Raw genomic sequence first — 57,671 nt, 5'->3', positions numbered from 1 at the left:
CCTGATTGTGTTCGTCCTTGCATCGTCAGTTCATAAATGTATAGTGCTGGCTCTTCGTCTTGAATGAACACTTCTTCTTGTATAAATCGATTTAGATTTTCACCTGCTTTTTCATATACGCGATCATCGTATGGTGAAAGTGCCGGATCTAAATCGATTTCTGCTTTATCGACATGTAAAAAAGAATATAGATTCCCTTTTACAACTTCTCTTGCCTCTTCACTATTTAATACATCGTAAGGTAAAGCTGCGACTTCCACTGCTTTTTCTTCTACTGGACGAATAGCCCGAAACGGTCGGATTTTTGCCAAGTTCCTCTCTCCTTTACACAATCATTCGAACGGCTACAACACCTGTAATTTTGCTTATATTTTCCACAATATTCTCTTTTATTATATCATCAATTCCGTTATCAATATCAATCATTGTGTATGCCCAAGAATGTTTACTACGATTAATCATATCCGCAATATTAATATGATGTTCTGCTAAACATCCTGTAATTTGTCCTACCATGTTCGGAACGTTTTGATGCATTATTGTAATACGTTTCTTTCCTATATACGGCAGTTCGACGTTTGGATAGTTTACTGAATTACGAATATTTCCTGTCTCTAAATATTCACGTAATTGACGTGCTGCCATGACCGCACAATTTTCTTCCGATTCAGATGTAGATGCACCAAGGTGAGGCGTTGCTGTTACATTTTTCATCTTTATAACATTTTCATTTGGGAAGTCCGTTACGTAATGTGTAATAATATCTTCTTCTAACGCTTTTTGAAGAACCTTTTCATCCACAAGTTCCCCTCTAGAGAAATTGAATAGACGCATACCTTTTTTCATCTTCTCTACAGCGTGTTCACCAATAATTCCCTTCGTTTGATTCGTAAGAGGAATATGCAGTGTAATATAATCACATGTTGCAAAAATTTCATCTAAACTAAATGCTCTTTGTACATGTGTAGAAAGGCGCCAAGCTGTTTCTACTGAAATGTAAGGATCATATCCGACAACATCCATTCCTAAAGCTAGCGCATCATTCGCAACTAAAGCACCGATTGCACCAAGGCCAATAACCCCTAAACGTTTCCCCGCAATTTCTGATCCAACAAATTGTTTTTTCCCTGATTCAACTAGCTGAGGTACTTCTTCACCCTCTAGATTTTTCGTCCAGCTTACGCCATTAATAATGTTACGTGAAGACATAATAAGACTTGCGATAATGAGTTCCTTTACTGCATTGGCATTAGCTCCTGGTGTATTAAATACTACAATCCCTTTTTCTGTACATCGCTCGACAGGAATATTATTTACACCAGCACCAGCTCTTGCAATCGCCTTTAAGTCTTTTGAAAACTCTTCTTGATGTAAAGAATAGCTGCGAAGTAAAATGCCATCTGGGTATTCCATTCTATCCCCTACTTCATAACGCTCTCCGCCAAGAACTTGCAAACCTTTTTCTGCAATTTGATTTAACGTTTGAACACGAAACATATCCCCATCTCCCTATCTATTCTCAAGCTCAAATTCCTTCATATAATTCACTAATTGCTGCACACCGTGTGCTGGCATCGCATTGTAAATACTTGCACGCATACCACCTACTGAGCGATGTCCTTTTAGCGTAACAAGGCCGCGTTCTTTCGCTTTTTGTAAAAACTCACTGTTCAGCTCTTCTGACGGTGTTGTAAACGGAATGTTCATAAGTGATCGATACGTAGGATCAACTGGTGAAGTAAACAATTTTGATTCATCTAAGAAATTGTAAAGAAGTGAAGATTTCATTCTATTTTGTTCTTCAATCGCAGATACGCCGCCTTGCTCTTTCAACCACTCTAATACAAGTTTCGTTACGTAAATACTAAAGGATGGCGGTGTATTATATAAGGAGTTATTTTTGCTGTAAGTTTCATAGTTTAACATTGTAGGACAAGAGCGATCTGCTCCTCCAATTAAATCTCTTTTTATAATCGCAATCGTTAAGCCCGCTGGCCCTAAATTCTTTTGCGCACCCGCATATATAAGACCAAACTTCGAAACATCATATTGTTCTGATAAAATATTTGAGGACATATCCGCAACGAGCGGTACTTTATCTACATGTGGAATATCCACATATTTTGTCCCCTCAATTGTATTGTTCGTTGTAATATGTACATAATCTAGTTCTTCATCATTTGGTAAATCATCCATTTTAGGAATCGTAGTAAACTTCTCTTTTGCAGAAGAAGCAATCACTTGTACTTCCCCTACTTTTTCGGCTTCTTGCAGCGCCTTTTTAGACCATGATCCTGTCAGTACGTACCCAGCTTTTTTATACGTACTCATTAAATTTAACGGTATCATTGAGAACTGTAATGACGCACCGCCTTGTAAAAACAATACTTCATACTCATCAGGAATGTTCATTAATTCACGAAGTAAGTTACTCGCTTCATCTATAATACTTTGGAAATAAGAAGATCTATGGCTCATTTCCATAACAGACATGCCTGTCCCGTTATAATTTACAAGCTCCTTTTGCACTTTCTCTAAAACTGGCAAAGGGAGTATAGATGGTCCTGCTGAAAAATTATACACTCTCTCCATCACCCGGATAACCTCCCTATTTCTCATTCGATTATTTTTTAAACTTTCTGAATTATAACCTGAAATATAATATATGGTCAATTTGTTTTCTATTATTACAGCGCAAGACGCGATGGAATCGCTTGCAAGTGCAGACTTTTTTATAAACATACAAAAAAGTGTTAAGTACATAATCGTACTTAACACTCTAGTAATAAAGTATAATAGCTACTTACTCGTAAAGAACCGATCAAAAATTTGATAAATAGCTGAAAGACCAAAGAGCCAATAAATGGTATCCACAAGCGCCGGCATAGAACCAAACCATTCCTCAACTACATTGTAATCTAACGCCACAAACAACCAATTCAAACCGCCAAGAATCACCAGTATTACTGTAAGGTAAGACAAAAATTTCATTATGATTGCCCCCTAGGTGATAAGATGGTGAAAGGCCTTTCACTAAAATATATGTAATAGATTCTAAAACTTACCTATTTTATAAAAATTATTTTCGATACCATCCATTAATAACTGCCTCTGCTTCTTTACTATGTATTTGATACGAATGATTACTATCATTAGAGCCAATAAACCATATTGAAAACCCTTTAAAATACGGCTTCGGTTCTAATACATCACGGTAAGCACGCCACCCGTTAAGTTGTACATCTTTTGAAAACACATTCGTAACATCTGGGTTCCACGGATTTTGCAGTCCAAGTTCACGTGCTGGCACGTTAAATCCGCCAAAATACACTGGCTTTCCTGTTGTTTTATGTAATTTCTCAAGTTGCTGAACGACATTTTGGCCACGATTATATACTGTCGTCGCAAATAAACTTTGTTTTACTTCTTCGTACGATGGATTTCTTTTTCCTGAAACTTCAAACCAACTATCAATACTTACGATGTCCACCTTTTTTAAATACGGACGATTTATTTTTGCGAGAAACTTCGCTTCATAAGATGGATCAAAACTTGCAGTTAACCACCAGTTCATTTGATACAAAACATTTCCTTTATACTGCTGGCGAACAAAATCGATTGTATCATTCCAATATCCTTCTGCATATTCCATGTTAACGAAATTAGAAGCGATTTTCAGCCCGTAAACATTGTACTTACTTGTAATGGAATTAAAAATATCTTGTAAAACAACTGTTTTCCAATTCCAGAAGAAATCGTTAATATTACTCGGGTTCCATTCCGTCTCTCCAATATTTCCTTGCTGAATAAACGGGAACGGCTCCACTATAACTTGAATATTACGCTTTAATAATTCTTGAATTAAAATAATAGCTTGTTTCTTTTGCACCTGATTAATTACCATATTAGCAGAATTCACATTCGGAATATCAACTTGGATCGGTACATTCACCGTATTTAAATTCAAACGCTCCACATCTGCTAATACTTTCTCTACATTGCCTACTTCCCATACCGTTACGTTTCCTGATTTTATTTTTCCAGATTGAACAGTATTTACATCTGCCTGTACATTTCCCTGGAAACAAAAAGAAAACAACATGATACACACTCCTAAAAAACTTACTAAACTCTTATTTTTTTTCACAACTTTCCCCCATAATTTTTGACTTTCTTGATTATTTTATACAACATTTCACATATATTCCAGAAAAATTAAATACATTTCCATTAATTAAAGTGTTATCCATATAATCTCCCTAAAAATAGTAAGGTAAATAAAAAAAAAGACCCTTACATATAGTAAGAGTCTCTTCACATATCATCTCGGCTTTAAAGTTAATACTTTCCCTTCAATTCCGTCTGTATTTAAAGTAGTCGTATGATACTCACCATTTACCCAATCATCTATTTGATCATGATACCAATCACTTCTAAAATGTCCTGATTGTCCCGGCCCTACGATATGGTAACCGTTTGACATATCTTTCGTATCAATTACGAATCGCCAAGAAGCTCCGTGATTGACAATACCGTTATCTCCGTAACTCGCTGCTTGAACAGTAACTTGACTTCCGCCAATTGGAATTGGTTTTTCGCGATTAAACGCAAGTAGCGCTAACATACTAGATGATTTTGAAATTGGATGTGTAAAAGCAAGTTGATGGTAATCGCCCCACTCCCACTCCGCAACATCAGGTCCATATTCCTTCTGTAATTTCTTCATTACATTCTCGTACGATGTATGCACAACTTTCGTGAAGCCTCCGTACTTCGTAAACCAAGCGCTATTTTCTCCTGCTACTTGTTTTCGAATCAATTCATCAACAACTTGTGACTTCCCTTCAAATAACTCCATCACATCTTTTGGAATTTCTTTTGGAAATAACGTATTCGAAATCTCTTTCATTAACAAATGGAAAATTAATGGTGCCGCTTCATCTTTACTATCGTAAAAATTCCACTTTGTTAATTGTTTTACGCCTTCTTTCTCTACTTCATTTAAAGATGTTTTATTTAATTCTTTTAAAAATATAGGAGCAAATTCTTTCCCGTATAAATTTTTTTGATCCATCTGTAACTCTTCTAAATCTTTTACCGTATACTTATCCTTCTCTTGCAAAAACTCTTGAATACGCATTTGCCTATACGGTTGCGCCCACGTATTACTAATATGGTACGGATAATTATCATCAACAATTTTATTATTCGCAGTTGAAATAAACCCTTGTTCTGGATTTATTACTTTTGGAAGCTGCTCAAACGGAATATATCCTTCCCATTCATACTCATCTGTCCATCCAGGAACTGGCAAACTACCATCGCCTTTTTTACGCACTGGTATATTTCCATTTGCTTTATAAGCAATCGTGCCATCGTTTGATGCAAACACAAAATTTTGAGTTGGTGTATGAAAATCTTGAAGAGCTGTTTCAAACTCATTCCAGTTTTTTGCTTTATTCATATTTAATACTGCCTTTAATTCAGCGGAAGGCTCCAAAGCAGTCCATTTCAAAGCGAATACTGTTTTCGTTTTCTCTTTCCCTTTATCTGCAAACTCTGAAATGACTGGACCATGCCTCGTAACCGTCACGTTATACGGAATTGTTTTCCCGCCTTTTACTTTAATAGACTCATCAACAATAGTAGCCTTTTCCCACTTATCGTTATACAAAAATTCATTTTCATTATTAGGATTTCGCTTCTCAATATATAAATCTTGCACATCAGGACCTGTATTCGTAACGCCCCATGCTATTTTGTCATTGTGACCTAATATAACACCTGGCACTCCCGCGAAAATAACGCCACTCACATTTAAGTCTTTCATTTCAAGTTTCGATTGATACCATATTGAAGGTGTCGCAAGAGATAAATGAGGATCATCCGCTAGAATCGGCTTACCAGACACACTCTTTTCACCGCTTATCACCCAGTTATTACTACCATTAAACTCTGGTGGAATGACCGTTTTTGCAAAACTTTGTGCTACGTCCACATTTGTATTTTTCAGTTCAGCTAGCAATCTAGGTGCATCTTTTGGATATGTAGGAAATAGCTCATTTGCTTGCTCTTTCGGTAGGTTTTTCAGCGCCCAATATCGAAATGCCTGTCCGTGCCAATGTCCCCCCAAATCAAACGCCATATACTTTCCAATCGTTAAAGAATCCACGATTGACCATTCAGCAGGCTCATAGCCTAATAAAGTAAACTCAACTGGCAATTTCTTTTCCTCTTTCGCCTCGCGTATAAAAGCGTTTACGCCATCAGCAAATGACTGCAGGGCATATTTCGCTTCTCCGTCATATTGACTAACAGACGCTTCGGCTGCTCGCCGTAAACCGAGCGTTCGAAACAACTTATCTCGATCAACAGCTGCCTCCCCTACAACTTCACTTAACATACCAGAAGCTTGTCTTCTACTTAAATCCATTTGAAACAAACGATCTTGCGCTTGTACGTACCCTTGCGAGAAATATAAATCATGCGCATTTTCCGCTTTAATATGCGGTACACCTTTACTATCTCGCTTTACCGCAACAGCATGTTGTAAATCCTCTAGCTTTATCGTTCCATCTATCTTTGGCACAGAACTAAGCGTATATATGTTCAAAAAAATCGCTGTACAGATAACTAACAAAAGAACGATACTACTAGACCAAATAAAAATTCTCTTACCCCTAGTTCGTTTCTTCTTTATGACGACTTCCATATCCATATAACCCCTCCTTTCTCAAACTATTCGCTTCTATTTAAGGAAGAACCTTTTAGAAAAGTTGAAAAACCCCCTTCATTTTCCTACAAATGAAGGGGGTTTTCTTAACGTTTGTTACGCCAGCTTTCATTATGACCAAGATTTGACTCGGTCGCTAATTGCACATCATATGATACTTCACTAAAGAATCGCTTATCTACTTGTTTTGGTACAATGCGTCTCTCATCATCAATTTCGTCATATTCATATGAACCACGGTTCACTGTATCCGCTTTATAAAATTGAATCTCAAATACACATACATCTTCTTCACCTTCATATCCGATCGGCGCTCCGCTAAATGAAAGTTCCGCTCCTAATCCAGTTCGAGTATCTTCTTTATAAAATGTATAATAAACACCGCCATCTTGAACCGATCCGCGAGTCCATCCAAGTTTCGTCATCTTACCAAATAACGAGCGACCATTTAATAAAATACCGCCAAATCTCTCAATAGCAATCTCATCATTCTCTTCTACTACAAACACTGGACGTTCAATTTGTACAAACGGCTGAACAATTCCCGCAATTGTCAGTTGCCCTTTCCACAATTCCTTTTCCGCCTCGGATAATTCTAACGGATGAATTAAACCAATAACAGTTCCAGATGAAAGTTCATGATTCTCTCCTATCATTGAATAAAACGTATCATCCTCCGCATAACGGAACGTTTTCAGCAACTTTCCTTCCGTATATTCACCCCAAATAAGTGAAATGGCAAATTGCTTCATAATTGGATTTTCCAAAAATACCGGCTTCCACGTATCGTATGACCAATAGCGCTTTAGTGATAGAGCAGTTTCCAAGCGTTGTTTCTGCATAGAAAGAGCACTTCGGAATTCCTTCTTTAAAGAGGATAACTCTTTCTTAGCCTCCTCAGCTTTTACTACATCATCTTTTGCATTCGGCTTCGGAAGTGACTTCATACGTTTTCCTTCTTCTGTCTCTAATTCAATTTTTGAATCTGAAGTTAAAATAGAAGTAAAAATTCGATTCCCAAAATCAATCGGCTTTTCACCACGTATAGTAAAACCAAGATCCGGTACCAGTTGATCTTCCAGCTCTTCTTCCGTTATACCGCGTGTTTGCGCAGCAAGACCTAGTGCTTCTTTTGCCGCATTACGCACTAACTTATGCTTATATTTAAATGTCATCGCTTGAATAGACACAAGTGCAAGCTTAGATGAGGACAACCCTAGAGCCCGAACAGCATCTGCTGCAATCTTTCCTCTCATATGAAGCACCCATTCATCAATTTGCTTTTTAAGTATGCCGACCATTTTGTCATCGCTATACATTCCATATAATGAAAGGATTCCGCGTTTCTTCACATCTGCATCTTGAGAAATCCATATTTGATATATTGTTTGCACATACTCTTTCAAGTCTTGCTCATTCAAAGTACCACCAATTACTTCAGCTGCCTCTTTCTTCTCAATAACAGAATCTGAAATATACTGTTGTAAATAGGCTAACGGAATTGTTGCATCTGCTATTTCATTTGAATTACGAAGACGGATTTGTGGTTCATTCCCCATCCATTGCACAAATGAATTTCTTTTTTGTTCCGTTACTATACGACTGCAAAGTTCTTCTATATTTTCTGAATCTCCACCCACTTCAAGTAACGGAGCAAATTTCTCAACAAAAGAAGCATTCTTCTTTTCTTGTAAAGCTTCCTGTACAAGTTGCATATACTTTTCAATCTTATAATCTATTAGTATTTCCATCACATGTTCACGGACAATTTTCTTTTTATTATTAAGTTCGGCTGCTACATCTTCTGCCGACTCTACATCTTTCGAAAGCAGTCTCACTACAGACTCACGGATTTTTTTAGAAGAAGCACCTAAGCTTTTGATTAAAATCGGACGCATTTTAACCATGTTTTCCCTCGCTAATTCATCCAAAATATATGCTTTTGCCTGAGCAGAATACTCATCAAATCGTTCAATTATGTACGCTTGTTCTTTTACAATGACATGAACAAGCGCTTCCTTCGCCTTGTTTCTCTCTTCACTGTAGCATGCAGCTTGTTCAACTGCATAAGTGATAAGCTTTGCCTTACTTAATCCATACGAAAGAAGATCTTCTAATACTTGTTTCGGTTCTATCCCTCTGACAGAACATTCGTACAGAAGTTCGTATAAATTAACGTTATATTCATCTCCGAATTGCAGTGTAAGTACAGCTTCCCTCTTCGCTACATCATCTAAATCCCAAAGGAGTGTAACCTCTAATACTGGCATCCCCCAATACATACTTCTATACTTAGGATCTTTAAGTATTTGCTCCATATCCTCAAGTGACAATTTCCCTAGTAAATAATCACGATATGTATCACGTATTGTAGACAATTTAATTTGCAAAGCAGCGACAAAAAATTCTTCTCGCATTCTCCCTCTATTTAACTCATACCCTTTTCCAGCTAACGTTCGTACGATAATGAGATAATTAATTTTACTTACATATTGCAAAGTACGTTGAACAAATTCAGGATTTTCTTCCGCCACGGAGCATAACATTTCATATTCATACGTCTTACAAAATCCTTCATTATTTAAATCATGTTGCCTCAGCCGGTGTGCAAAGAATCTTTCCTCAGAAATCCAAAACTGTTTACAAAAACTTTGAATTTCATCATAGGTTTTCTTATTTACACTCCCTGTTCGTTTATAGTTTTGAGGCTGATTGAGAGCTTGACACACGTAACGCGTAGCATGATTCATAAAACCCCAAACGTTTTTCTTCGCTAATATTTCAACATATCGCTTCGCAACATTTGAATACTGATGAATACTAAATAATAGCCGCCAAATGTATTCTGGTAAGCTTCCACCTAAAAATAATTCCCTATCACTTTCACCTTTTATATATCTTTCAACTGCTTCAATCTTTTCCTTTTCTCCATTCAAATTCAATATAAATTCAGCATGTTCTTTTAATCTCTCGTCCAATAAAGAGCTATATGTACAGAATCTCTCATAATCTACTTCAAACATTACGAGAAGTAACGATAATTGCTGTTGATTTGATAATTTTGATAACCACTCTTCTATATAGTTCGGATTCTCACCTATTAATTCTCGAAGAAAAACATACGCTTCATCCACATAACTTGAAATATTAGTTAAATATTTACATGCACTTACTACAAGTTTCTCCAAAGGAAGTTCACTTTTTTCTAAATAAACCTTCATATTAGAAAAGTCCACATATTTAAACCTTATTATAAGAACGTTTAACAATTGCTCCCCTAACAAATAATAAAATAACCGAAAGAAAGCCGGATCTTGTTTATGTACTTTCCTAAAATCGCTTATAAATCGCTCCGCAAAATCGGCTCTCTTTTGATCTCTAATTGTCGTTAGTTGAATATCTTTTAAAATTGCTTCTTCTCTCGATTCTAAATACCGCAGTGCTAATTGTTTCTGCTCTTCTGTCATATTAATATATTGAAACAACTTTGATGTACTAGTTATCAAACTCTGTTCCTCCCGCATCTTTTTATCTATTATAAAAGCAAAATACCCATATTTTTTCTCTATCATTCAAAAATAGTATAGCATACAACCTACCGAATACGAACGTATATTCTGTATTAAATTTATGTAAATAAAAAAACACTACTCAAAATACTTCTCCTTCGCTCTAAACTTCCTATTACACACTTTTCCTCACTAATATCCCCACACCAATTCCTCAAAATCCCCTTTACATAAGCGAACGTTCCCTTATTATTTTCAAACGCAATTTTAAGTGCCTCTAGTACTCTATCTCCTGAAATCCTTTGCATCCATTCCTTTAATTCCTTCGCGATATATGGAGATAGATTACTAATGTTTTGTTCGTAAAACTTATAAACTTCACTATGCGGAGTGGCATCCTCTACTCTTTCTACCTCTTCTGCCTCTTCCTTCTCTTGAATAATCGCTTGTTGCGAATTACTACTAACCTCTTCCTCTGGCATTCCAAAATGTTGAAGTAATAACGGAATCTTGCATTCTTCTTCAATACATTTACGTAAAAACATATGCAGGAACTCTTTACTTTTCACCATTTTCAGCTCACGTAATACACATTTCTCTATGTTCATATTAAAAATAGGATTATAGTGTAACCAATTTATAATGAATAACTCTTTCGTTTCCGCATCATATAAAATCTTCCCGTATTCCACAAACCGGTTCAATAACTTCTCAACAGTCTCCATACTGTAACCAGTTTCAAGCTCTGCCAAACGCTTCGGTAATATGTAAATACCACATTGCTTCGTTTTCGTACCAGTTAACAAATATATGTAAAAATAACGCTCTTCTGGCGTTAAATCTAAAATAAATTCATCTTGCCAAAAGTTCACCTGCACATTACGGTACACCGCCATCAGTTTCCCCTCCGCTCTTTACTAGTAAAAAGGAAAATTCCAATCCTTCAATATAAATATAGGAATGAGCAAACGGTTTTGGCATTCGAGTTCCAAATTTTTTTACTACTACTACGCCGGTTTTATTTTTTCGCACTTGTTTTGTTCTTGTAGTTGTTTTTGTTTTTGTTTTTTCTTAGTGATTTATTACTTGGTAGGTGCTTATGAGGGGCTTTGAAGGGGCTTATATAGTTTTTTCATTCCCCTCTTATCTAATATCTAATTACAAATGTCTCCAACAATCTTCATACATTGCAGACAACCATTATGATTCACCTGCTCATATTTACCCGAAAACAAAAAGCACTTGTTGCCTTCATAGACAATTCAGTGCTTAAGGTTGAAAGTTTATAAATAAGAGTGTCTACAATCGACATAGTTGATTGAAATATTTATTTTAGTAACGATAATATGATACATACCGTATTATCTACAACTGAACGTTCTGGGCGAGATTTCATTAACACTGTTAATCCAATTAATGAAGTGACTAGCGTTTGTGCTAAAGCTTTAGCATTCACATCACTTTGCAGTTCTCCAGACTGAATACCTTTGGCGATTAATTCTTGAAATATAATTGAAAGGTACATTTGATGTTCTCTAGTCAACACTTCAAATTTTTCATTATGAGGAGAAAGCTCAACCATTGTGTTAATACAAAAACAGCCTTTATTTGATTCTCTTTTATATTCCTCTTCCACCATATTTTCAAAAAATGTACGAATGGCCTCTTTTACAGATCGTTCTTTTTGAAGTTTTGTTCGAATGCTGGTCGCGTGTATATTTGTGTATCTCCGTAATGCAGCTTCAAACAGCCCTTCTTTATCACCAAATGCCGCATATAAACTCGGTCTTTGTATTTCCATTTTAGCAGTTAGATCACTTAATGAAGTAGCAGCGTATCCTTTCTCCCAAAAAAGTTGCATAGCAGCATCCAAAGCTTTTTCTTTATCAAATTCGCGTAGTCGAGCCATTTAACCCCTCCTCTTTTTTTACCTCTTTTTTTACCTGTTTTCTAAATTACAAATCACGTTTTTATGTACCAATCAGTATATTATATATCGTATTAAATTATAAATGATATGTCAAAATAAACTGAAATCAATTCACTTGACACAATAATTTATCCCTGGTTATATTTTATTTAATAAATAAAATACCGTTCGGTACATTATTTTAAAAACAAAAGGAGATGATATTATGGATGCTAAAGAACAAATGACAACTGCTTTTACACAGAATAATGATCAGTTCCAATCAACTATCAATACAATCATGCCCCGCTATATAACTCTATTATTTTCAATAGCTTGCGGGATGGCTGTGGCGAATATATACTTCGCTCATCCCCTACTTGATTCTTTATCAAATGAGTTTAAAATCAACCATTCAACTATTGGCTTCGTTATTACTATTACTCAAGTTTGTTATGCACTCGGATTACTTTTATTAGTTCCACTTGGTGATTTGTTAAACCAAAAAAGACTTATTATTTTCCAAATGCTTTTATCCGTTTTCGCTTTAATTGTAATCGGATCTGCTCCTTCAAGTACCGTACTTTTTATAGGTATGGCCTTAGTCGGAATTCTTGCGACTGTTACGCAGACACTCGTCGCATACGCATCCATTTTAGCTAATCCAAAAGACCGTGGGCGAATAGTAGGTTCCGTCACGAGTGGTGTCGTAATAGGAATTCTACTTGCACGTACATTTTCCGGAACATTAACAGATCTAGCCGGATGGCGTTCCGTTTATCTTACCTCTGCTGTACTTATGCTCTTCGTAATTTGTTTGTTATATCGTAATTTACCTAATTTTGAACATAAAAAAACAGCTATGACCTATCGTAAATTATTACATTCCGTTCTCTTATTATTTGTAGAAGAGCGCCACTTACGCATTCGCGGAATATTAGCATTGCTCATTTTCACTTCATTCAGTATTTTATGGACTTCATTAGTTTTACCTCTAAGTGCTGCACCATAAAATCTATCACATACAGCTATCGGAGTATTTGGTCTTGCTGGAGTTGCTGGTGCATTAGCTGCCACTAAGGCCGGACAACTTGCTGATCACGGATTCGGAGAAAGAACTACTGGCATAGCCTTATCCTTATTATTACTTTCATGGCTCTTAATTAAATTAATGAACCATTCTCTATTCCTACTAGTTATCGGTGTTATCCTTTTAGATTTAGCTGTGCAAGCTGTACATGTAACCAATCAAAGTATGCTGTTCACAGTGCGTCCCGAAGCAAGAAGTCGACTCACTGCCAGTTACATGATTTTTTATTCTATCGGTAGTGCTACAGGTGCAATTCTTTCAACAAATATGTATGCAAAATATGGTTGGGATGGGGTATGCATATTAGGTGTATCTGTTAGTGCTTGTGCTCTTTTATTTTGGGCAATGACCTTACGGCGATCATCATAAATAAAAGGAGAATAATTTATTAGTGCATTTTTTAATATACTTTTTCTACAAGCCTATACAATTGTGAAAAATACGATTCATGATTCGCCAGAACGAACAAAATCCGCTATGAATAATTTCCTAAACACTGTAGCAATTTCATATGTGCCACTACACGAAAAAGCAGTCGAAATTGCAAAAGAAGTTGGTATAGTTGAAATAAAACGTGAAAATAAAAAGAGCAGTTTGCTAAATGCTACAGAGAGTATTCAGAAAGAACTTGATAGAGGAAGACTTGGTTTCAAACGTAAATATGTTAGATGTTAGATGATCAAAAAAGGTGTCAATCTAAGCAAGATTGACACCTTTTTGATGAGAAAAACGAATGAACTCCCCTAGGAAATTATTCATCCCCCCTGTACACCTTATCCGTTAAAAACTTCTTCATTCAATTTATAAACCCTATCTCTTTTCTCATCACTTTTGACAAAAATAAGCTTTCCTTCTTTAACAAAACCTTCTAATAGTAAGCATACTTGTCCATATGCTTTCGGCTTATTCGTAGTGAATCTTTCATCGGGTATTTTACCAGCTCGTATTAATTGTTCGCACAGCTCCAGTGCACTTATTTCTTCAGAATTAAATAATCCTAATATATCTTGTTGCAATGGCGATAAAGGTACTGGTATTTCAGCTACCTCCACCTTTTCTTTTTCTTTTTCGTTTTCTTCTTCAAATAAATCTTCAAATGAAATTTGATTCATTACTTCTTTTCCTTTCTAACGATTGATTTGTATAACATGAACTGAATCCTATAAAGAGTAGTTATTGTTATGTATTACTTACCTTATTACATAAATCTCAAACTCATGTACATCGTTTCATATAGTATGTTTTGATTATACCAAATATACGTTCTGTCTTCTATCGTAGATTGAAAAAAGAAGCATTTTACTGTCCACAAATAGCGAAAAGGTATTTAGATGATTTTGTTGAATGGATTTATAAAAGTAAATTAAGCAAAAATAACTTCAACATCAACTTTTATTGTATATTTTTGAGTTACTTTACATTTCACTCTATATACCATTTTTAAATAGAGATGAATATTTATAGATATTATGATTAAGTTTCATGCAGATTAGTAAAATAGATATTTATTCCATAGAAATTTATGGTAAATACTTATCGTTTATATGTTATAATCACGATGTAAATATTTGATATAACAGGGGGGTTCCAAAATGGGCTTTAAAACAAGTAAAGTTAAAAATTTTTTCGGATTAGTAATAACTGCAGCACTAGCAACTACAACGATGGTAGGCACAGTAAATGCAGAAACAACTACGAAAACAAACTTTAATGAAAATAGCTATAAGGTAGTTAGCAATAATGACACTGTATTTACAGATGTACCAAAGGACCACTGGTCAAAAGTTGCTATCGATTACTTAGCGTCAGCAGGGATTTATAAGGGATATGGAAATGGGAAATTTGGTTTTGGGGACAATGTTACTAGAGGACAGGTAGCTTCTTTAGTCAATCGACATTTAGGTTTAATAGCAGACGATAAACAGGCGAATATGTTTAGTGACATTACAAATCATATGTTTGAAAAGGATATTAAAGCCATTGCGCAAGCTGGAATTATGAAAGGTGATGGAACAGGTACATTTCGTCCAGATGATGTATTAACTCGGTATGAGATGGCAGTAGTGTTACAAAAAGCATTTCAATTAAATTCAAAAGGACAAGAGAACTTTAAAGATGTACCAAAAGATCATTGGGCCTACGAATCTGCCAATGCACTGCGTAGTAACCGTATAGCACAAGGTGACGAGGCAGCTAATTTTAATGGCAACATGCTTGTGAAGCGTGAACAGTATGCCCAATTTTTCTATAATGCAATAGCAAAGAACAGATCTTATAATTTCAACATCAATTCAAAAGAAGAACTGAAACAAATGTTAACAACAGCTTTACAGAATGGGACGTTTGGTCCATTTAAATTAGATGCACTAGGTAAAGATATATCTGAGGTAAAAAAAGAATTTGGAGCGCCTGATGTTTGGAAGCAAGCACCATGTACAGAATGTGATGCACCTAATACAGCGGTATACGGAGATTATAATATTGATATGTACCCTTCGGACGCTAGATATATATGGGTGAAAATGGATATCTCTATCAACGAATTAAAAGAGTGGTTTGGTGAACCAGATGGAATCGGAGAGGATATGACTAGTGAAGGCTTTATATATAATCGAGGAAGCTATTCTCTTTATTTCAGCTTCTCTGATGGTTATATTCAACGCGCTGAAATTTCTAAAATTGAACATCATTAATACGTTACAAGCAATATAAAATATATACAGCATAAAAAAACCCTTCAAGAACACCCTTATTCTTGAGGGGGTTTATTTTGTTCCTATCCATTTTACATAATACAAAGCTATAAAAACTCCCCAAAGAACGCGATCAAGAGTAAAATTGGTCAATCTCAAGAATATCTACTATTTCATTCAACCAATCTATTATTAACAAAATATCTCTTCACCCTACTCAGCTCCTAAAATTTTTTCCCTACACCAACTATTTCACCTTAATAAATTTCTCAATATCCTAATAAATAAAAAACACTACCAATCGTAGTATTTGGTCTACCTCTACATTTCTATCAAGCTAAGAAAATCCAGCATCCAAAACAAAAAAGATAGCAAGGTCAATATTGTAGCACCTGTAAAACAGGCAGTCTCTAAAGCCTAGTTAAGCAGATACTGTAAGTATTCTATGTTACGCATGAAAAAGGATCTGATACGAATATCAGATCCTTTTTCACTGCTTCTTTTATAGATTTAAGTTCTTGATACATATATCGGTTCATACGTGCTTACATTATCATACACAGTTTTCGCAATACTAGGAGAAAGATTAACACATCCTCCAGATCCACTGGCTTTTTAATAGAATCAAAGTGTATTTTTATTTGTCGGACTTAATTTTTTCGCAATACTCTTCTAAAGTTAATCCCTTTTCTTTTAGATAAATAGCAACTTCTTTTCCTACATAACGATAGTGCCATGGCTCATACTTAATGCCAGTAATATTCTCTTTATCTTTCGGATAGCGGAGAATAAACCCATACTCTGCAGCATTCTTATCTAACCATTTGAATGCATCGGTAGTTTCAAATTTGGCATTTAAATCTTCTACAGTATTCTGCCATTCAACTGAAATAATGTCTAACGCTAATCCAGTATGATGTTCACTTGCACCAGGATACTGAAGATATTCCAATGCCTTAGCACTAGCCTCTTTATCCGACAAACCTTGAGATTTATAACTTTTAACTGACGCATCATAATAAGTTTGTTGTAATTTTATAGCTCGATAACCTGATCTTAAATAAAGATTGATTCCATCTTTTTTTGCAGCTGTTACCATATCCTGATAGGAAGTTGCAATTCTGCTATCTATTTTCATATTGGGCTTAGCATTTTGGGTGATACTTGTTAATTCAATCCCTAGTTCCTTTGGTAACATATGTTCTCTATTTACAAGAATAATTCTCCAATCATTAAGATCAGAGATAGGTAAAACATCTTTTTTATTCGCATTTATCTCATTTTTATTTTTATCGTTATTATTAGTAGTTTCCTGAGATGTTTGTTTTCCACTACAAGCAGCAAGGCTCCATCCCAATGTCAATACCAATGCTAAAATTATAAATTTTTTAATTGTATCTCATTCCCTTTTTGTTTATTAGTCTTTATACCAATTTCCCAACACATCTCTAGGAATATCCTTGAAATTTTCTAAAGAAACGGGGCCAACAAATTTTTTAATCCCATGATTTTTAGAATCTTCATCCGAATAATCTTTTAAAAATTGAATTTTAAAATGTGTCTTACCATCAGCATAGTCAGTTACTGTCGGTACGAATGCCGCTTGTCGTATACCAAAAGTTTCATCTTCATACTTCACAAATTGTATATAAGATAGTCCGCCAACCAATGTTTCTAATTTTTCTTGAGCAGAAATAAGATTTCCAAGAGAATAATAGATTAGTGTTTGATGTCCATCTTTATTTTGTTTCCACTCAATTGGTTGAATTACGTGTGGATGATTTCCAATTACTACATCTACACCTAAATCTGTTAAATATTGAGCAACTTCTTTTTGTTGCTTTGAAGGTGTAGAGGTATATTCTACTCCCCAATGCACCATAACAATCACCATATCAGAGCTACTCTTTGCCTTTTCCACATCATTTTGTATCGCTTTTTTATCAATTAAATTTAATGCCCAAGACTTATCAGCTGGAATTTTAATTCCATTCGTACCATATGTATAATTAAGTAACGCAAAGCGAATACCATTTTTGGTAATCGTTTTTATTTCATTACGCTCGTTTTGACTCTCATTAATACCTACTGGGATAACATCCGGATATTTCTTCCAGTATTCTCTTGTATTCAAAACACCTTTGATCCCCATATCCATAGCGTGATTTGTCGCTTGAGTCACTATATTGAATCCAGTGTCCACTAAAGATTGACCTACTTCTTCAGGTGTATTGAAAGTAGGATATCCCTGTACTTTTAGATTATTTCCTGCAATTGGAGTCTCCTGGTTCACTATAGCAAGATCACTTGATTTAACAGCTTTTTTGATATTTTCATAAATATAGTTATAATCATATGAACCGTCTTTTTGTTTGCCATCTTTAATTACTGCGTCATGATATAAATTATCACCCGTTGCTAATAAATTCACTACCGATTTTACTTTTTTATCTTCAATAAAATTAGGAGCCTTTTGAATAGGACTTTTATCTACCCAATTCGGTGCTTTTAATGATTTATCTGTATTTGATTGAGCCGGTGGTAATGATGCTTTAGATGTCTTAACATCTGTTTTATCACAAGCGGTTAAAATCACTAAAAAAATAAGACATAATAAAAAAAACTTTTTATTTCTCTGTAAATTATGTAACATGTAATCCTCTTTTCTGTTTTATTACTTATAACCAATTCTAACAAATAACTTTTAAACAGCTTATTTTGGTTTTACACTTTCTAACAACCTATCGTTTCCATCAGAATTAATAGATTGCTAGAAAAACATTATCCAACAGGATGTTAAATTTGAAATACCAGTTCCAATTGTAGTAGTTGGTTAATCTAAACAAGAGAGGAGAATAGCTCATATAGCCTCCTCTCTTGCTTTACGTTTGTGAGTGGCTCCAAAAAGAGGGAATCGCTGCCGTCCCCTCTTTAGATAGCGCGAAATCTGTGTAACTAATTTCTTTAAGTTGAGCGACAATCATTATTCTGATAACAACAAGTAAGACCCAAGAACTTATTTTATCAATATACGAATAAAGTAGCAATCTTTTCTCCACCCAATATAAAGAAGCCGATTAGGAGAAATAAAAAAGGAAGTAGCATTTTATATTTGTTGTTTCGTACTGTGAATTGTACATAAGTTTTAGCAAAAACAATAAATAAAGGCTCTGTTGCAAAGTTTTATTTTTAATTTATTATAGTAGCTCTAGAATCCATGTCCGTACAACTAATTTCTTTTCGTTCTTCCTAAAAAATATCCGTTCATTCTATTCAATTCCTAATCTCCCTATTTCTTCATTGATCAATAAAGTGAAACTTTAATCAGCCCTCACCAATCGGGCTGCCCGTTAATGTGGGATAAAAAAACAAGCCATCCAACTCAAATGAACTGGATGGCTCTATACCGTAAAGAAAATCTGTTATTAAATTACTTCAATTTCCCCTCAAAAACAATTTTTCTACCACACGGTTCAACTTCTGTTTTCCCGCCTTTCTTCACTTCATGAAAGATCGGCTCTTCCATGCGACGAGATGGTGCATATCCTTCTTGTTCCATACGTGCTAAACAGTCTGTAATTGTTTCATTTTCGAGAACTTCAAATTTCTTTTTATTAGGTTGTTTTGTCATGCCCTAACCTACTTTCTATTTTTCTTGATGCGAATTGATTCTTCATGTAAATAATATATAACATTGCGAGAATACCCATTATAATCATAACCGCAATAAAAAAGCTTGTATACTGTATTTTCTCTATAAATACGCCTCCTAATACAGGGCCCATAATGCTCCCTATACTAAAGGCGATTCCTGATAATATATTACCTGCTGGTAGTAAGTGTCTCGGTAATAAATCTGTCATGAATCCAAGTCCTAATGAGAAGCACGATCCAATGACCATACCGGCTAAAAGCATACAGGCAAAGACGATCCAGTAATATTGATTAAATACTGCTGCAAGTAGGAAAATGCCAGTACTTATGCTGAATGTCCATGTTAAAATACGGTCTCTTCCGTATTTATCACTCAATATACCGAGCGGAATTTGTGTAATAATACCCCCAATCGCGAATGCTGGTATTAAGAAAGAAACATCTGATACAGACCACCCTTTGCGAAGGGCGTATACTGGTAAATTACTATTTAGCATTGCTTCAAGCACACCATATGCAAGTGGACCAATAAGTGCAATCCAAGCTAATCCCACGACTTGTTTATAACGAGAAAAGGATGATTCACTTTCAGTTTTCGTTTCATCTTGTGCTGGGAATGCATTTTTCGTTGGTAAAAGTAAAATCCAGCCTATTAAGCAAAGTATAGTAGATATGATAAATGGCGTTGCTAGACCATACTGAACTGTACTTGCTAGATAAGGGCCAATTGCAAAACCAATTCCGCAGAATACGCCGTATATCGATACTTGCCTACCTATTTTACTAGGGTCTGTCGTTGTTGTAATCCACGTTTGTGTTCCGACATGAAGCATATGATCTCCAACGCCAACTAAAAATCTAAGAATAAACCATACCCAAAATGAAAATGTTTGTGTAAAAAAGAGTAATGAAATAATAACGAGAAAAACACCAATTACGATAATTGGTTTCATTCCAAATCTTTGCATCGGTTTTTCAAGAAATGGTGAAATAAATAATATCCCGATGTATAATGCCGTCGCATGAATACCGTTAATAGTTGAACTAACTCCTTCTTGTTCAAAAATCATGGCGATTGTAGGTAGTAACATTCCTTGTGATAAACCGGAAATTGCAGCAACTCCAGCCATAATCCAAAAAGTAAAACGCATTGACATCCTTTTCCCCCTCCTTCTCACACTTTCCACTTTTCATTATAAACGGTTTCTTTACATGCGTGTACGAATATTCACAATAAAAAAGAAGCTAAAAAATATAGTTTTTAGCTTCTTATCCTTCCCAAACTTGCGCTTTCACATGGTAATGAAAATGTTTAAAATATGGATTTTCATAAAATGAAGGACCATATAAGTATTGATGTGAATGAACTATTGGTTGCTGCTGCACTTGTAAAGGAACTACTGCTGGTGAAACTTGCATATACATCGGATCAATAATAATTTTTATATATTGATGATTATATGGAGAATGATATATTAAAAATGGATTATGCATTGACTCTCTCCCCTTATACATACAAATGCTATAGTATATGCAAGGTTTAATATTTCGGGAATTATTTATTGTCTAACCAATCCTCTACATGCTGTATAAATACATCTAAACAATCAATAAACGGTGAATGCCCGCAATCTTCTAACACCTTCAACTCCGCATTTGGCAAATGTTTCGCTAATTCCTCACCAACTACTTGTGGTACGACATAATCGCGGTCACCTTGTATGACGAGTGTTGGAGCTTGGATACGGTGAATGTGTCCATTTCCTCGCACAACACCATTATGTTCATCTGAAATATTAAATGTAACTAATGAATAATTCACATCAACGAAATTGCGCTGTGTTAACATATCATCTAAATACTTTTCATAACGATCCGGTTCAGGTTGATTATGTGTATATATTAATAGATTCCACACTGTACGGTAGTATACTTTATTCATATTTTTTATTGCATCTAGTACTGGTGCAATTTGCACTGGGTCTAGCGCAATTTCTTCTTTCGTTTTTAATAAACTCGATCCAATTGGTTGCCCGTTAATATCTTTTTTAAATATCGGGTACCCTTTCATCCCTACCGATTCTACTAATATTAGTTTTTCTACAAAAGTTGGGTAGCTCGCTGTAAACTCCATCGCAACACCACCGCCCATTGACCATCCCATTAACGAAAACTTCTCTAGCTTTAATTGATCGATAAATAGTTTTACATCTTCTGCGAAGTCTTGTAATGAATCTATCGGCTTATTATACGTCGATTGTCCAAATCCTCTTAAATCAATTGCGTAAATATGATATTGCTTTTGTAGTTTCTCAATAACTAAATCAAAGTGTTGTGACGATGTCATATTCCCATGAATGAGTACGAGCATTTCTTCATTTTGCCTTCCAACTTCTTGATACGCAATCGTTTCTCCATTCGATAGTGAAACAAACTCCATTGTTGCAGGCTTAATCATCACAATTTCCCCCATTCTTTTTAATAGAAAGAAAATTCTTTACTTACTTAAAGAATACCACGCAGAATGTATGTTCTCAACAAAAAAACTATACGAAATTTTTACATAATACAACATGTCTATTACTAGACAATTATAATAAAAAAGTATATAGTTAGCTAGGTAACTAATTTGAAAGGATCCAAATACATGGACGAAAAACAACATTTTTTCCACATTGTCAGTCAAACTTCTCGTAAGTTTACGAAGAAATTTAATGAACGTGTATCTCCAACAGGATTATTTAGTGCGCAGTGGGCTGTTATTTTCCGCATCAATCAAAGTGGATCTTGTACCCAAACAGAATTATGCCAGTATTTAAATGTGGAATCACCAACGATGACTCGCACATTAACTCGTATGGAAACGATGGGCTGGATTATTCGTACAGAAGGAAAAGATCGCCGTGAGAAGCTCATTTCATTATCGGAAACAGCACTAGAAATGATACCAGTATGGCAAGAAGAAGTTGATTCTTTTGAAGAAAAAACGCTAGAAGGTATTAAAGAAGAAGACTTACATCAAGCTTTTCAAGTGTTACAACAAATTATTAAAAATTTAGATTAAATTGGAGGGATGACGATGCAAAGTGAAAAACTTTGGACGAAGGATTTCCTCGGAACTTGTTTTAGTAGTCTGTTTCTCTTTTTAACATTTTACATGCTTATGACTACTCTGCCCGTCTACGTTATAGACGGCCTAAAAGGAAAACCTGAGGAAATTGGTTTAGTTGCAACTGTTTTTCTTATTTCATCTGTTTTATGTAGACCATTCACAGGAAAATGGCTCGATGATTTAGGAAGAAAAAAAATATTATTCATTTCACTTTCACTATTTTTAGCCGCTACTGTTATGTATTTCGGTACGCAAAGTTTATTTTTATTACTTGCCCTTCGTTTCTTACATGGTATTGGATTCGGAATGGCAACAACAGCAACTGGAACAATTGTAACTGATGTAGCACCAGCTCATAGACGCGGTGAAGCACTTGCTTATTACGGTGTATTTATGAGTCTACCAATGGTAATTGGTCCTTTTTTAGGTTTAACAATTATTTCTCATTTTTCATTTACTGCATTATTTATCGTTTGTTCGGTATTTTCATTACTCGCATTTTTATTAGGATTAATAGTGAATATTCCTCATGAAAAACCAGTAAGTAAACAAACACGAGAAAAAATGAAATGGAAAGACTTAATTGAACCATCTTCTATTCCGATTGCCCTAACAGGATTTGTTTTAGCCTTTTCTTATAGTGGTATTTTATCCTTTATTCCTATTTATGCAAAAGAACTCGGTTTAAGCGAAGTTGCTAGTTATTTCTTTATTTTATACGCACTTGTTGTTGTAATTTCTCGTCCATTCACAGGAAAAATCTTTGATCGTTTCGGTGAAAATGTACTTATTTATCCAGCTATCATTATTTTCACGATTGGAATGTTTATTTTAAGCCAAGCGCAAACTTCATTTTGGTTCCTTGGCGCAGGTATGCTAATCGGTTTAGGATACGGAACATTAATTCCAAGTTTCCAAACGATCGCGATTTCTGCCGCTCCAAACCATCGACGTGGTTCTGCGACAGCTACTTACTACTCGTTCTTTGATAGCGGCATTGGCTTTGGTTCTTTCATTTTAGGTATAGTCGCTGCCAAATCAAGTTATCATAATATGTATTTTATCGCAGCTATTATCGTTGCGTTCACTTTACTACTTTATTATGGATTACACGGACGAAAACAAAAATTCAAAAAGCAACATACAGACGGACAAATATCTGCTTAACGTTCATAAGGAAAGTAAACTTACCCGTTTACTTTCCTTATTTTGTATTTCTTTTACGACGAGCGTATACTTATAATAGAAACTAAAGGAGGTACCTATATGAAATTAAAAAAATCTCCCCTACTCTTACTTATGCTAACAGTGATATTTGGAATTACAGGGCTTGGTTTTACATACTTCAAACATAATAAAACGACCCCCTCGAAAAATAACGTGACGAAGGAAAACTGGTTAGACGATCCTTACTTACGCTGGTCGTATACACATATGAAAGAATTCACTTTAATAAATGAAGTAAAAAACAACCCTGACCAAGTTGCTCCCTTCCCTACCGCGTTACAAAGCTTAGACGATTTTGCTGTGGAGCGTGGATTTGGAAATACGACTCCCCTAAAAAAACTTTTAGACGAAAACAAAACAGATGCTTTTGTCGTTGTACAGAATGGTCAACTTGTTTATGAACGATATTTCAATGAATATAACGAGAGTGAACCTCATGGAATGGCATCGTTAGCCAAGGTGTTTACCGGTGCAATTATACAATCTCTCGCTGAAGAAAATCGAATTGACGTAGAGAAAACAGCTGAAACTTACATAAAAGAATTAAAAAATACACCATTCGGAACAGCTACACTTCAGCAATTACTGGACATGCAAGTTTCCGCTGAATACCCTACTCACGGATATATGCAGCTAGGACTAGAAAATCAAGATGCACAACTATATTTAGCTAGTAATATTTTACCCCGAGGTAAAAACTACGAGGGTCCTATGAAAATTTATGATATGTTACTAGAAGCAGAAGAAACTGCACCACCCGGCTCCGCTTTTTCTTACAATAACGGATCAACAGAAACACTCGCTTGGATTATCCGAACTATTACAGGGAAATCGTTAGCTGAAAATGTAAGCGAGCGAATTTGGTCTCAAATTGGTATGGAAGAAAACGCGTATTACGTTACAGATGAAACAAAAGTAGAACAAGCAAGCGCTGGCTTAAATGCAACTGCTAGAGATATGGCGAGGTTCGGACAATTACTATTAAGTAATGGTCAATATAACGGAAAACAAATCGTCCCTTCTGCTATTACAGAAAGTGTGAAAAATGTACAAGAAGGTGAGCTCGCAATTAGTCGTGGTGCTTCCATTTCTTATCATAATCAATGGTGGATTCCGCATAATGAACAAGGTGCTTTCGAAGTGTTAGGTAGTTACGGACAAACGCTTTACATCGATCCGAAAGCAAATATGGTAATCGTCCACTTCTCTTCTAACGCTGCGCCTAGTAATGAAATCCATTCGGTTTATTCCGATATGTATATTGATATTGCACATCATTTGGAAAAGCTTCCACAGTAGTGGCGGCTTTTTTTATTTACACAAATCCTATTCCAGTTATCACTTGGTTATTAGAAGTTGCCGAAAGAATTACTATGTGAGCCACGCCTAAACCCTATTTATCGTGATAATATTTTATAAATTTGAAAACACTAGTGCTTAGGAAAGGAGGGATTGCAAATGTCTGTGAAAAAACTATTAACTGGATTAATCATTTCACTTGCGATGATTGTAGTGATGACTACTTTAGGTTCGCTCTGTGTATTTGCCGAATCCGACGCTGTGAGACAGCCTATTGAGGTTGAATTGAATGATGATTACTTTAATCCGAATATCATCACTGTTTCGGCTGGAAAAACGACAACGTTGCTATTAAAAAACAAAGGAAATAGAGAACATACCTTTACGGTGAAAAAGCTCGGAATTGACGTAGAAGTCCCGTCAGGAAAAGAAATTACAATTACCGTAAAACCTGAAACTCCCGGTACATATGAACTAATATGTCGGTTCCACTACTTGAAAGGAATGGATGGAAAAGTAATAGTCAAATAACAAGCAATGTGGTACTACCCCTTACAAGACAGAATTATCAATCACTGAGTATTAATATTCTATAATTGAGTAACAGCTCCAAAACTGATTTTCAATAGAAAAAAAGGGGTACAAATTCAATTGTAGCCCTTTTTCCAAGTGTTTTTGTTTTTATGCGATTCCTATAATGATTATAAGAGTGAAGTATGGTTCGAAATAGCACTGATTATATGAACCAAATCGTCGCAATGAATCTCGTGCCCCGATCCTTCTAGAGTTAGTAATACAGCATGGGGAATTTCATTAACAAGAGCAAGACCATGCTCGTATGGAAGCACTATATCTTCTGTACCGTGGATAACCAAAGTAGGTATATTAATTTCTTTTAATTTCCCCTCATAAGAATCATCGCCTTTAAGAAGTGAGTAATTAAACATACTGAGTAGGTTATTTGCTCGTTTTATTTCTTTTTCTACCTGCTTATAAGCCCTCTTCTCGTCGAACTTATGCTTTGAACCACAGAGTAACACTGATCCTGTAACCAGGTAATTTGCAACAGATTCTTCATCCGACCAATTTAGTTTGGCCCCATTAGCATGGTAAGTGAGTATCTTCTCATCGATCGGTGGCAAATTCCGTTTGTTGTCTTCAGAGCCAAAAATACTTGATGCAATCAAAGTTATACTTAGAACTCTCTGAGGGTTCCTCAAGGCTACAATTTGAGCAATCATTCCACCCATTAGAAACAGCAGGAAAATAATATTAAATTGGCTTCCATTCACAGGAGTTTTGGCCTTGCATTTATGACTATTTGGTTGAGCAATCGATATGTTGTGCTGAAACGTCAATATATTTAAAAAAGGATCTCTCTTGATAAAGAGAGATCCTTTTCTTATTTCTTCTTCTTTTCTGTCGGTTGGCTTTGTTTAGCGAAATTAGATGAATCATCGAAATTAGGTTGCTTTTTACCAGCATTATTACTTCTACCTTTTCCCATATGTAATGCACCTCCCCTCATCCTTACTATTCCCAATAAAAAAAATCCTCTTGCATCCAAGAGGATTTTTTATTTGGCTCTTATTAATAATGCCAAACTGTTCTCGTAGTACTTCCAACACTTCCCGTCCTACCATAGCTTTTAACCATGGTGTTGATGGTGGCCATCATGCGTATAATTGTCTTGGAGTTTTCCTTTAAACAATACCTAAGTTCGGTTTCAGTCTTCGATTGCTTGGTAGACCGTGGTCCAGAAGTCTTGGATAAGATGCGATGGGGCCGGAGTGGACATCCCAACCTGGGTGAACAGAATTCCAATAAACTGTTTGTCTGGATCAGCGTAAGCTGTAGTGCCAGTTCCGCCATCCCAGCCGAATTGACCGATAGACGCGTAGTCTCCAAGATAGGTACGCACCGCCATCCCAAAGCCCCAGCCACCTTGTATCCCTTGTCCAAACGACAAATGGACGTTGTTTTTGGCCAAATCGTCTCGGTATACTTGTTGTTCAGGAGTAAGACGGTTGGTGGTCATCAGCTGGACTGCGGGCCTAGACAGAATCCGTTTGGTTCCATGCATCCCTTTATTCAACAGCATCTGCAAATACGCGTGATAATCATCGATGGTTGCGAGCAGCCCACCACCGCCTGCTTGAAATGCTGGAGGTTTGCTGTAACGTCCGCCTGCACCCTCATCCCACACGATGAACTCACCTGTCTGATCGGGGTTGAAGGCAGGTGGAAGCCGGTCAATCTTGAGCTCAGGCACGTAGAAACCAGTGTCCTTCATTCCCAGTGGATCGAATATGCGTTCGCGCAGGAACGACTCAAATGTCTGACCCGTGACCCTGGCAACAAGAATGCCGAGCACTTCAATACTGATATGATACTGCCACCGCTCTCCGGGATGGTAGCTTAGCGGAAGTGCACCTAGGCGACACATAAACTCATCTGGATCGGGCATATCCTGCCCTGGCGTGTCGAATATCCCACTCTCGAAGAACGCGTTCATGATCGGAGAACCCATCAACGTGAGATCCACTCCGAGCCCGAATGTGGAGGTCAACAGGTCTCGTACAGTGATAGGACGCCGTGCTGGGACGGTCTCTTCCAGTGGACCATCGGGCTGTTTCAACACCTGCCGGTCAGCGAGTTCGGGCAGCCATTTGTCTACTGGGTCGTCTAAATGCAGTTTGCACTCGTCGAGCAGAACCATTACTGGTGAAACTGCGATCGGCTTACTAGTGGACGCCAATCGAAAGATCGTGTCCCGACGCATTGGTGCGCCACCATCATGCCTCATTGTTCCAAGCGCTTCGACGTGCGTCTCGCCGTTTCGGCTGACTAAGGCGACGAGCCCAGGAATCTTTCCAGAATCGACATGCTGCGCCAGTATATTGCGCATTTTGCGCAATCCAGTTTCAGAAAAGCCTTTATTGTTTTGTCCCATTTTGTTCTCCTTTAGTTTAGAGTGAGATTTCTAATACATATTGACAATCAATTATTAGTTCTTCAAATAGAAAAATTCCCCTCTTTAATAATTTCGACAAAATGTATTTATGTAAATGGAGGCATCATACATCACTATCAACCTAAGATAAATTTATATCCATACTTCACAGAGAACGTTATTCTTTTTGTAGAAATATACAGAATGGATGGCGATGTGTTGCTATCCCATTGTAGATTAAGTAGGAAGAGGCACTCTGAGGATAGTGCCTTTTCTTTATAAAAAATCCAAATGCTGATACATAATGAATTAATAAAGATAGGCTAATTTAAATTTATAGAGATTTAATAATAAGGATAGTAGACTTATAAAATCTTAGTTAAGAGCGTCTCATAAGACTTAATCTCAAAAAAGGGGGTGATGTTTTGCGGAAAATCGGTTATATACATGTCAGTTCGACTAGCCAGAACCCTTCAAGGCAATTTCAGCAACTGAACGAAATTGGAATGGATATTATTTTTGAAGAAAAAGTTTCTGGAGCAACAAAGGATCGCGAGCAACTTCAAAAAATGTTAGAAGATTTACAGGAATGTGACATTATTTATGTTACAAACTTAACTCGGATCACTCGTAACACACAGGATTTAATTAAATTAATTGAGTTTATACGAGGTAAAAAAGCGAGCTTAAAATCACTAAAGGATACATAGCTAGATTTAGCAGATGTTTCTGGACCAAGTGTAATCCCTAGTTCACGAGCAAATTCACATTTCATCTGCTCGATTGCACTCGCAACAGCGGAAATATGAATTTCATTATTATTATTTTCGTGTCTTTGAATATTCATAATTACACCGCCATTTTATTCGTATATAACATGTGCGTAATTATGATATTTATACATAACACGATTCATTTCTGTCTCATATTCTGTCTAGTAAATTGCTTTTCTTTTTTATACTCGATTAGATGAATTTAGAACGCATCCGAATCTTTGATTCCTAAAACATTCATTTCTTCTTTAAATAAACGCCATGGCTCTACTATTATTGCTTTTTCACGACCATCCCTTAAGGTGAAAACTCTTAAATATCCCATCATACACTCTCCTAAATATTTAAATTCACATCTCATTTTTATTGCTATTGCTATACATATTTATAACCTTCAAATACAAAAATAATAAGTTTTCTACTGAATAAAGACCTAAATACAGATACCCCCTATTTACTTTAGGATGCTTTTTTAATTTCATTCACTCATTAGAACAAAAAAATTGATGGCTTCTCCACCAAAAGAATTATGCTTCTGTTTTTAAAGTAACTCCAAAGAAAGTAATATTGCGCTAAATACCACTTATATGTACGGTATATACAGATTTGAAATTCTGAATGATTTGTTACCTTATTTATAGGATCTAAGTGGAATTATAAAGTGGGCAATAGGGCCTTGTTCTGCGGTTCATCTTCAAATTCCAACTCCAATTTATAAAAGTAAGGGGATAATTATGAAAAAACAAGCAATCACTGTCATTTCAACCGCGTTAACGTGTTTTTTACTTTCTAATGTAGGACATGCTCAGGAAAAACCTAAGCAATATTACACCGTTTTATTAAAAGACCCATCAAAATTTGAGCAAGGCATCACTGAGATAAAAAAGGAGAATGGAGAAATTACTTATACTGTCCCGGAGATAGGACTCATTCAATTCAAAGGAGATACACAAATTTCTAAAAATCAATCTCCATTATTTGAATCAGTTAATCCTTCTTTGCAAGTCGAAAAACCAGAGGTTCCTCATTCCATAAAAATGCCTAATTTATCAACTCTTTCAACAAAAACATTAGATACAAACCTACCTCCCTTATGGGATATGCAATGGGACATGAAGGAAATTACTCATAATGGAGAAAGTTATAAAAAAGAAACTGGCTCTCATAATGTGGTTGTTGGAATTATTGATTCAGGAGTCGATGTGGATCATCCTGACTTAGTAAAAAACCTTATTCCTGGATCTAAAAACTTCGTTCCAAAGGGAGGATTGAGAGGTACTGAACCTGAAGAGATAGGTGATATTAATAATATAAATGATATCAATGGCCATGGAACTCTCGTTTCAGGATCTATTGCTGCAAATGGGGAATTAAAAGGCGTTGCTCCTGATACGGGAATCAGAGCATATCGTGTATTTGGAAATAAATCAGCTGATGCAGCCTGGGTCATTAATGCCATCATCGAAGCAGCTAAGGATGATGTAGATGTTATCAACCTTAGTCTTGGTTCCTATTATGTAAATGGAAAAGTCTATGAAAATGGAAAACTTGTAGACAATGGATGGGCAGAAGTAGAAGGTTACAAACGTGCTATAGAATATGCCAATCAGCATGGTAGTGTAGTAGTAGCTTCTGCAGGAAATGATTCTGTAAACGTGGCTAATAAACAGGAGCTAAATAACTTTCTTAAACAAAAATATGAAAAAGAGGGGAAAATATTTACTGGTGTAGGAATAGAAGCACCTGGGGAATTACCAGGTGTAGTAACAGTGTCATCAACTGGTCCAACCGGACAACGTTCTGTATTCTCTAATTACGGAGAAGGGGTCATTGACATATCTGCTCCAGGAGGAGATTATCGTTTATGGCAACAATATGGCGAAGAAGTATGGTGGAATACTGGTCTTTTCCGACAAGAGGAAGTACTGACAACTTTTAATACTGGAAGATACTTATTTGCCGCTGGTACATCAATGGCAGTTCCGAAAGTATCCGCTACACTAGCTCTAATTATCAATCACTATAATTTTAAAAATCAACCGAAAAGATCAATTTCACACCTTTACAAAAACGGAATAAAGAAAGATATAGCACCTGATAAAGCCTCTTGGGGGAACGGACAGCTGGACGTATATAATGCTATTAAATAGTGAAAAGGAACTATGACAATTCATAGTTCCTTTTTTCGTTACTAAAAAGAGAATGTATCGTGAATGAAATGCATGCCCCTTGAATCTCATTATTTTCAGCATGAATTTCTCCACCGTGTTTTTTAACCAATTTTTCCACGATATACAAACCAAGTCCATGATGTAGTTGATTTGACCTTGAAAGGTCACCCTGGTAGAATTTGCTAAATAAAAACGGAATATCTTTTGTATTAAATCCAACCCCAGAATCCGAGATAGAAAAAGACATAACGTCTTCTTCTATCTCCACTTGCACATCAATTCTTCCTTTTTTTGGAGTAAAACGAATGCTATTAGAAATAATATTCGTAAGAATTTGATGCAAACGATTCGGATCAAGTGCAAACTTAAGATTTTTTTCTTCTGATTTAATAAGTAAAGTATAGGTTAATTGTATATCTTCATTTTCTGCCAATTCCTTAAACTCTTCAAGCATTTCTGGAATCATTTCAGCTGGAGCTATATTGCAAATCATAAGAGTGAAATCAGGGTTGTCCACTTCAGAGACTCTCCTCATTTCTTCTGTTAAATGCAATACTCTTTCTGTATTATTCTTAATTGTTTGCAAGTAGTGATGAATCCGTTTTTGATTATTTGGCATGGGTTCCATTAATACTTCTACATGAGACAAAATAATAGTTAACGGTGTTCGCAAATCATGTGCAATGGAAGCAACTATATCCCGACGTTCCTGTTCTAATTTCCATTGAACATACAATGAATTTTTTAATTCTTCCTTCATACTATTGAAAGAATCAATTAATATACCTATTTCATTTTCACTTTCATATTTTATTTCAAAGTCTAAATCCTTGTTTTTAATTTTTTGTGAGGCCATTATTACCTCTTTGATAGGTTTATTCAACTGTTTTCCTAAACGCTTAGCTAATAAATAAGAATAAAGCGTTAAAAATATAAAAGGAACAAGAAAAGCAATAATAAATACATATTCTATGTAATAATCAATAGATGCAGCTAATATGTATCGTGCAGCAAGCACACCAACTAGCTTACCATGACTTATAATTGGAATGTATTTTGTAATTAGTTTACCATTTTGAGTAGATGTATTTATTTTATGATACACTTCTTTATCATTTTTCAATAATTCATCGCTCAATGTACCATATAATCTATTTCCATTCGTATTCATAACTTGATAAGTAATTCCTTGCATTGGAATCACTTTCTCTAGTTTTTTTTGATAGGATAAATCTACTATTTTATCCCCATTCATTTCTACAAATTTTTCAATACTAGGCACTTGTTTTTCATAATGGTTGGCAGGTAAAACAGATTTTTCATTATAAATAAAAAGAAAAGAGTATATTAAAATTAACGTACAAACCGTACTGACAATACTTAAAAATATTACAGCTGCAAATGTTAGAATAAATTGGTTTTTCAACGATAATTTTTTTAACATTAACATTTCTCCAACTTATAGCCAACTCCCCATACGGTTTTAATATGGTAAGTTGACATACCTAAACTTAACTTAGCTCTTAAGTTATTAATATGTACTATTATTGTATTGAGATCCCCAACTGCATCCAGCCCCCAAATTTTTTCATAAATTTGTTCCTTAGAAAAGATTTGCCCTAGATTTACCGTTAAAAGCTCTAATATTTTAAACTCTTTACTCGTTACATCTATTTTTACTCCATCAATGAAAACATCATGCTGTGAATAGTTAATGGTCAAGTTTCCTAAGAAACGTTGATTTTGCAAGTTTACACGTTCTCTTTTCTCACGCCTCAAGTGGGCCTCAACACGTGCAATTAGCTCCTTAACTTGGAATGGTTTTGTAATATAGTCATCTCCACCAAAAGTAAAGCCTTTTACTTTATCTATTTCTGAATGTTTAGCACTCAAAAATAGAATCGGGCATTTTATTTGTTCACGAACGACCTTACAAAATTCAAAACCGTCCATTTTAGGCATCATAATATCTAAAATGACTAAATCAACTTGTGTTTTTAAATGATCTAGCGCTTGTTCTCCATTGTAGGCCTTGAGAACTTTATAATCACGATCAGAGAATATATCAGAGAGTACATCTACAATTTCTGACTCATCATCTACAACAAGAATCGTTCCATTCATAAAAAAACACTCCTTTCTAATTTAGATTAAAAATCTTATTATTTTGTAAAATATATTTTCTTGTTAATTAATATTCTTTTCATGAACAACTTTTTTATAGTAATAGTGGTTTGAAATGAAGAAAAATATCAATTGGAAGACTAAGAAAATAAAAAATATTAATATTATTGAGTAAATTTTAATTCCTCCCAATATATTTTGCAAGGCATAGATTGCTATAAACAGATTTACCCCCCCCAGAATAATTGGTACAAAGAAAATTATAGCAATTTGAACCCTTAATGTTTTTTTTATTTCATTGAAATTCAAACCAATTTTTCTTAAAGAGTGAAATATTTTTCTATCATTAGATATATCTTCATATAACTTAAACCAAAGAAGACTGGATAAAGCAATTAACAAGATAAAACCGATAAATAATGCTATTATCCATAAAACTGAAGTTAATTGAACTGTATTTTCATAATGTAGAAGACGAACACTGGACTGTTCCTTTATCTCTAAAGGGAGTGTCTCAAATAATTTTTTTAGTGCACTATAACCCTTATTATTTTCCTTGAAATCTAATGTGTAAAATGAAACATGTTGAGTAGGTAATGATCCCTTCTCTAATTCATTAAAAGTATCTGCTGGTACAAAAGCTACATTATCTATCCAAGATACCGAGTTAATCGCCTGTTTTTCGACCATATTTTTTACTATCAATTTTGTATTACCGTTATTTGTTTGGATATACAACTTATCGATATTCTCATTTTTTTTACTAAATAACAGGTTATCTTTTTTTGTTTCTGTCCAGTCCTTTATAAAGAATGAATCTGTTTGTAGTATAAAGGTTTTACCTTCTCCCTTTGATGAATTCAGTAATATACCTTCCCATTTTTTCTTATGAAATCCCTCAACCTCTCCTTTGAAGTTTTTCTCTAAAGCAGATTCTAGTGTATTCTCTTGTTTTTTATCAACAATAAATATAGCTGGCTGTGGGTGGCTATTTCGCATTCTTTGATCATTCAACTCTGAATATAAATATATGGAGCTGATTAATATCATTATCATTGATAAGAGTATTGAAACAAGGAAGATAATTTTAGCATTATAATAAAGTTTTTTCCTTAGACTTATAAATATTAGCATTCGAATGCCATTTAAATGCTTTTTTTCTTTATTGATTAAATAGGATACAGTCCCTACTAATCCGTGCGAACAAAAAAGGTACGTTCCTAATAATAAAAGAGTAGCTACAGGTAGAAAAGAGAATAATAGTACGGGTAAAGATGCATTAAGGATAAAAACATAAGAAATAACCAAAATTAACAGGGAAATAATGAATTTCTTCTTTGAAAACCTAGGTAAATCCTTTGGTTTTCTTGTCTCTTGAAATAATTCCAAAACAGAAATGCGTCCGATTTTATAATAACTACGCAATGAAACAAAAAAGAACAGAACTCCAAACAAAATAACTGTAAAAAAAGTAGCAATTGGAGAGAAGAAATAGGAAAATGACTCGCTTAAGAAGAGCGATTTCCCGATGAAATCAAAAAAGCTTTTGGATAGTACTATACCAATCATAATCCCAATTAAGATAGAAATTGCTCCAATTATCGAATTTTCTAAAACTATGATAATAAATAATTGTTTTTTTGAAGCTCCGAATGTTTTCCAAATACCAATTTCCTTTTTCCGTTCAGTAAGAAAATGGTCATAAGAATATGAAATGAAAAAGCATGAAAATAGCAAGATGATGAATTCACACGCAATTAACAGTTGCTCTATTCCAGAAACTTTTGGATATGAAAGAAATGCTGCGTACATATAAAAAATCGTAACTGATAGAATACAACTTACAAGATACACTATATACAGTGAAAGATTGCGAGTTATATTTTTAAGTGCGAGTGAAAATATTGACATCATTCTCCCCCACTTCTTTAGATATATAGAGTAGTATACGTTGATTGAAACTGAATTGCTTTTCTTCATGGGAACGTTGCATCTCATGAACAATCTTGCCATCTTTCAAAAATATGACCCTGTTGCAAAAACTAGCAGCTACAGAGTCGTGAGTTACCATTAAGATTGTTGATTTATGTGTTTCATTCAATGTTTTTAGTATATTCAATACATCATAAGCAGATTTTGAATCTAGATTTCCCGTCGGTTCATCAGCAAATAACAGATAAGGATCGTTAATTAACGAACGAATAATAGCAGCTCTTTGCTGTTGTCCCCCAGAGATTTCATAGGGATACTTTGGCAAAAGCGGTTCAATATTTAGTTCATTCACTAATGTTTCGAGTTTATCCCTAACACCCTTTTTGCTCCCCATTCTTAAAGCTGCGGGTAGAAGAATATTTTCTTCAATTGTTAAGTGATCTAACAAATTGTAATTTTGAAAAATAAAACCAATATTTTCACGACGATAATTGCTTAATTGATCACTATTCATGTTAGTTAAATTCTGTCCCTTAATTGTAATTTCTCCATTTGAAGGAAAATCAAGAGAGGAAAGCACATTTAAAAGTGTAGACTTTCCACTCCCTGAAGGTCCCATAATCCCTACAAAATCTCCTTCATGAACAGTTAAGTTGACATTATTTAAAACTGGATATTCTTGGAAATTAGTTTTATAAACTTTCTCAATTCCTTTAGCTTCTAACATAATCATGGTAAACCTCCCTTCTATCCTTTTATTAACATGTAAATTCTTTTTTATTCCAAATGCTTATACAAACGCTAACACTAATAATCATGATACCTAGAATCAGGACGTATAAAGTGTTACTTCCTGTGCTGAGAGCACGGAAGATACTTTGAACGGATAATAAAAAGAACGATAACTGACTTATGTACAAGCAGCCGATGTAAATTCCAATCAGAAGGAAAAAGCTAATAACTGCATTTGAAATTATGATACTTATTAAACTAGCAATAGCTAAACCACACATTTGAATAACAAAAAACAATCCATATACTTGTACCGTATAGAATATTGCTTCTATAGAGGTCTTTTGTTGACCGTAGAAAGTAAAAGCATCATCTGCTTTAAAAAACACCAACCCAAGTACTATGCCAATAAAAAGAACAACAAATAAGTAGAGTAATACCATTACAGAAAGAGAAAACCATTTTGACATAAGAAAGGTGAATCGTTGAAAAGGCCTAATTAAAAATAGACGATATGCTCCTGAGTTGTATTCTACATTTAAGCTATTCAAGAAACATACAGGCATGAAAATCAAAGTAATTAAGAAAGAAGATTCCTTTAATAAAAACCATGAAAAATTCCAAGAATTTAGTGGCACTTGTTGCCCATCATTATAAATCCCAACCCCATAGTACTTCAAAAACCAAGCTTGAAGAAAAACAATAACAGTAAAAATCCCCAACATCCATTTACTTTTTTTCTGATTCCATAGTCGTTCCCATTCACTTATAACTAATGCTTTCAATTGAACTCCCTCCTAGTTTTCAAATAAAATAATCTCTTTTCACAAATGACAAGTATGCGAACACTCCAAATAGGAAAATATAAATCGCTTCCACTATAACAATGTAAATATTTATACTATTACTTGATGAAAGTAGAAACGCTATACCTGTATGCTGAATTTTAACGATTGACATGTACATAAGATGTAGTACAGTATTAGCGCTAATTATCGTTTGGCTAGAGAATTCTAAAATCTGTGGAATTGCAATAGCAAAGAAAATAAAGGCCACCCCTGATCCAAGAGTAATCATCGTACTTCTACTTAACGCCCCTATTAATGTAAATACAGAAACAATACAAATCATAGTAATGAAACATGCAAAGAAATACTTTAAGTTATATAGTATCGCCCCTGCAATAGAAACCTTGGTTTCATCTATAAATGTTATTAATGTATCTACTTTTGGAAAGAATAAATAGCCTGCTATGGAATTAAAAATCCAAAACAAAGTTAAATATAGGAACATGGTAGTTAATATAGTAGCAAGCTTAGCTACAAAAAGTTGTGAGGTAGAAAATGGACGAATCAAAATCATTCTTAATTGTCCATTTTCTACTTCATGCGCTATAACAGTAGAAATCAGTATTATAGCAATAATATTAAACGAAACCACAAGATGCTCAGAAATACTTATTATAGGAAAATTTAAAGCAGTAACGTAATCTGGTCTTCCAGGAGAAGTATGTTGATTCCAGTTTAGATAATATTTAACTGACGCAACTACCATTAAAGGTAAGAAAAACAAGATTATCCAAGTTATTTTTTGCGTCCAAAGCCTTTCAAATTCAGAAATAAAAAGCCCCCTCATGATGTCATCATCTCCACAAACACATCTTCCAACCTTTTTGTTGGATCTGTAATTAACTCTTCTTTCCTTCCTTGGGTGATAAGCTTTCCATTTCTAATTATGACAAGGCGGTCACACATTTGCTGAATTTCATCTAGTAAATGGCTTGAAATAAAAAAGGTTAAATTTTTCTTTTCACGAAGTTCAAGAATTAATTCCCTTAGCTCTCTCATGCCCATAGGATCCAGACCATTGGCTGGCTCATCTAATAAAATAACATCTGGATCACCTAGAAGAGCTTGTGCAATCCCGAGTCGCTGTCTCATTCCTAATGAATAATTTTTAATTTTCACATCTGCATCGTCAGTTAACCTTACAATAGATAGTATTGCTTCTACTTGTTCCAATTGTTCCTTTCGAGAAAGAGCAGGGTATAATCTCGCTAAATTTTGTAGCATTTTTCTACCCGTCATATATGGGAAGAATATTGGTGATTCGATAATTGCGCCCATATTCATCAAAGCCTGTTGTCTATTTTGATTTACATCTTGACCACTTATTTTTATGACTCCTTTTGTCGGGCGAATTAATCCTGTAAACATACGCATAACAGTTGTTTTTCCTGCCCCATTCGGCCCCAGAAAACCACAAATATCTCCTTTATATATTTTAGTTGAAAAATCATTTACTATTGTCTTGCCACCTACAGTTTTTGTTAAGTGATTTGCTTCTAAAACTATTTCATTATTCATATAAAATCCCTCCTTATGGACTAATATAGAAGACAAATATTAAAAAAAAATAAAGAAAAGAAAAAAAATAAAGAAAAGAATAAAGAAAAGAAAAAAACTCACAAAAATGTGAGTTTTAGTACATTTCAACCGTTTCATGTACAGTTACTGACTTTCTTTTCTCAAATTCCTTAAAGAGTATATGCAATACTTCTTGATTATTAGGTAAAACATAGTTCGGTTTCAAAGACATAGTCGCAATTTCAAAAGCTGTTGTTTTCAAAGGCGGAATCACTATATGATCATATTCTTTTAAAAGTTTAACATTATTCTGAACTACTTTTTTCTCCCACATTAATTTGTTCATATTAGGAAAAAAGAGAACTGGTTTATCATGAGCAAGAATGACTGTACTTAATAAATCATCAGCTAAACCATGAGCTACTTTTGAAATAGTATTTCCTGTAGCTGGTAATACCATTAGTAAGTCTGCCCATCTAGCCAATTCCACATGACCTGGTTTACCACTTAGGGTAAGTTCCTCATCGATAAATACCTCATTACAATATAATTTCACGGTTTCTGCAGGGATAAGTTTTATTGCACTTTTTGTCATGATAACCTTTACTTCACTAAAATTCGCTTTCAATATAGCTAAATATTGAAAAATTCCAGCTACTGCAATAGAGCCGCTTACTCCTACTAATATTTTCTTAGAATTAAGCAATTGATTCATTTGGTTCATACTGTAACATCCTCTCAATTCTTGATTAGGAAATTAGAAATACTCCGTCCCACCATGGTTCCTCTACTGCGCTTAGACTTAATAATGTTAAAAGTACACCACTTACACCTTCCAATAGTCCTACCTTGTTTAGCTCGTTTGAAGTCTGCTCATTGGATTGTAAGTCTTTAAAGCCAAATGGTGCTTGAGGATCATATGCATCCATTACATAATCTATTAATTTTGTAATGGATTGCATCGATATTTCCCCGTCTTCATCTTTTGCCATCCTAATAGACATTTGTAATAATCCCGCTCTTCCATGACAAAATGTTGGAGACGATAAATCCCATTCTTCCTCACTTTGTAAAAGTGTATCTTGATAAGAACTTAATGCAATTTTCATGGCCTTCTGATCCTTCAAGGATCTCCCAGCCAGATAGAGAGCTCTTGCTACTCCTGGATTTCCATAGCACCAGCCTTTTCGCTTCGGATACACGTGGTATGATTGGTCATTGACCACTTCTTTAAAACTAAGCCTCGCAGGCCACGAACCTTCATCTTGCCATTTTATTAGCCAATCTATCATTTTACGAATCGCTTGCTTTTGTCCAGGAACTTCAATTCCTTGTTCGATAGCCAACGCCATCAAGGAAAGTGGGCCAGGCATTCCATGAGCATGGCCGCAATTGAAATTCCCATCCGGAAATAGTATCTTATCTGTTTCCAAAAACTGATTGGTGTACGGTACGTACCAACCAGGTAGAACTTCTCCATTCACCTCAATGTCATTAGACATACTAACAAAACAATTGAGAATTTGTTTGAGTGCTTCCAAATTTGATTCAAGTTGAATATTTTGCAGCAAATAACGCCCTACTCCAGTAGCACCTTGGATTGTATCGTACATAAATGGATGAACACCACATTCTTCTTTCCCGTAGTTCAATACAAGATGTAACTGCGAAAGTACAAATTCATTTAACTTTTGCAAAAATATGTGATATCTTTCATAGTTACGCGAAGCATATGATGTCGCATATGCAATACCAGAAACACCGCCAAACATAGAAATACTATTCACACCTTGTTTTTCTATTGCCTTTTGTATTTCTACCAAGTGACTATGTGCAATAAGATCCCATCCCTCTTTTGGAAACTGTCGATCTAATTCTGCAAATAACATTATAGTACCTGGATAGCCATGGGATAAAGTAATGGGGTCCCATGGATGAAGTGTTCCTCCATTTGGTATATTATCAGGCTCCATAACAATTTTTTCTACATACATCGGATCCTTTAATTGCTCTGCTATATCACGAACTAACTTTAATGCTTTATTTCTTTTTTCAATACTAATTCCCTGTAACCAAAATGACTTTTTTTCTGTAGTTAATTGCATAGTTTTCTCCTCTCTAATTAAACATTCACTTGAATTTTGGAATAATCTATAAAATTTTTAGCTTGTAACTCAAATAGTCTTGCGTATATTCCTTTTATCTTTAATAGTTCATTATGAGTACCTAGTTCCACGACTCTACCTTTATCGAGGACCATAATTTTTGTAGCATGCCTTACAGTTGAATACCGATGGGATATAAAGAGCCCCATACAATTCTTTGTAATTTCTTTAAAATCTCTAAAAACCTCTTCTTCTGCTTCTGGATCTAATGCGGCAGTAGGTTCATCTAGAATATATAGGCTCGCATCCCTCATGTATGCTCTTGAAATGGCGATTCTTTGCCATTGCCCTCCGGATAACTGAATTCCGTTCGCAAAAGTTTTCCCAAGTTGTGTATCCATTTGGTTAGGCAAACTATTAATCATCTTTAATGCTCCAGATTTTTTAGCAGCAGCTTGTATAGCCATTACTTGATCGGCTTTTTTATAGTCACCATAGCCAATATTATCTTTAACATCTAGTTCATATCTAACAAAGTCTTGGAAAATAGCACTAATCTTATCCTGCCATTCGTTTGTACTGTATTGATGAATGGGTTTTCCATCTAATAGAATAATCCCTTCAAAGTCCGTATAAAGTTTTGTAATTAACTTTACAATCGTAGATTTACCCGAACCATTAGATCCGACAAGAGCCAATGTTTCACCTGGTTTTATGTGAAAATTCACTTTTTTTAATGTATACTCTTTTTGACCAGGATACTTAAAAGAGACATTTATAAATCGAATACCTTTTTCCTCAAAAGAGATGCTATCTAAATAAGTATTGTCTCCATTATTTGAAACATCCCTTTCTTCAGGAACGTCCAAAAATGAGAATAGTTGAGTCATATAAAGATTGTTTTGGTGCATATTAAAAATCATATACATTAATTCATTAGATGTTTTTTGTGTAGTATTTACAGCTTGAAAATAAGCGATAAGACTTCCAATAGCAATAATCCCTGTTACAGCATCCATAACCACCATAAACTGCACAAACATTACAAAAGCCACGCTAATTAATTGAAAAAATAGGTCAATCCTCATCTTTTTTAAAAGCAGACGTCTATCTTGCAGATAAAATCGATTGAACATATTTGAATAATTTTTTAGAAGTAAATTGCCCAATCCAAATAATTTCACTTCTTTTACTGTGATGTCTGTCGTTAGCAAATAGTAGTAGTAAAATTGTTTTCTTGTTTCTTCGGCACGCTTATGACCAATTAAAAAAATTTCTTTTCCAATTTTCATGATTGACCAGGAAGAGATTAGTGGTAATAGAATTAAAATTAGGGTAAACTGCCAGTTCCAAATCATTAAGATACCGGAAATAGAAATCACAGTTATTCCACTTTTTATAATCCCCATAAGTTCTTCAAAAATAGCAAATGGTTTATATGTGGAATCTTGGCGCGCCCTTTGAAGTTTATTGTAAATTTCTGGGTTCTCGAAACTGGAATAAGGTAATCTTTTTGCTTTTTCTATTAATTTTACATTGATTTTATTAGAAAGAAGATTTCGGTAAAGCTGTTTATATGTTTCCAAAACTGATCCTGTAACACCCGTTAAAATTGTAACTAGTGCAAAGGCTATAAAAAACGGTAAAACATGAGTAAAATAATCATCCTTGTACCCATTCTGGTAGATGTTTTGTACTGTATTAACAAGGTATTGGATTGTCAAAATCAATGCTGCAGGTAATAATCCATTTAAAAAATTTAAGGTAAGCACACAGAAGAAATATCCTCTGTGCGTTTCCCATAAAAGTTTAAATAAACCAGGCCAATAATGAAAAGACTTTAAAATATTTGAAAATGATAGTTTCTCATCTTCAGGTGTGTGATTGAGTATCTGTTTCATTCTCATTCCTCCAATATCGCTGGCTTGATAAGATATGCCGCGTAAAGGCAAGTGCTTTTTTTTCTAGTTCCCGATTAGCTCCCAATAGTCGATTACAATGCATATGAATAATTGCTCCCATAATTGTTTGCTGTTTATTCCAGAGCTTGTCTTCATTTTTATATTGTTTAATACTGGAAACATATTCTTTTAATGATTCTCTCCGAACTAATAGACTTTTATAAATCTCTAGTCCAATTGATGAATTGTAATTACGTAAATTATTCCAATCACCTTCAGGATTTCCAATGTTACTTAATAATTTTCTCATTGGTCTAAATTCATCCATGAATTCATATTTATCTGTATTTCTTTCAATAGTTTCCAATTGTTGTTCATAAGTTAAACCAAAATTCTCCATAATCTCAATTATGTTTAAGGATGCCAGTGCATGTACTGGCAATTCAGCTTGTTGTCCGATCACATTAAGAAGCATTGTTACTGACCTACTATCGTAATGGAAGAAATTCTCGGCCAATTCTATCAGATACGGACCACCATATCGCTCTACTTCTCGTTCATACGTATCAATCGTCATTTTGTGAATAAATCCAGAGTTCATTAAATTATTTGCCCAATCCCTTAAATGAGTAAGAACAGATGCATTCAACTTCTTGGGATCTCCATAAAATCGCAAACGAATATGAGCATCTGGATCACGATATCGCATGAAGAACCATGATTGAGCCAAACCATTTTGTACAATATTATTAGCAAATGATGTCATATATTTTGAAATAAATTCATTCTCTCTTGCTTGTGGAACATAGAGCTTAACATATAGCCATTCACTTCCGGGCAAACGATAAATCATTTTCTCACTAACCATCTCTTTTTTTCCGTCTTCAACAGCTCCTAAACTCTTCCTTTTAGCGACATCGTTCATTTTTTTCAACGGAAATACAACTTCCATTGCATGACTACCCAGCGGGCTGCTAAGGCAATTTTTATTGATGTCATGTAATGATTCCCTCAACTGTAATCTACCCTGCTTAAAAAGTTCATTCTTTAATTCTCGAAGATGAAGAATATTTTCAAGATCAATTAAAATCCTATTGTCACTATACGTCATAAATACATAGCGTGGAACAGCCCATTTCACTCTCCATTTTTCAAATAGGATTAAAAATTCATCATCACTTTTAGGTTTATTTTTCATACCGATAGTTTCTCTATTTAACTTCCAAATTGCAGGAGACAGAATGATATTTTTGTAACGAATCCTTGGATAATAAGGTGAAGATGTCATATTACCCCAATTGAATGTTCTCCAGTGGTCTAAATCATTTAGGGAAACTTCTCTCATAAAGCGATAAATATTAGGGCCACTTTGGTAATTTAGTACATTACCAGCTACCACTTTAATTCTTTTCCCTAATTTTTTAGATTTCAGATAAAAGTTTTCTAATGATGCTCCAACGACAATATCATCAATTGGAATTTGCAAAGTATCTTCATCTCCATTTGTTCCAAGAGTTACAGTTACTTCTCTTGTAGTTTTTCCAATTGCCACATTCGCTGAACGGCCAGTTGCCGGAAGAAAACTTCCCTCTACCATAACGACATCATTATTAAATTGATGGTCAATCTCCACTTCTTGTTGCTGAATTTCACGTCTAACATTTGGATCTAAGATATCTAAAAATCGACCAAATGTGCTTCCTGCTGCATGAGATCCTGGATTTGGGCTTAGGCATAAATTATACTTTCCATTGTCTAATTCCTCTTGCGAAGTAGCATACAATTCTCCATATACTTCAAATGAATCTGGAGCGTATCGAGTATCTTTTTCTATTCCAATTCTGCTAATTATTTCATCAGTAATTTCAATTTCTTTTTGCTGATTATGAATAGCTTCAATAAGCATATATGATAATTGGACATTACGTTCTTCATCTAAAGGCGGCGTAAAATTTTCTCCATCCCTATTTCCTTTTGGATTTTTATATGTCGCGGGTGCTCCAAGCCCTAATTCCTCACTTAAAAGTTCTACCAATGGAACTTCCCTAGTTGTTCCGTATTTTTCTAAAAATTCAATATGATATTTTTGGAGATGAGGAAATCCAACTCCGCTATCGGCTATGCTCCATAACACTTGAGCTGCTTTACTAACATCATTTGCTACGTTTTTTCCTATAGCTAAATCATGCATATTTAAAGCGAAATCTACTTGAAGAGGCGTTGAAACTTCATAAATCCCCTTCATTAATAGGATAAGATCGTTGTATATAGAAAGCCCCTTTCCAAGCTGTAATTGATCATAAACAAGTATTAAATCTTTTACCTTCAATAAATCTTCCCATATTTGATTTTCACCAACTCTTACTTTTAACTTGTCAATCACATAATCAAATGGGGAGTCATATGTAAGTGGCGGTCTTAGCTCAGTTATAAGGTATTCTTGCTCTACCAACTGGAGAATAAAGTTTTCCATTACCTTTATATCTGTGCCTGGATAGTCATTATTCAACTTTTGGAGAAGCTCTTTCACTGTAATATGTGTTTCAGCTAAATCTAAAACTTTCTTAACAACTTCACTATATGTAATTGAAATATTTTCTTTTTTCTCCATATCTTTCTTACGAAGTTGTCCACATTCAGTTGAAAAAGGTAAATATAGGCGGTTTCCGACACGATAAGTAGCATGATTTTTACTAACCATTAAAAATTGGAGAATACAAGGATTTTTTTCAAGTGATGAAACCACTCCCAATAACCATTCCATATCAGGCCGAGTTCTTTTCTTAAATTGTTCAAAATGGCTCATTTCAAGTAAAGATTTTTCTTTAAACTCTCCGGATGCTACCCCGGAAAAAGCTCCAAAAGGTGTTGGGCGTGTTGTCATTCTTAACATATATCTTAATACAGAAGATATTACTTGTTGTGTTTTCCTATTACTTAAATCACCATGTATATATTTAAGAGATTCAAGCAATGAAGGACTTGCAATGGCAATGGCTTCCTTAATGTAATCCATTTCTGCATATTCCCTTAATTTTCCAATCAATAATTCTTGATCCTTAATTTGATATAGTGCGTTAAATGGTAAAAACGGGGATCTAATCATAAAAAATGGTAGAGGTTCAAATATATTATTACATGCGGTTTTATTTGATGTATGAATAGTCTTCCTTTTTTCTGTAATCATTTGGAATCTTCCCTTCTGTTCTAATCAAATATTATAATAGGAGAAAAAGAGGGACACATCTGTGTTCCCTCTTTTTGGGCATTCAATTAGCAACAGAAGCTATTGAATGAACCTGTGTTTCCACAGCCAGGCGTACAAGCTGAAATACTTGTAATTTGTGGATCTACATCACCTGAAGCTGTTGTTACTTGAACATCTAAATCAAAAAGGTTTTTTTCATTAATCATTTTCTTTCCCCCTAAATTTTTTTAAGATAATATGTCTTATATAGCAATTAGCAACAGAAGCTATTGAATGAACCTGTGTTTCCACAGCCAGGCGTACAAGCTGAAATACTTGTAATTTGTGGATCTACATCACCTGAAGCTGTTGTTACTTGAACATCTAAATCAAAAAGGTTTTTTTCATTAATCATTTTCTTTTCCCCCTAAAATTTTTATTAAGACGTTATGTCTTATGTGTCTAATTTATCAGATAAATATCCTAGTAGAATCCGTATATTCCGCAAGTTTATATTGTAAATTCACGCATAATAAAAAAATATATGTAAATTAAGTATTAAAAATTTAAGGACTATATTGAAAATATCCCGTTTTTATTGTATTTTTTTATATAGAACTAAAATACAGAATATTTGGAAAGAGGGTTTTTTATGAATAAAGCAATATGGGAATTTTTAATGGAGATGAAAAAAAACAAACTTACCTTTGAAACTTATGAATTATGTCCTTCATTGGAGACACTATCAGTTGAAGAGCGAATTGTATTAGATGAGTATGCAAAGGATTTCCGGGTGAAAATTGATGGTGGAAATCAGTGGGTTTAAAGATTGTTTAATCAATCATATTGATTACCATATCTCCTACCGTAATCAAAGTGATGAATCTGAAATACTTCTACTTATTCAGAAATGTCTTTCTCATAAAGGAAAGATTTTAAATCCTGAATCTTCTGGCTTCTCGTGGGGAGAGCTATATCTAGCTCTTTCTTTTTTGACCAAACGACAACCAATAACAAAAAGAGAATTAGATAAGGCAATGGGGGTTGAATTTATCTTTTTATCAGCGGATATAATAGATGATTTGTGTGATGGAGACGTATTAGATCCATTATATTTTAAAAACGAATATCCTCGTTTTTTGTTAGTTTCTCAATATTTACTTATGCAAGGACTGATATACTTAACTTATAAGACAAAAGATACTGCAACACGAGATCTTCTCCAACAATTGATACATTCGTGTTGTGGAGAATGGAAAGATATCCAATTTTGTTTTTCAATAGATAAAAAAATAATTTTAAGTGAAGAAGAATATGTGAAACTTATTGAAAAGAAATCTGGTCTACTCACAGAAATTATCTTTCGAACTATTAATCCTGAAAATAGAATTTTAAAAGAAATCACATCTTATATAGGGATAGCTGGTCAGCTAAGAAATGATGCTAATGATGCCATGACAGATAATAAAAATGACCTTCAGGACTTAAAGGCTTATCTTCCTTTTTTAAAAGCTTATGAATATAGTTGCAAAACACAGGATAATTTTTTTGAAAATTTAACGGATAAACAAATATCTTCTTCACCTGAAGTTCGGGCATTAGTCCGGGATTACATAGAACAATCTGGAGCACTACACTATTGTCGTATCCTATCTCAACTATATTATAGAAAAGCATTTGCACTCTTAGAAATGCATTTTGTTCTTTCTAAAGACGAAATGACTTATTTTCAAATGATGGTTATGGGCAGAGGTCACTCCTATGCGTAATATTTGGTTCTGTATACCTTTAAGCATTTTATATTTATTAATACTTTTAATAAATAACTACTATTTTCACTCTAGTAATTTTAAAGAAAGCGTTAACTCTTTATTAATTAGTCATTTTTATATGATCAGCGTTATTAGTCTTATTTTTTTTACTATAGGATTAATTAGCTTTTTAAAAAAAAGACAATCTATTGTAGCAAAAAAATTCTTTTCTCTAACATCAGTCTTTGGGATAGCTATTTTAACATCCTTATTATCTAGCTATGATATAAATATTTTTAAAGCTATAGAGGTGAGTAGTATTTTTATGCTTTCTTATCTCTTAATAAGTTTTTTCTCTAATTTCCCTGTATCTACTAAACCAAAATATGTAAAAATATTCAACCTTGTATCATTTGTAATTTCAACAGGATTGACAATTATTTATATAATTTTTTGTTGTTTTGGATATATGTCTAACAATAATTTTAGCTTTTTATTTAAAGTTTTACTAATTACTAACCTATTTCTGAGTATTAGCATCTGTGTTTTTCTTGTTTCATTACATTTACGAGAAAATAATCTTAAGGTGAAAAGTCAATTATATATTCTGATTTTTGGTATTATTCTTAGTTTTTTACCTATTGTTCTACTTAATCTGATTCCCGGTCTACTTTTTGGGGAATCTAAAATTCCATTTACATATTGTTTACCTAGTATTATTATATTTCCTTTAACTATTTCTTATTTATTAATAAAGCAAGAAGTTATCGAATTTGAGATTAGAATTTCTAAATGGCTAACAAACTTACTCTTTTACTTGCTCAATTTCTTATTTTTTAATTTTTCAGTTGAGCAATTCATAGATTTGTCACAAAAAGAAATATTTATACTATGCAGCTTAAGTGTATTATCTGTTGTACTCTCTGTATATATATATAAACTTATTCTCTCATTATTTAGGTATTTAAACATAAAAAAGGATGCACAATCAGGTTTACATAAGATTGAGCTTTTTCAAACACTCTCGAAGGAAAAACATGCTAAAGAGCTTGCAAAATTAGTCGGACAGCTTATTAACCAGATGTTTAACATTAACGGCGTTTCCGTAATATGGAACTCAAATAGTATTTATCATTCATTATATGAGACAGGTATTTTTCAGGATATGGATAAATTTGAGCTGTTTAACCAATTGAATCAACTTGAACAGAATTACTTACTAAAGGAAGGTACTACTCCAATTCATATTCAGTTTGAAAAATACCACTTAATTTGTTTTCCAATACTCATTTACCAAGGCATGCAGGGAGCTATTATTATTGGTGAAAAAAATGATTATACATTATTTAAACCTCAAGAAATTAATGAACTTGAAGAGGTTGTAATAAACTCGGCAAATTTACTATTAAGTGTTAATACTCTCAATAGTAATAAAAAAGAAATTCGAAAAGCAAAGGTAAAAGCTCAAAACTGGAAACAATTTAATTATCAGATTATTCAATCTCTAGAGAGTGAAAGGAAAAGGCTTTCGATTTTCTTACATGATGAAATTCTTCAAATTCTTATTTTGCAATTAAACGAAATAAGAATGCTTCAGACCAAAAGAAACTTTTCTATAGACATATTAAATTCAATGGATGAGCAACTTGAAGATATTATCTATAGCATTAGAAAAATGTGTCATAATCTTCACCCTATTATCGTAGAAGATTTAGGTTTAGAAGCGAGTTTACACACACTAAAACGCGAGTTCGAATTAAATTATCGCATTCTCATTCATATACAATTTAATTGCAAATTAAAAATTCTCTCGAAAAATATCGAAATACAGATTTATCGTATTATAAAAGAGCTACTGAATAATGCTATAAAGCATTCCAAGGGGAATAATGTTCAAATACATATCATAGAAGAAAGAGGCTGCTATGTTTGTACTGTTGAAGATGACGGCATAGGCTTTTGTGTTCCGAACAGTTTTTCTGAATTTAGTACAAGCAACCACCTTGGTCTAATGACCATCCAGCGTCAAATTTCCGAGTTGAACGGAAATTTGAGGATATCTTCTGAAAAAGAACATGGAACATTAGTCACATTTACCATACCAGTAAATTGGGAGGAAAATAATGAGTATACATACACTACTAGTGGATGACCATTTGTTGGTTATGCTAGGCATCCAAAGACTACTAGAATCTGAGGAAGATATTGAGGTGATTAATACCGTTCACGATCCTTCCATATTAATTAAAACTGTGGAAGATACCCGTCCTGATGTAATTGTTACAGACATCAGGATGAAGCAGTATAATGGTATTGAACTTACAAAAGATTTATTGTCAAAATTTCCGGATGTAAAGGTTGTAATTCTATCAGGATATGATCATGAAGAATATTATAATGCGGCCTTTGAAGCTGGAGCAAGTGCATACATTACGAAAGAAAGATCAGCATTTGACCTAGCTAACGCAATTCGTCAAAGTCACATGGGATATATACTATTTTCTAAGAATCAGATTATAGGAAATAATATTGAAGCACTAACTTCTGCTGAACAAAGAATATTACTCTTAATCTCAAAAGATAAAACAAATTATGAGATTAGTACGGACCTTTCAATCAGTAAAAGAACTGTAGAATATCACATTTCTTCAATTATTAGAAAACTGGGTGTAGATTCAAGAGTTGGAGCAGTCGTAAAAGGGATTAAAAAAGGATTAATTGAAGGTTTTTAAGGATAAGGGGACATTGCAGAACTGTTATGTCTAAAAGTTTATTGATAAATACAGTGACACAGAATCATAGTATATAACCACCAATACCTGCAAATGAAGAAATAGGACTCATGATTGGGTCCTATTTCTTCATTTGAGATAAATTTAACCAGATAAAAATTACAATCTTTTATTATATTCATAAATTCCCTTCCCATTATATTTTAAATTCATTCTGTATATGTTCCCACCACATTTCTCTCAGGCTGGAAAAGCAAAATCTTGCTCAAAATGAAAACACGCCATCCTTTCCTATGATTCTACAGAAAGAATAGCGTATTTATTCATTTTAGGGGGATTTTATTTTGTTAGCTTGATAGCGATGTGACGCTACCCCATTATGCAAAAGATAAAAATTGGAAGCTAATAGATGAAAAATAATAATTCCTTATTCAACTAACGCATGCATTAGTTGAATAACCTAAGGCTGCTTCGGTAGCCATTTTTTCGTACCAACTGGCAGTTTAGTTTTCAATATGTGAAAAGGGATTTCTAAGTGATTAATTGAATATATATTTATTGTTTACTAATTTTTTGGAGGAGCCTTTAGGGGAGATAAGCTTTACTTGCTATCAAGTTCTTAATGAAGAAAGACTAGGAGCTTCGCACGGTTCTATAATAACTTATAGTGATGCTGTGACAGGATCTCCTGTTAGTGAGATAGGGTGTTTTTTAATTTATGTATTATAGTAACGTACCCGAAGAGATTGATATGGTGACATATCAACCAACTGAGGTGGTACCACGAAATTGCAACTCTCGTCCTCAAGAATTATTTCTTTTGGGTGAAAGTTTTTTTACTATATAAGTTTCATTCTGTCATAATTTAAAGTTTTCGAGAGGAGAAATGATATGAATCCTATTTTATTAGATGTTCCGTTACAAATAGAAACAGACAGACTAATTCTTCGAGCACCACTTCCAGCTGGTGAAGGGAATGTCGTACACCAAGCTATTAATGATTCAATTAGTGAGTTAAAGCAATGGTTGTCTTTATTCCAGTCAATTCCTACTGTTGAAGAAACGGAAATTCTCCTGAGAAATGCGCATATAGATTTTTTGAAAAGAGAAAGCTTTCGCTATCTTATCTATAATAAGGAGACGAATGATTTCGTTGGAACGGCTAGCCTTCACCGAATTAATTGGAAGGTTTTAAATGTGAAATTGGATACTGGATTAACACCCAATTTAGTGGCAGTGGATATATGACAGAAACAGTAAGTGCTTTAACAAACCTTGGATTTCAGTTATTCAAATTTAGAAGGATTGAAATACGATGTGAATCTAATAACACGAAAAGTCGTGCGATCCCTGAAAAACTAGGCTTTGAACTTGAAGGGATATTACGTAATGAAGATTTTTCAGCTGACGGCAAACAACTAACTGATACCTGCATCTATACAAAGGTAAATTAGATTGAAATTTTAATACTCAATTGAGTCTGTGTACATAGTTTATTCCCCTTCTAATCCATTATTGTGATTTGTTCAGAACTATAGTACATCTATATATTTAAAATGCAATGTACTGAAATGATATATTCTATTAAAACAATAAATTTTACTTCTCATAGTAATAATATCAGTATTATAGATGTTACAATCATTTTATAAATAACTTCATGAAGTTATAAAATTAGGACCGTACATATTAGACATATCTAAAATGTACGGTCCTTTTACAATTTGAATTTCTTTTTAAGCTTCTTATATTTTCTATATGAACGTCTAACAATGTTTAACATGAAATATGGTATTTTAACAGGGAAAGGCAATTTATAAATAAAAGGCAAGTAAAATGTAAAATATGCCTTTTCTAGGTCTCTCCACTTACTATCTTCTTTTGTTTTTAAGAAATCAGATACATCGACTACATATCCCCTTCCGTTTTCCATCATCACATTTTTCCCGTGAACATCACAAGGAGTTAATCCTTGCTCCCTTGCATACTCTATAGCTTCATTGATATCAAGGATTACCTGCTTAGGAATTTTAATCCCCTTATGAATAGCATCGTATAAGGTAATTTCTTTTAAACGTTTCAATACTATGAAATTTTCTCCTTTATATATAAGCTTCGAATAAGAAGGATGATTTCCGATTCTTCGGTATACTTCTGACTCTTTTTCAATTCCTTCTCCTTCTCGCGCGTAAACTTTCACTACCCAATCTTTGTATTCTTTGTGCATAAATACTGCGGCATAATTACCTGTCCCTAAACACTTCCAAAGTCTAGGAATATCTTTAACTACTACAGGCTCGAATTCATCCTCACTTCTTATGCTTACCTCTTTTAATAATTCGTCCTTTATCAATCTTACAAAACTATTTATACTCATCATTTCCACTCCGGTTTTGCTAAAAGGTGTACTACCCCATACCCATCAAGTTAAAAAGTACATTTTTCCCTAATACAAAAAAATGAGCAGACTTCACTAAGTAACTAACTTTAGAGAAATAAAATTTTCATTTAGGGGGGTACTTCAAAAACTTAAAATGGATATTCTACGCAAATATATACTATTAATAAGTTATGTTAACTTCACATGATTATATTATACAAAAACTCTGCAAATACCGTTACAAAAAGTGTACACGCTACATTTATTAATAATATACAACTTATACAAGTTGTTCAATGAAGAATATTTCGCAGATAAAATTGACTGTTTTAAACCAGAAACTTCAAACCATTTACTCCCATATACTCAAGGAGTTAACAAATGGATTGGTTTATTTTTTGTCGGAGGAAATAGATTAGCAGATGGAGAAAGCACTGGGTGCACTTCGTATGTACCGATTGTTCAGAATGGTGAAACAACTGATTTTCAAGCAACATTAATAAATGAGGTACTGTCACATTCTCATAAAGCTAAGGCTTCAAACCATTCATTAAGCAAAAAAAGACCGTATTATTACGGTCTTTTTTTATCCCCCTTACACAGAAACTATGACTGTGTAACTTTATTAGAAACAAGTAGTTTTTCAATACATATAGGTAACATATCTAATAACGTTTCAAATGCGTAATTTACGTCCAAACGCTCCGTCCATTGATGTGCATCTTTTCCTACCGGTCCCATATTTAATACTGGAACGTCAAACTCTTCTAATTCCTGAAGTGGAATCGAATATCCTTTATCCCATAATGGCATATTGTCTACAAGAGAACTCATTGAATCCAATGGGTTCTGTAAGCCCACATAGCTCAAATCTGAAATTCCTCCAAAATAATTTTGATTTTCAAATGTAATGCTATGATTATAGTGGGCATACTTTTCCATTTCTACGACTACCTCTTTAATTAAAGGATTGTTGCGTGAACTCACAGCTGGATAGTATGGCGGAGCAAAGAAAAGTACAATCATTGGAGCCTTTTCTTTACATAAGATAGTTAATTTGTCTACTAAATCAATAGTTACCGCACGATCATCTTTATCTTCTCTATTTTTTATAATATCGGATTGAATTTCATTTATTTTTTCTCTTCCATGTTGTTCAATTGCATAAGCGATAAGCTCTTCATACGTTAATACATTTACTTTGAGACTCGGCGGTATGAACGGATTATACTTAGAAAAATGATACGCGCGCTCCTCATATGATTCTTCGATTTTCTCTGCTACTTTCGTTACTTTTTGACGTAACAATGAAACTACATCTGTCATCTTTTTTTCTAGTAAAAACAAATTAAATAACGTGACAGCACGATGAGGAATTTGTACAGAATAATCCTCCTTTAAGTCTCTTTGAAGCAAGTTAGTTGGTGGAGGACTCGCCTCACCATCTACAATATCACAAAGGTCAGTATTCAACTCTAATTCAGCTGTTAATAATGCAGCCATATAGCTCCCATTTAATCCTGCAAAAGGTTCGCCTACATGTGTCTCTTTTCCATAGCAAAGGAAACCAGGTAACACTTTACCAATAGAACCAGTATAAATATACTTATTTTGGTCACCAGGATGTCTTGAAAACATAGGCTCTGAATTTAAGACCGTTTTATAATCTAAGTCATGTTCTTTTGCTAAATCTAATAATCTCGGCACTGCAGCTCTCATCCCTACAGAGTTCACTTCTTCATCTGGAACAGCCAATAAAAGAACATTCCCATCAAATCTTCCTTCACAAGCTTGCTCAACCATCGCCATTTGTAAAGCTAGACCACATTTCATATCCATTGTTCCTCTACCAAAGAGCCAATCTCCTTGTTCAATATCTTCACGTACATGATCTGGTAGCTCATCTTTATGAGAATAAAACATAGATGTTAATTTTTTAGGGTTAAATGCATCTTCTTTCCATACTCCATAATCTTGTACATCTACAACATCAAAGTGACTAACAAGAATTACAGTATTTTTCGTACTATCACTTTTCTTTACTAGGGCTGTAACAAAATATCGTCCATCCCCCGTCGGATTTTTTTGCAAATGATGCGGATTTTGTTTGAAATACTGTAAGTCAGATAATTGTTCTACAACAAAGTCTGGCAATATAACTTCAGCTTCTGAACCTGTAATACTAGGAATTTCAACAAGATCGCTTAATAATTGCACCATTTGTTCTTTAGATTGCCACTTTGACATATAAATCCCCCTATTTTTCCGCATTATGAAAATCAATTCCAATATATGAATAAAAAATGACGACAGTTATCAAAATTATACTTCTGATGTTCTGCCGATTTTTATTGATATTTCATGAGCAGCTTGTTTTACCTTACTAATAAGAAAAGATAGTCGATCATCATTAATGCGATGACTAATCAATCCGATACTTAATGCTCCTACTACTTTATGATTAAATCCTATAATAGGTGCAGCTACTGAAGCTGTCCCTTCTGTTTTTTCACCATAACTCACAGCATACCCTTCGTTTCTTATCTGCTTTATTTGATCGAAAAGAATTTGCTTTTGTTCTGGTAAAGAAGAAAGTAAATGTTCTACAATGTGTTCCATTTCATTCGTGTTCATATTGGCAAGCATCGTTTTATTTGCGGCGCCAATCGAAAGTGGAATCTGCTCCCCTAAGTTATCGATAACTCTAATTTTTAAAGGGCTATCAATTCTTTCAATGATAATAGAATGTGTTCCATTTGGAATGTTCAAATAAACACTTTCTTCAACTTCAGAGGCCAACCGCTTCATCACTTCTCTTGCAACAGATCTGTAGTCTACCTTCTCCAATTGACGTAATCCTATTTCCATCCACATTGGTCCAATCTTGTACTGTTTTGTTTCTGAAATCTGCGTAACTAACCCATGCTCCATTAGAGAGTTCAGTAACCTATGTACTGTACTAACCGGGAGATGTGTTCTATCAGCTATATCAGAAATAGCCCAATACTCTTTTTCATTTGTAGAATTCAATAGCTTAATAATACCTATTGCTCGATCAATGGACTGTACCATAACTCGCCTCAACTTTACTTGTAGTGTGTTTAGCCTAATTAACTATCAATTTAACAAAATTTCAAACTGAAATCAATTAATTTATTTAATTTTCAAAATAAACAAAAGATACGCTATCAACATTTTGAAAACGCAAACAAAAAAATATTGACTTTTTCTCTTAATTATCTGAAAATTAGAACAAGATTTCACATCACGGAATACATTCCATAATACGGAAAAACATCAATTTTCATACTACCAATTATGAAAGTGAGGAAAACAATGACGCAAGTAAACAATACAAACAATGAATTAAAGCGCACGATGAAAAGTAGACATTTATTCATGATTGCACTCGGTGGTGTGATTGGAACGGGGTTATTTAACGGATCTGGTTTTATTATAAGTAAAGCTGGACCTGGTGGATCCGTACTTGCCTTTGTGGCCGGTGGGTTATTAATGTATCTCGTTATGCTATGTCTTGGTGAGCTTGCCGTAGCAATGCCTGTATCAGGTTCTTTCCAGGAATATGCAACCAAGTTTATTAACCCTGCAACTGGGTTTACAATCGGATGGTTGTATTGGCTAAGCTGGGCGAATACGACCGGTCTTGAATTTACAACTGCCGGTATTACGATGCAGCGCTGGTTTCCTGATATTCCCGTCTGGGTCTGGTGTTTAGTATTTGGCGTTACAATATTCACGATTAACGCATTATCCGCTCGTAGTTATGCAGAAACAGAATTTTGGTTTTCAAGTATTAAAGTATCTGCCATTATTGCTTTTATTATCCTTGGCGGCGCGGCTATGTTCGGTTTTATTGACTTAAAAGGAGACGAACCAGCTCCGTTATTTTCAAATTTCGTAAATCATGGTGGTTTATTCCCGAATGGACTGGCCGCTATTTTATTAACAATGGTTACGGTCAATTATTCCTTCCAAGGTACCGAACTTGTCGGAATTGCAGCAGGTGAAAGTGAAGATCCAGCGAAAACTTTACCTCGTTCTATTAGAAATATTATATGGCGCACGATGTTTTTCTTCGTCTTAGCAATCTTTGTTCTTGTAGCTTTAATTCCTTGGGAAGAAGCAGGATTAACGAAGAGCCCATTTGTTGCTGTTTTTGATAATATCGGTATTCCATATGCAGCTGATATTATGAACTTTGTTATTCTTACTGCTGTTCTTTCTGTCGCAAACTCAGGACTGTATGCTGCAACTCGAATGCTTTGGTCATTATCAAAAAATGAAATGGCCCCAGCCTTTTTAAAGAAATTATCATCACGAGGAATACCTTTAAACGCTTTAATCTTGACGATCGCTATTTCTGCTTTTTCTCTTTTGACAAGCGTTGTAGCTGCTGAAACGGTTTACTTATGGTTAATTTCAATTTCTGGAGTCATTACAATTATTGTTTGGATGTCAATTTGTGTTTCTCAATTCTTTTTCCGTAAACATTATTTAGCCGAAGGTGGAAAATTAGAAGACTTAAAATTCAAAACTCCACTTTATCCTCTTGTACCAATTCTTGGATTTGGATTGTATGGCATTATATTATTAAGTCTTATCTTTATCCCAGATCAAAGACTAGGAATCTATTGTACTGTACCATTTATTATCTTTTGCTACACCTACTATCACTTTAAGGTTAAGAAAAGAATTGCTACTAACACTCATACAGAGACTAAAATTAGCGAAACTTCGTAATACTGTACTATATTTAAAAGACCGCACATTGCTTTTACCTCATGTGCGGTCTTTTATCATTGCTTTATTCATTTTTCCAGGCCTCCTATTTCCCACTTACTATTACTCTTTTGTTTTGATATATTGAATACATAGTCACATTAAAAATTAAAAGACAGACAGGGGTTAAATACAATGATAAAAGGTTTCGGAGGAATATTTTGGAGAACTAAAAATCTTGATGTTATAAAAAAATGGTACAGTGAAGTGTTGAAGATTGAAATAGAAAATTGGAATGGGACCGTGATTAAACCCGAATTAGGAACTGAGACTATCTTTTCTTTCTTTGCCGAGAATGACAGTTATTTTCCAACAGAACAACAAGTAATGTTAAATTTCCAAGTACATAATCTAAACGAGACTATTCAGCATCTTGAACATATTGGTGTACCTCTTGAAAAGAAAGAAGAGATTAGTGAATTTGGAAAGTTTATTTGGATTAAAGATCCTGAAGGTCGATTGATCGAGCTTTGGGAGAAATAGTGGATTTTAATCATTTGCTATTAAGCTAACAGATACTTTAGTTCAATAAGGTAAA

General features: G+C 34.3%; 47 protein-coding genes and 7 pseudogenes (1 of these 54 running past the window's edge). 16 read left to right on the top strand and 38 right to left on the bottom strand.

Annotated features, from left to right (window positions below; translation table 11 throughout):
• From BAQ49_RS03440 to BAQ49_RS03395, 10 genes are all read right to left on the bottom strand, one after another.
• On the bottom strand, window positions 1-311 hold the 5' portion of the coding sequence (locus tag BAQ49_RS03440; RefSeq protein WP_071744197.1) for a DUF1015 domain-containing protein. Its footprint begins 937 nt before the window's first position; 311 of the gene's 1,248 nt are visible here — the first part of the coding sequence; it begins with the start codon at window positions 309-311; its stop codon lies off the left edge, out of view.
• A gap of 13 nt (window positions 312-324) precedes the next feature.
• Entirely contained in the window at window positions 325-1,497 is a 1,173-nt protein-coding gene (locus tag BAQ49_RS03435; RefSeq protein WP_071744196.1) for a 3-phosphoglycerate dehydrogenase family protein, read from the bottom strand.
• 12 nt (window positions 1,498-1,509) lie between these two features.
• Complete coding sequence (gene serC / locus BAQ49_RS03430; RefSeq protein WP_071744210.1) at window positions 1,510-2,592, bottom strand: 3-phosphoserine/phosphohydroxythreonine transaminase; 1,083 nt, start codon at window positions 2,590-2,592, stop codon at window positions 1,510-1,512.
• 207 nt (window positions 2,593-2,799) lie between these two features.
• Window positions 2,800-2,991: a DUF378 domain-containing protein gene (locus BAQ49_RS03425; RefSeq protein WP_000670797.1), complete on the bottom strand. Its 192-nt coding sequence runs from the start codon at window positions 2,989-2,991 to the stop codon at window positions 2,800-2,802.
• 88 nt (window positions 2,992-3,079) lie between these two features.
• On the bottom strand, window positions 3,080-4,147 hold the full coding sequence (locus BAQ49_RS03420) for a glycoside hydrolase family 113 (RefSeq protein ID WP_071744195.1): 1,068 nt from the start codon (window positions 4,145-4,147) through the stop codon (window positions 3,080-3,082).
• 174 nt (window positions 4,148-4,321) lie between these two features.
• Entirely contained in the window at window positions 4,322-6,712 is a 2,391-nt protein-coding gene (locus BAQ49_RS03415) for a penicillin acylase family protein (RefSeq protein WP_071744209.1), read from the bottom strand.
• 107 nt (window positions 6,713-6,819) lie between these two features.
• Window positions 6,820-10,257, bottom strand: coding sequence for a DUF4132 domain-containing protein (locus BAQ49_RS03410; RefSeq protein ID WP_425266535.1), 3,438 nt, complete (start codon window positions 10,255-10,257; stop codon window positions 6,820-6,822).
• Between the two features lie 104 nt (window positions 10,258-10,361).
• Entirely contained in the window at window positions 10,362-11,138 is a 777-nt protein-coding gene (locus tag BAQ49_RS03405) for a DnaD domain-containing protein (protein ID WP_071744193.1), read from the bottom strand.
• Complete coding sequence (locus tag BAQ49_RS33240; RefSeq protein WP_208610841.1) at window positions 11,122-11,274, bottom strand: hypothetical protein; 153 nt, start codon at window positions 11,272-11,274, stop codon at window positions 11,122-11,124. The genes BAQ49_RS03405 and BAQ49_RS33240 overlap by 17 nt, the downstream gene beginning before the upstream one ends.
• 295 nt (window positions 11,275-11,569) lie before the next feature.
• The gene (locus BAQ49_RS03395; protein ID WP_071744192.1) at window positions 11,570-12,151 is read right to left on the bottom strand and encodes a TetR/AcrR family transcriptional regulator; all 582 of its coding nucleotides are present in this window, start codon (window positions 12,149-12,151) and stop codon (window positions 11,570-11,572) included.
• 226 nt (window positions 12,152-12,377) lie between these two features.
• On the opposite strand from BAQ49_RS03395, the pseudogene BAQ49_RS03390 reads away from it, so the two are divergent.
• Window positions 12,378-13,610: pseudogene (locus BAQ49_RS03390) on the top strand (MFS transporter).
• A 60-nt stretch (window positions 13,611-13,670) separates the two neighbouring features.
• Window positions 13,671-13,916, top strand: a pseudogene (locus BAQ49_RS03385) (DNA alkylation repair protein); the annotation flags it as partial.
• Window positions 13,917-14,014: 98 nt separating this feature from the next.
• Here the strand turns inward: BAQ49_RS03385 and BAQ49_RS03380 are convergent.
• On the bottom strand, window positions 14,015-14,353 hold the full coding sequence (locus tag BAQ49_RS03380) for a DUF3895 domain-containing protein (protein ID WP_071744191.1): 339 nt from the start codon (window positions 14,351-14,353) through the stop codon (window positions 14,015-14,017).
• Window positions 14,354-14,833: 480 nt separating this feature from the next.
• Here BAQ49_RS03380 and BAQ49_RS03375 point away from each other — a divergent pair, with 480 nt between their 5' ends.
• Window positions 14,834-15,934: an S-layer homology domain-containing protein gene (locus BAQ49_RS03375; RefSeq protein ID WP_071744190.1), complete on the top strand. Its 1,101-nt coding sequence runs from the start codon at window positions 14,834-14,836 to the stop codon at window positions 15,932-15,934.
• Between the two features lie 637 nt (window positions 15,935-16,571).
• Here the strand turns inward: BAQ49_RS03375 and BAQ49_RS03370 are convergent.
• From BAQ49_RS03370 to phaZ, 7 genes and pseudogenes are all read right to left on the bottom strand, one after another.
• Window positions 16,572-17,303 carry a M15 family metallopeptidase gene (locus BAQ49_RS03370; RefSeq protein WP_071744189.1) on the bottom strand — a complete coding sequence of 244 codons (732 nt, stop codon included), beginning with the start codon at window positions 17,301-17,303 and terminating at the stop codon, window positions 16,572-16,574.
• Window positions 17,304-17,351: 48 nt separating this feature from the next.
• On the bottom strand, window positions 17,352-18,587 hold the full coding sequence (locus tag BAQ49_RS03365; RefSeq protein ID WP_071744188.1) for a CapA family protein: 1,236 nt from the start codon (window positions 18,585-18,587) through the stop codon (window positions 17,352-17,354).
• Between the two features lie 229 nt (window positions 18,588-18,816).
• Window positions 18,817-19,099 (bottom strand): annotated as a pseudogene (locus tag BAQ49_RS32035) (DUF817 family protein); the annotation flags it as partial.
• A 265-nt stretch (window positions 19,100-19,364) separates the two neighbouring features.
• Window positions 19,365-19,565, bottom strand: coding sequence for an NETI motif-containing protein (locus BAQ49_RS03360; protein WP_071744187.1), 201 nt, complete (start codon window positions 19,563-19,565; stop codon window positions 19,365-19,367).
• Window positions 19,549-20,745: an MFS transporter gene (locus BAQ49_RS03355; RefSeq protein ID WP_071744186.1), complete on the bottom strand. Its 1,197-nt coding sequence runs from the start codon at window positions 20,743-20,745 to the stop codon at window positions 19,549-19,551. The genes BAQ49_RS03360 and BAQ49_RS03355 overlap by 17 nt, the downstream gene beginning before the upstream one ends.
• 112 nt (window positions 20,746-20,857) lie before the next feature.
• The gene (locus BAQ49_RS03350) at window positions 20,858-21,082 is read right to left on the bottom strand and encodes a hypothetical protein (protein ID WP_071744185.1); all 225 of its coding nucleotides are present in this window, start codon (window positions 21,080-21,082) and stop codon (window positions 20,858-20,860) included.
• A 61-nt stretch (window positions 21,083-21,143) separates the two neighbouring features.
• On the bottom strand, window positions 21,144-22,046 hold the full coding sequence (gene phaZ, locus BAQ49_RS03345) for an intracellular short-chain-length polyhydroxyalkanoate depolymerase (protein ID WP_071744184.1): 903 nt from the start codon (window positions 22,044-22,046) through the stop codon (window positions 21,144-21,146).
• 189 nt (window positions 22,047-22,235) lie between these two features.
• Here phaZ and BAQ49_RS03340 point away from each other — a divergent pair, with 189 nt between their 5' ends.
• The 4 genes from BAQ49_RS03340 (at window position 22,236) to BAQ49_RS03325 (ending at window position 25,757) form a co-directional block, all read left to right on the top strand.
• Window positions 22,236-22,652 (top strand): MarR family winged helix-turn-helix transcriptional regulator, encoded by a 417-nt coding sequence (locus BAQ49_RS03340; RefSeq protein ID WP_071744183.1) that lies wholly within the window; start codon window positions 22,236-22,238, stop codon window positions 22,650-22,652.
• 15 nt (window positions 22,653-22,667) lie between these two features.
• The gene (locus BAQ49_RS03335; RefSeq protein WP_071744182.1) at window positions 22,668-23,867 is read left to right on the top strand and encodes an MFS transporter; all 1,200 of its coding nucleotides are present in this window, start codon (window positions 22,668-22,670) and stop codon (window positions 23,865-23,867) included.
• 99 nt (window positions 23,868-23,966) lie between these two features.
• On the top strand, window positions 23,967-25,226 hold the full coding sequence (locus tag BAQ49_RS03330; RefSeq protein WP_071744181.1) for a serine hydrolase domain-containing protein: 1,260 nt from the start codon (window positions 23,967-23,969) through the stop codon (window positions 25,224-25,226).
• A 159-nt stretch (window positions 25,227-25,385) separates the two neighbouring features.
• Entirely contained in the window at window positions 25,386-25,757 is a 372-nt protein-coding gene (locus BAQ49_RS03325) for a cupredoxin domain-containing protein (protein ID WP_071744180.1), read from the top strand.
• A 170-nt stretch (window positions 25,758-25,927) separates the two neighbouring features.
• Here BAQ49_RS03325 and BAQ49_RS03320 read toward each other — a convergent pair.
• Together BAQ49_RS03320 and BAQ49_RS03315 are read right to left on the bottom strand one after the other, a co-directional pair.
• Window positions 25,928-26,476 (bottom strand): annotated as a pseudogene (locus BAQ49_RS03320) (alpha/beta fold hydrolase); the annotation flags it as partial.
• Window positions 26,477-26,952: 476 nt separating this feature from the next.
• Window positions 26,953-28,179: a serine hydrolase domain-containing protein gene (locus BAQ49_RS03315; RefSeq protein ID WP_071744179.1), complete on the bottom strand. Its 1,227-nt coding sequence runs from the start codon at window positions 28,177-28,179 to the stop codon at window positions 26,953-26,955.
• Window positions 28,180-28,604: 425 nt separating this feature from the next.
• Here BAQ49_RS03315 and BAQ49_RS03310 point away from each other — a divergent pair.
• Window positions 28,605-28,886: pseudogene (locus BAQ49_RS03310) on the top strand (recombinase family protein); the annotation flags it as partial.
• Window positions 28,887-28,888: 2 nt separating this feature from the next.
• Here the strand turns inward: BAQ49_RS03310 and BAQ49_RS03305 are convergent.
• Together BAQ49_RS03305 and BAQ49_RS33850 are read right to left on the bottom strand one after the other, a co-directional pair.
• Window positions 28,889-29,026 (bottom strand): annotated as a pseudogene (locus BAQ49_RS03305) (small, acid-soluble spore protein, alpha/beta type); the annotation flags it as partial.
• 128 nt (window positions 29,027-29,154) lie between these two features.
• Window positions 29,155-29,277, bottom strand: a complete 123-nt coding sequence (locus BAQ49_RS33850) for a hypothetical protein (RefSeq protein ID WP_000541014.1) — start codon at window positions 29,275-29,277, stop codon at window positions 29,155-29,157.
• Window positions 29,278-29,686: 409 nt separating this feature from the next.
• On the opposite strand from BAQ49_RS33850, the gene BAQ49_RS03300 reads away from it, so the two are divergent.
• Window positions 29,687-31,102: a S8 family peptidase gene (locus BAQ49_RS03300; protein ID WP_071744177.1), complete on the top strand. Its 1,416-nt coding sequence runs from the start codon at window positions 29,687-29,689 to the stop codon at window positions 31,100-31,102.
• A 10-nt stretch (window positions 31,103-31,112) separates the two neighbouring features.
• Here BAQ49_RS03300 and BAQ49_RS03295 read toward each other — a convergent pair whose 3' ends face one another.
• The 13 genes from BAQ49_RS03295 to BAQ49_RS03235 all read right to left on the bottom strand — a co-directional run bounded on the left by BAQ49_RS03295 (window position 31,113) and on the right by BAQ49_RS03235 (window position 45,885).
• A complete protein-coding gene (locus BAQ49_RS03295; RefSeq protein WP_071744176.1) occupies window positions 31,113-32,567 on the bottom strand; it encodes a sensor histidine kinase in 1,455 nt (484 codons plus the stop codon).
• Complete coding sequence (locus BAQ49_RS03290; protein WP_071744175.1) at window positions 32,567-33,247, bottom strand: response regulator transcription factor; 681 nt, start codon at window positions 33,245-33,247, stop codon at window positions 32,567-32,569. The genes BAQ49_RS03295 and BAQ49_RS03290 overlap by 1 nt, the downstream gene beginning before the upstream one ends.
• Before the next feature lie 63 nt (window positions 33,248-33,310).
• Entirely contained in the window at window positions 33,311-35,158 is a 1,848-nt protein-coding gene (locus BAQ49_RS03285) for an FtsX-like permease family protein (RefSeq protein WP_071744174.1), read from the bottom strand.
• A complete protein-coding gene (locus tag BAQ49_RS03280) occupies window positions 35,133-35,912 on the bottom strand; it encodes an ABC transporter ATP-binding protein (protein WP_002128192.1) in 780 nt (259 codons plus the stop codon). Before BAQ49_RS03280 ends, BAQ49_RS03285 begins: the two co-directional genes overlap by 26 nt.
• A 25-nt stretch (window positions 35,913-35,937) precedes the next feature.
• Window positions 35,938-36,696 carry an ABC transporter permease gene (locus BAQ49_RS03275; protein WP_071744173.1) on the bottom strand — a complete coding sequence of 253 codons (759 nt, stop codon included), beginning with the start codon at window positions 36,694-36,696 and terminating at the stop codon, window positions 35,938-35,940.
• 19 nt (window positions 36,697-36,715) lie between these two features.
• Window positions 36,716-37,546, bottom strand: a complete 831-nt coding sequence (locus BAQ49_RS03270; protein ID WP_001214556.1) for a DUF2705 family protein — start codon at window positions 37,544-37,546, stop codon at window positions 36,716-36,718.
• Window positions 37,543-38,277: an ABC transporter ATP-binding protein gene (locus BAQ49_RS03265; protein ID WP_001058380.1), complete on the bottom strand. Its 735-nt coding sequence runs from the start codon at window positions 38,275-38,277 to the stop codon at window positions 37,543-37,545. Before BAQ49_RS03265 ends, BAQ49_RS03270 begins: the two co-directional genes overlap by 4 nt.
• 115 nt (window positions 38,278-38,392) lie before the next feature.
• Window positions 38,393-39,001 (bottom strand): flavoprotein, encoded by a 609-nt coding sequence (locus BAQ49_RS03260; RefSeq protein WP_001072911.1) that lies wholly within the window; start codon window positions 38,999-39,001, stop codon window positions 38,393-38,395.
• 25 nt (window positions 39,002-39,026) lie between these two features.
• Window positions 39,027-40,382, bottom strand: a complete 1,356-nt coding sequence (locus tag BAQ49_RS03255) for a lanthionine synthetase C family protein (protein WP_071744172.1) — start codon at window positions 40,380-40,382, stop codon at window positions 39,027-39,029.
• Window positions 40,383-40,399: 17 nt separating this feature from the next.
• Entirely contained in the window at window positions 40,400-42,283 is a 1,884-nt protein-coding gene (locus tag BAQ49_RS03250) for an ABC transporter ATP-binding protein (protein WP_071744171.1), read from the bottom strand.
• A complete protein-coding gene (locus BAQ49_RS03245; protein ID WP_071744170.1) occupies window positions 42,255-45,470 on the bottom strand; it encodes a lantibiotic dehydratase in 3,216 nt (1,071 codons plus the stop codon). Before BAQ49_RS03245 ends, BAQ49_RS03250 begins: the two co-directional genes overlap by 29 nt.
• Before the next feature lie 86 nt (window positions 45,471-45,556).
• The gene (locus tag BAQ49_RS03240; protein ID WP_000606628.1) at window positions 45,557-45,697 is read right to left on the bottom strand and encodes a gallidermin family lantibiotic; all 141 of its coding nucleotides are present in this window, start codon (window positions 45,695-45,697) and stop codon (window positions 45,557-45,559) included.
• A 47-nt stretch (window positions 45,698-45,744) separates the two neighbouring features.
• Window positions 45,745-45,885, bottom strand: a complete 141-nt coding sequence (locus BAQ49_RS03235; RefSeq protein WP_000606628.1) for a gallidermin family lantibiotic — start codon at window positions 45,883-45,885, stop codon at window positions 45,745-45,747.
• 237 nt (window positions 45,886-46,122) lie between these two features.
• Here BAQ49_RS03235 and BAQ49_RS32735 point away from each other — a divergent pair, with 237 nt between their 5' ends.
• From BAQ49_RS32735 to BAQ49_RS03215, 5 genes and pseudogenes are all read left to right on the top strand, one after another.
• A complete protein-coding gene (locus tag BAQ49_RS32735; protein WP_001030236.1) occupies window positions 46,123-46,296 on the top strand; it encodes a hypothetical protein in 174 nt (57 codons plus the stop codon).
• A complete protein-coding gene (locus BAQ49_RS03230) occupies window positions 46,271-47,239 on the top strand; it encodes a polyprenyl synthetase family protein (protein ID WP_071744169.1) in 969 nt (322 codons plus the stop codon). The genes BAQ49_RS32735 and BAQ49_RS03230 overlap by 26 nt, the downstream gene beginning before the upstream one ends.
• Window positions 47,232-49,373, top strand: a complete 2,142-nt coding sequence (locus BAQ49_RS03225; RefSeq protein ID WP_001244598.1) for a sensor histidine kinase — start codon at window positions 47,232-47,234, stop codon at window positions 49,371-49,373. The genes BAQ49_RS03230 and BAQ49_RS03225 overlap by 8 nt, the downstream gene beginning before the upstream one ends.
• On the top strand, window positions 49,345-49,953 hold the full coding sequence (locus BAQ49_RS03220; protein ID WP_000022202.1) for a response regulator transcription factor: 609 nt from the start codon (window positions 49,345-49,347) through the stop codon (window positions 49,951-49,953). Before BAQ49_RS03225 ends, BAQ49_RS03220 begins: the two co-directional genes overlap by 29 nt.
• Window positions 49,954-50,844: 891 nt before the next feature.
• Window positions 50,845-51,407: pseudogene (locus BAQ49_RS03215) on the top strand (GNAT family N-acetyltransferase).
• 263 nt (window positions 51,408-51,670) lie between these two features.
• Here the strand turns inward: BAQ49_RS03215 and BAQ49_RS03210 are convergent.
• The 3 genes from BAQ49_RS03210 to BAQ49_RS03200 all read right to left on the bottom strand — a co-directional run bounded on the left by BAQ49_RS03210 (window position 51,671) and on the right by BAQ49_RS03200 (window position 55,405).
• Window positions 51,671-52,339, bottom strand: a complete 669-nt coding sequence (locus tag BAQ49_RS03210) for a protein kinase family protein (protein WP_116733427.1) — start codon at window positions 52,337-52,339, stop codon at window positions 51,671-51,673.
• A 600-nt stretch (window positions 52,340-52,939) separates the two neighbouring features.
• Entirely contained in the window at window positions 52,940-54,580 is a 1,641-nt protein-coding gene (locus BAQ49_RS03205) for a M20/M25/M40 family metallo-hydrolase (RefSeq protein WP_071744167.1), read from the bottom strand.
• Between the two features lie 75 nt (window positions 54,581-54,655).
• Window positions 54,656-55,405: an IclR family transcriptional regulator gene (locus tag BAQ49_RS03200; RefSeq protein WP_000250741.1), complete on the bottom strand. Its 750-nt coding sequence runs from the start codon at window positions 55,403-55,405 to the stop codon at window positions 54,656-54,658.
• Window positions 55,406-55,669: 264 nt separating this feature from the next.
• Here BAQ49_RS03200 and BAQ49_RS03190 point away from each other — a divergent pair, with 264 nt between their 5' ends.
• The gene (locus tag BAQ49_RS03190; RefSeq protein WP_071744165.1) at window positions 55,670-57,094 is read left to right on the top strand and encodes an amino acid permease; all 1,425 of its coding nucleotides are present in this window, start codon (window positions 55,670-55,672) and stop codon (window positions 57,092-57,094) included.
• A 174-nt stretch (window positions 57,095-57,268) separates the two neighbouring features.
• Complete coding sequence (locus BAQ49_RS03185; protein ID WP_070139697.1) at window positions 57,269-57,616, top strand: VOC family protein; 348 nt, start codon at window positions 57,269-57,271, stop codon at window positions 57,614-57,616.
• Window positions 57,617-57,671: the final 55 nt, after the last annotated feature.

Source organism: Bacillus proteolyticus (genome assembly GCF_001884065.1).
Lineage (GTDB): Bacteria > Bacillota > Bacilli > Bacillales > Bacillaceae_G > Bacillus_A > Bacillus_A proteolyticus.
This window is presented reverse-complemented; position numbering and strand designations above follow the sequence as displayed.

Coding starts and splice junctions, on each gene's coding strand:
- BAQ49_RS03265 (WP_001058380.1), bottom strand. CDS start 38,277: ATGAATAATGAAATAGTTTTAGAAGCAAATCACTTAACAAAAACTGTA.
- BAQ49_RS03220 (WP_000022202.1), top strand. CDS start 49,345: ATGAGTATACATACACTACTAGTGGATGACCATTTGTTGGTTATGCTA.
- BAQ49_RS03225 (WP_001244598.1), top strand. CDS start 47,232: ATGCGTAATATTTGGTTCTGTATACCTTTAAGCATTTTATATTTATTA.
- phaZ (WP_071744184.1), bottom strand. CDS start 22,046: ATGATTAAGCCTGCAACAATGGAGTTTGTTTCACTATCGAATGGAGAA.
- BAQ49_RS03235 (WP_000606628.1), bottom strand. CDS start 45,885: ATGATTAATGAAAAAAACCTTTTTGATTTAGATGTTCAAGTAACAACA.
- BAQ49_RS03190 (WP_071744165.1), top strand. CDS start 55,670: ATGACGCAAGTAAACAATACAAACAATGAATTAAAGCGCACGATGAAA.
- BAQ49_RS03270 (WP_001214556.1), bottom strand. CDS start 37,546: ATGAGGGGGCTTTTTATTTCTGAATTTGAAAGGCTTTGGACGCAAAAA.
- BAQ49_RS03285 (WP_071744174.1), bottom strand. CDS start 35,158: ATGTCAATATTTTCACTCGCACTTAAAAATATAACTCGCAATCTTTCA.
- BAQ49_RS03395 (WP_071744192.1), bottom strand. CDS start 12,151: ATGGCTCGACTACGCGAATTTGATAAAGAAAAAGCTTTGGATGCTGCT.
- BAQ49_RS03340 (WP_071744183.1), top strand. CDS start 22,236: ATGGACGAAAAACAACATTTTTTCCACATTGTCAGTCAAACTTCTCGT.
- BAQ49_RS03250 (WP_071744171.1), bottom strand. CDS start 42,283: ATGAAACAGATACTCAATCACACACCTGAAGATGAGAAACTATCATTT.
- BAQ49_RS03425 (WP_000670797.1), bottom strand. CDS start 2,991: ATGAAATTTTTGTCTTACCTTACAGTAATACTGGTGATTCTTGGCGGT.
- BAQ49_RS03355 (WP_071744186.1), bottom strand. CDS start 20,745: ATGTCAATGCGTTTTACTTTTTGGATTATGGCTGGAGTTGCTGCAATT.
- BAQ49_RS03380 (WP_071744191.1), bottom strand. CDS start 14,353: ATGAATCAAATTTCATTTGAAGATTTATTTGAAGAAGAAAACGAAAAA.
- BAQ49_RS03280 (WP_002128192.1), bottom strand. CDS start 35,912: ATGATTATGTTAGAAGCTAAAGGAATTGAGAAAGTTTATAAAACTAAT.
- BAQ49_RS33850 (WP_000541014.1), bottom strand. CDS start 29,277: ATGGGATATTTAAGAGTTTTCACCTTAAGGGATGGTCGTGAAAAAGCA.
- BAQ49_RS03200 (WP_000250741.1), bottom strand. CDS start 55,405: ATGGTACAGTCCATTGATCGAGCAATAGGTATTATTAAGCTATTGAAT.
- BAQ49_RS03415 (WP_071744209.1), bottom strand. CDS start 6,712: ATGGAAGTCGTCATAAAGAAGAAACGAACTAGGGGTAAGAGAATTTTT.
- BAQ49_RS03205 (WP_071744167.1), bottom strand. CDS start 54,580: ATGTCAAAGTGGCAATCTAAAGAACAAATGGTGCAATTATTAAGCGAT.
- BAQ49_RS32735 (WP_001030236.1), top strand. CDS start 46,123: ATGAATAAAGCAATATGGGAATTTTTAATGGAGATGAAAAAAAACAAA.
- BAQ49_RS03350 (WP_071744185.1), bottom strand. CDS start 21,082: ATGCATAATCCATTTTTAATATATCATTCTCCATATAATCATCAATAT.
- BAQ49_RS03245 (WP_071744170.1), bottom strand. CDS start 45,470: ATGATTACAGAAAAAAGGAAGACTATTCATACATCAAATAAAACCGCA.
- BAQ49_RS03335 (WP_071744182.1), top strand. CDS start 22,668: ATGCAAAGTGAAAAACTTTGGACGAAGGATTTCCTCGGAACTTGTTTT.
- BAQ49_RS03375 (WP_071744190.1), top strand. CDS start 14,834: ATGGGCTTTAAAACAAGTAAAGTTAAAAATTTTTTCGGATTAGTAATA.
- BAQ49_RS03435 (WP_071744196.1), bottom strand. CDS start 1,497: ATGTTTCGTGTTCAAACGTTAAATCAAATTGCAGAAAAAGGTTTGCAA.
- BAQ49_RS03365 (WP_071744188.1), bottom strand. CDS start 18,587: ATGTTACATAATTTACAGAGAAATAAAAAGTTTTTTTTATTATGTCTT.
- BAQ49_RS03405 (WP_071744193.1), bottom strand. CDS start 11,138: ATGGCGGTGTACCGTAATGTGCAGGTGAACTTTTGGCAAGATGAATTT.
- serC (WP_071744210.1), bottom strand. CDS start 2,592: ATGGAGAGAGTGTATAATTTTTCAGCAGGACCATCTATACTCCCTTTG.
- BAQ49_RS03300 (WP_071744177.1), top strand. CDS start 29,687: ATGAAAAAACAAGCAATCACTGTCATTTCAACCGCGTTAACGTGTTTT.
- BAQ49_RS03315 (WP_071744179.1), bottom strand. CDS start 28,179: ATGGGACAAAACAATAAAGGCTTTTCTGAAACTGGATTGCGCAAAATG.
- BAQ49_RS03330 (WP_071744181.1), top strand. CDS start 23,967: ATGAAATTAAAAAAATCTCCCCTACTCTTACTTATGCTAACAGTGATA.
- BAQ49_RS03325 (WP_071744180.1), top strand. CDS start 25,386: ATGTCTGTGAAAAAACTATTAACTGGATTAATCATTTCACTTGCGATG.
- BAQ49_RS03410 (WP_425266535.1), bottom strand. CDS start 10,257: ATGCGGGAGGAACAGAGTTTGATAACTAGTACATCAAAGTTGTTTCAA.
- BAQ49_RS03260 (WP_001072911.1), bottom strand. CDS start 39,001: ATGAACCAAATGAATCAATTGCTTAATTCTAAGAAAATATTAGTAGGA.
- BAQ49_RS03290 (WP_071744175.1), bottom strand. CDS start 33,247: ATGAATGGAACGATTCTTGTTGTAGATGATGAGTCAGAAATTGTAGAT.
- BAQ49_RS03255 (WP_071744172.1), bottom strand. CDS start 40,382: ATGCAATTAACTACAGAAAAAAAGTCATTTTGGTTACAGGGAATTAGT.
- BAQ49_RS03360 (WP_071744187.1), bottom strand. CDS start 19,565: ATGACAAAACAACCTAATAAAAAGAAATTTGAAGTTCTCGAAAATGAA.
- BAQ49_RS03185 (WP_070139697.1), top strand. CDS start 57,269: ATGATAAAAGGTTTCGGAGGAATATTTTGGAGAACTAAAAATCTTGAT.
- BAQ49_RS03295 (WP_071744176.1), bottom strand. CDS start 32,567: ATGTTAAAAAAATTATCGTTGAAAAACCAATTTATTCTAACATTTGCA.
- BAQ49_RS03240 (WP_000606628.1), bottom strand. CDS start 45,697: ATGATTAATGAAAAAAACCTTTTTGATTTAGATGTTCAAGTAACAACA.